At 39.4% G+C, this 57671-nt stretch carries 51 protein-coding genes and 2 pseudogenes (1 of these 53 running past the window's edge); 50 read left to right on the top strand and 3 right to left on the bottom strand.

Features of this window, described 5'->3' with window-relative positions; translation table 11 throughout:
* The first annotated feature begins 726 nt into the window (after positions 1 to 726).
* The 5 genes from BR30_RS0106030 (at position 727) to BR30_RS0106010 (ending at position 5984) form a co-directional block, all read left to right on the top strand.
* Entirely contained in the window at positions 727 to 1590 is an 864-nt protein-coding gene (locus BR30_RS0106030; RefSeq protein ID WP_026564233.1) for a Cof-type HAD-IIB family hydrolase, read from the top strand.
* Between the two features lie 147 nt (positions 1591 to 1737).
* On the top strand, positions 1738 to 2646 hold the full coding sequence (gene murQ / locus BR30_RS0106025; RefSeq protein WP_026564232.1) for an N-acetylmuramic acid 6-phosphate etherase: 909 nt from the start codon (positions 1738 to 1740) through the stop codon (positions 2644 to 2646).
* A gap of 22 nt (positions 2647 to 2668) precedes the next feature.
* Positions 2669 to 3523 (top strand): MurR/RpiR family transcriptional regulator, encoded by an 855-nt coding sequence (locus BR30_RS0106020; RefSeq protein WP_026564231.1) that lies wholly within the window; start codon positions 2669 to 2671, stop codon positions 3521 to 3523.
* Between the two features lie 95 nt (positions 3524 to 3618).
* Positions 3619 to 4980: a PTS transporter subunit EIIC gene (locus BR30_RS0106015; protein ID WP_026564230.1), complete on the top strand. Its 1362-nt coding sequence runs from the start codon at positions 3619 to 3621 to the stop codon at positions 4978 to 4980.
* Entirely contained in the window at positions 4977 to 5984 is a 1008-nt protein-coding gene (locus tag BR30_RS0106010; RefSeq protein ID WP_026564229.1) for a MupG family TIM beta-alpha barrel fold protein, read from the top strand. Before BR30_RS0106015 ends, BR30_RS0106010 begins: the two co-directional genes overlap by 4 nt.
* Before the next feature lie 73 nt (positions 5985 to 6057).
* Here the strand turns inward: BR30_RS0106010 and BR30_RS32750 are convergent, their stop codons facing one another.
* Positions 6058 to 6348: a c-type cytochrome gene (locus BR30_RS32750; RefSeq protein WP_051633480.1), complete on the bottom strand. Its 291-nt coding sequence runs from the start codon at positions 6346 to 6348 to the stop codon at positions 6058 to 6060.
* A 466-nt stretch (positions 6349 to 6814) separates the two neighbouring features.
* Between BR30_RS32750 and BR30_RS0105995 the strand changes: the two genes are divergently transcribed.
* Complete coding sequence (locus tag BR30_RS0105995) at positions 6815 to 8791, top strand: S9 family peptidase (protein WP_026564228.1); 1977 nt, start codon at positions 6815 to 6817, stop codon at positions 8789 to 8791.
* A 205-nt stretch (positions 8792 to 8996) separates the two neighbouring features.
* Here BR30_RS0105995 and BR30_RS0105990 read toward each other — a convergent pair.
* A pseudogene (locus tag BR30_RS0105990) lies at positions 8997 to 9563 on the bottom strand (ABC transporter ATP-binding protein); the annotation flags it as partial.
* A gap of 241 nt (positions 9564 to 9804) precedes the next feature.
* Between BR30_RS0105990 and BR30_RS0105985 the strand changes: the two are divergent.
* The 44 genes and pseudogenes from BR30_RS0105985 to corA all read left to right on the top strand — a co-directional run bounded on the left by BR30_RS0105985 (position 9805) and on the right by corA (position 57065).
* Complete coding sequence (locus BR30_RS0105985) at positions 9805 to 10881, top strand: Gfo/Idh/MocA family protein (protein WP_442852959.1); 1077 nt, start codon at positions 9805 to 9807, stop codon at positions 10879 to 10881.
* Between the two features lie 129 nt (positions 10882 to 11010).
* Positions 11011 to 12027, top strand: a complete 1017-nt coding sequence (locus BR30_RS0105980; RefSeq protein ID WP_026564225.1) for a Gfo/Idh/MocA family protein — start codon at positions 11011 to 11013, stop codon at positions 12025 to 12027.
* A gap of 81 nt (positions 12028 to 12108) precedes the next feature.
* The gene (locus BR30_RS0105975) at positions 12109 to 12876 is read left to right on the top strand and encodes a sugar phosphate isomerase/epimerase family protein (RefSeq protein WP_035445097.1); all 768 of its coding nucleotides are present in this window, start codon (positions 12109 to 12111) and stop codon (positions 12874 to 12876) included.
* Between the two features lie 191 nt (positions 12877 to 13067).
* Positions 13068 to 14297, top strand: a complete 1230-nt coding sequence (locus BR30_RS0105970) for a GntR family transcriptional regulator (protein ID WP_081825362.1) — start codon at positions 13068 to 13070, stop codon at positions 14295 to 14297.
* Between the two features lie 251 nt (positions 14298 to 14548).
* Positions 14549 to 15850 (top strand): ABC transporter substrate-binding protein, encoded by a 1302-nt coding sequence (locus BR30_RS0105965; protein ID WP_026564222.1) that lies wholly within the window; start codon positions 14549 to 14551, stop codon positions 15848 to 15850.
* An 87-nt stretch (positions 15851 to 15937) separates the two neighbouring features.
* On the top strand, positions 15938 to 16903 hold the full coding sequence (locus BR30_RS0105960) for a carbohydrate ABC transporter permease (RefSeq protein ID WP_331280768.1): 966 nt from the start codon (positions 15938 to 15940) through the stop codon (positions 16901 to 16903).
* 16 nt (positions 16904 to 16919) lie between these two features.
* On the top strand, positions 16920 to 17753 hold the full coding sequence (locus tag BR30_RS0105955; RefSeq protein WP_026564220.1) for a carbohydrate ABC transporter permease: 834 nt from the start codon (positions 16920 to 16922) through the stop codon (positions 17751 to 17753).
* 39 nt (positions 17754 to 17792) lie between these two features.
* Positions 17793 to 18671: a sugar phosphate isomerase/epimerase family protein gene (locus tag BR30_RS0105950; protein WP_026564219.1), complete on the top strand. Its 879-nt coding sequence runs from the start codon at positions 17793 to 17795 to the stop codon at positions 18669 to 18671.
* Between the two features lie 24 nt (positions 18672 to 18695).
* A complete protein-coding gene (locus BR30_RS0105945; RefSeq protein WP_026564218.1) occupies positions 18696 to 19805 on the top strand; it encodes a Gfo/Idh/MocA family protein in 1110 nt (369 codons plus the stop codon).
* Positions 19806 to 19976: 171 nt separating this feature from the next.
* Complete coding sequence (locus tag BR30_RS0105940) at positions 19977 to 20849, top strand: aminoglycoside 6-adenylyltransferase (protein ID WP_026564217.1); 873 nt, start codon at positions 19977 to 19979, stop codon at positions 20847 to 20849.
* 122 nt (positions 20850 to 20971) lie between these two features.
* A complete protein-coding gene (locus tag BR30_RS0105935) occupies positions 20972 to 21544 on the top strand; it encodes a GNAT family N-acetyltransferase (RefSeq protein WP_026564216.1) in 573 nt (190 codons plus the stop codon).
* Positions 21545 to 21599: 55 nt separating this feature from the next.
* Complete coding sequence (locus tag BR30_RS0105930) at positions 21600 to 22181, top strand: HAD family hydrolase (protein WP_035445091.1); 582 nt, start codon at positions 21600 to 21602, stop codon at positions 22179 to 22181.
* Between the two features lie 748 nt (positions 22182 to 22929).
* Positions 22930 to 23613: an MgtC/SapB family protein gene (locus BR30_RS0105925; protein WP_026564214.1), complete on the top strand. Its 684-nt coding sequence runs from the start codon at positions 22930 to 22932 to the stop codon at positions 23611 to 23613.
* 115 nt (positions 23614 to 23728) lie between these two features.
* Positions 23729 to 24181: a hypothetical protein gene (locus tag BR30_RS0105920; RefSeq protein WP_026564213.1), complete on the top strand. Its 453-nt coding sequence runs from the start codon at positions 23729 to 23731 to the stop codon at positions 24179 to 24181.
* The gene (locus BR30_RS0105915; RefSeq protein WP_026564212.1) at positions 24174 to 25169 is read left to right on the top strand and encodes a CehA/McbA family metallohydrolase; all 996 of its coding nucleotides are present in this window, start codon (positions 24174 to 24176) and stop codon (positions 25167 to 25169) included. Before BR30_RS0105920 ends, BR30_RS0105915 begins: the two co-directional genes overlap by 8 nt.
* Before the next feature lie 68 nt (positions 25170 to 25237).
* Positions 25238 to 26059, top strand: a complete 822-nt coding sequence (locus BR30_RS0105910) for an ABC transporter permease (protein WP_026564211.1) — start codon at positions 25238 to 25240, stop codon at positions 26057 to 26059.
* Between the two features lie 23 nt (positions 26060 to 26082).
* Positions 26083 to 27147, top strand: a complete 1065-nt coding sequence (locus BR30_RS32745; protein ID WP_081825360.1) for an ABC transporter ATP-binding protein — start codon at positions 26083 to 26085, stop codon at positions 27145 to 27147.
* Positions 27141 to 28298 carry an extracellular solute-binding protein gene (locus BR30_RS0105900; RefSeq protein ID WP_026564210.1) on the top strand — a complete coding sequence of 386 codons (1158 nt, stop codon included), beginning with the start codon at positions 27141 to 27143 and terminating at the stop codon, positions 28296 to 28298. The genes BR30_RS32745 and BR30_RS0105900 overlap by 7 nt, the downstream gene beginning before the upstream one ends.
* Complete coding sequence (locus tag BR30_RS0105895) at positions 28295 to 29191, top strand: ABC transporter permease (protein ID WP_081825359.1); 897 nt, start codon at positions 28295 to 28297, stop codon at positions 29189 to 29191. The genes BR30_RS0105900 and BR30_RS0105895 overlap by 4 nt, the downstream gene beginning before the upstream one ends.
* Positions 29192 to 29365: 174 nt before the next feature.
* Complete coding sequence (locus tag BR30_RS0105890; protein ID WP_026564208.1) at positions 29366 to 30103, top strand: glycerophosphodiester phosphodiesterase; 738 nt, start codon at positions 29366 to 29368, stop codon at positions 30101 to 30103.
* A gap of 361 nt (positions 30104 to 30464) precedes the next feature.
* Positions 30465 to 31493, top strand: coding sequence for a LacI family DNA-binding transcriptional regulator (locus tag BR30_RS0105885; RefSeq protein WP_026564207.1), 1029 nt, complete (start codon positions 30465 to 30467; stop codon positions 31491 to 31493).
* Positions 31494 to 31590: 97 nt separating this feature from the next.
* A complete protein-coding gene (locus BR30_RS0105880; RefSeq protein WP_026564206.1) occupies positions 31591 to 32997 on the top strand; it encodes an extracellular solute-binding protein in 1407 nt (468 codons plus the stop codon).
* Positions 32998 to 33135: 138 nt separating this feature from the next.
* A complete protein-coding gene (locus BR30_RS0105875) occupies positions 33136 to 34011 on the top strand; it encodes an ABC transporter permease subunit (RefSeq protein WP_026564205.1) in 876 nt (291 codons plus the stop codon).
* Between the two features lie 3 nt (positions 34012 to 34014).
* Positions 34015 to 34881, top strand: a complete 867-nt coding sequence (locus BR30_RS0105870; RefSeq protein WP_026564204.1) for a carbohydrate ABC transporter permease — start codon at positions 34015 to 34017, stop codon at positions 34879 to 34881.
* Between the two features lie 21 nt (positions 34882 to 34902).
* Positions 34903 to 36183, top strand: coding sequence for a CehA/McbA family metallohydrolase (locus tag BR30_RS0105865; RefSeq protein ID WP_051633479.1), 1281 nt, complete (start codon positions 34903 to 34905; stop codon positions 36181 to 36183).
* Between the two features lie 59 nt (positions 36184 to 36242).
* On the top strand, positions 36243 to 37001 hold the full coding sequence (locus BR30_RS32740) for a glycerophosphodiester phosphodiesterase (protein WP_051633478.1): 759 nt from the start codon (positions 36243 to 36245) through the stop codon (positions 36999 to 37001).
* Positions 36982 to 37953, top strand: a complete 972-nt coding sequence (locus BR30_RS0105855) for an aldo/keto reductase (RefSeq protein ID WP_026564202.1) — start codon at positions 36982 to 36984, stop codon at positions 37951 to 37953. Before BR30_RS32740 ends, BR30_RS0105855 begins: the two co-directional genes overlap by 20 nt.
* Position 37954: 1 nt before the next feature.
* A complete protein-coding gene (locus tag BR30_RS0105850; RefSeq protein ID WP_026564201.1) occupies positions 37955 to 38719 on the top strand; it encodes a sugar phosphate isomerase/epimerase family protein in 765 nt (254 codons plus the stop codon).
* A gap of 29 nt (positions 38720 to 38748) precedes the next feature.
* Positions 38749 to 40860: a DUF5054 domain-containing protein gene (locus BR30_RS0105845; protein WP_026564200.1), complete on the top strand. Its 2112-nt coding sequence runs from the start codon at positions 38749 to 38751 to the stop codon at positions 40858 to 40860.
* 71 nt (positions 40861 to 40931) lie between these two features.
* Positions 40932 to 42593, top strand: a pseudogene (locus BR30_RS32735) (glycerol-3-phosphate dehydrogenase/oxidase).
* Positions 42594 to 42759: 166 nt separating this feature from the next.
* Entirely contained in the window at positions 42760 to 43779 is a 1020-nt protein-coding gene (iolG, locus tag BR30_RS0105835; protein ID WP_026564199.1) for an inositol 2-dehydrogenase, read from the top strand.
* Positions 43780 to 43822: 43 nt separating this feature from the next.
* Positions 43823 to 44719, top strand: coding sequence for a myo-inosose-2 dehydratase (gene iolE, locus BR30_RS0105830; RefSeq protein WP_026564198.1), 897 nt, complete (start codon positions 43823 to 43825; stop codon positions 44717 to 44719).
* 288 nt (positions 44720 to 45007) lie between these two features.
* A complete protein-coding gene (locus tag BR30_RS0105825) occupies positions 45008 to 45745 on the top strand; it encodes a GNAT family N-acetyltransferase (protein WP_026564197.1) in 738 nt (245 codons plus the stop codon).
* 272 nt (positions 45746 to 46017) lie between these two features.
* Positions 46018 to 46737: a FadR/GntR family transcriptional regulator gene (locus BR30_RS32730; RefSeq protein WP_051633477.1), complete on the top strand. Its 720-nt coding sequence runs from the start codon at positions 46018 to 46020 to the stop codon at positions 46735 to 46737.
* A gap of 109 nt (positions 46738 to 46846) precedes the next feature.
* Entirely contained in the window at positions 46847 to 48409 is a 1563-nt protein-coding gene (locus BR30_RS0105815; RefSeq protein WP_026564196.1) for an ABC transporter substrate-binding protein, read from the top strand.
* Positions 48410 to 48444: 35 nt separating this feature from the next.
* Positions 48445 to 49398, top strand: a complete 954-nt coding sequence (locus tag BR30_RS0105810; RefSeq protein ID WP_026564195.1) for an ABC transporter permease — start codon at positions 48445 to 48447, stop codon at positions 49396 to 49398.
* Positions 49398 to 50228 carry an ABC transporter permease gene (locus BR30_RS0105805; protein ID WP_026564194.1) on the top strand — a complete coding sequence of 277 codons (831 nt, stop codon included), beginning with the start codon at positions 49398 to 49400 and terminating at the stop codon, positions 50226 to 50228. Before BR30_RS0105810 ends, BR30_RS0105805 begins: the two co-directional genes overlap by 1 nt.
* 18 nt (positions 50229 to 50246) lie before the next feature.
* Positions 50247 to 51221 (top strand): ABC transporter ATP-binding protein, encoded by a 975-nt coding sequence (locus BR30_RS0105800; protein WP_026564193.1) that lies wholly within the window; start codon positions 50247 to 50249, stop codon positions 51219 to 51221.
* Positions 51218 to 52225, top strand: coding sequence for an ABC transporter ATP-binding protein (locus BR30_RS0105795; RefSeq protein WP_026564192.1), 1008 nt, complete (start codon positions 51218 to 51220; stop codon positions 52223 to 52225). Before BR30_RS0105800 ends, BR30_RS0105795 begins: the two co-directional genes overlap by 4 nt.
* 34 nt (positions 52226 to 52259) lie before the next feature.
* Positions 52260 to 53870, top strand: a complete 1611-nt coding sequence (locus BR30_RS0105790; protein ID WP_026564191.1) for a gamma-glutamyltransferase family protein — start codon at positions 52260 to 52262, stop codon at positions 53868 to 53870.
* 22 nt (positions 53871 to 53892) lie between these two features.
* Positions 53893 to 54465, top strand: a complete 573-nt coding sequence (locus BR30_RS0105785; RefSeq protein ID WP_026564190.1) for a chromate transporter — start codon at positions 53893 to 53895, stop codon at positions 54463 to 54465.
* The gene (locus BR30_RS0105780; RefSeq protein ID WP_026564189.1) at positions 54465 to 54992 is read left to right on the top strand and encodes a chromate transporter; all 528 of its coding nucleotides are present in this window, start codon (positions 54465 to 54467) and stop codon (positions 54990 to 54992) included. The genes BR30_RS0105785 and BR30_RS0105780 overlap by 1 nt, the downstream gene beginning before the upstream one ends.
* 460 nt (positions 54993 to 55452) lie before the next feature.
* Complete coding sequence (locus BR30_RS0105775) at positions 55453 to 55896, top strand: P-loop nucleotide/nucleoside kinase family protein (RefSeq protein ID WP_035445089.1); 444 nt, start codon at positions 55453 to 55455, stop codon at positions 55894 to 55896.
* 221 nt (positions 55897 to 56117) lie between these two features.
* Positions 56118 to 57065, top strand: a complete 948-nt coding sequence (gene corA / locus BR30_RS0105770; protein ID WP_026564187.1) for a magnesium/cobalt transporter CorA — start codon at positions 56118 to 56120, stop codon at positions 57063 to 57065.
* Positions 57066 to 57202: 137 nt separating this feature from the next.
* Here the strand turns inward: corA and BR30_RS35130 are convergent, their stop codons facing one another.
* Positions 57203 to 57671: the end of a glycoside hydrolase family protein gene (locus BR30_RS35130; protein WP_051633476.1), read on the bottom strand. Its footprint extends 1313 nt past the window's final position; 469 of the gene's 1782 nt are visible here — the last part of the coding sequence; its start codon lies off the right edge, out of view — the gene reads right to left on this strand; it ends in the stop codon at positions 57203 to 57205.

The following is a 57671-nucleotide window of genomic DNA, read 5'->3' as shown; positions in this document are numbered from 1 at the left end:
TTCAGATAACTTTCTTCTTCAAAAAAAAGAGATCCGGCCCAGTGCCGGATCCAAACAGAATATATTAAAGGGGGTTTTGGAAAAAGAGAAAGGTAAATGCTTGTCCTCTTCATGTACTTATCATATCTCGTAATCATGAACAAACTATGAATAATCCATTTATATTTTATTAATTATTTAGTATGATAGATGTCGAATAAAAGGCGCACTAGTATGACTATGTGCAATTGTAAGAGTAATGGATGAGAAAAATTGCAGGGTTATTGTTATCTGCATTTACACTAGTAGGGATCACAGGTTGTGGTGCTTCTTTGGCTGATAAAGCGATCGAACAGGGAATTCAGCACTAGCCAGTCATAAAGGAAGTCATTAAGGATGATGCCTACAAGGTCATCGTTACTTCTGAGGATAAGAAGGAAACCGTGATTTCATCGAATTAATTTTAGGGGAAAGCTTCTAGTTTAATGGACTAGAGGCTTTTTTTATTGATTTTTAGGCTTAAATTCCGCTTTTAAAATTCCAAATATTGTCTAATTGTACAAAAACACTGGATTTTTGTACAAAACAGCTTGGAAAATGCACAAAAGAATGTTGGATTTGAACAAAACATCTTTGGAATTGAACAAAACCCGCCCGAAAAATAGATACAAAGTAACTTCGAAATAAAATTTCAATAATATTATTAGAAATGTAAAATAAAATAAAATTACAGAGGAGGATTTGATAGTGAAGTATCGACTATTAGCTATGGACCTAGATGGTACATTATTAAACGACCAAAAAGAAATTGATATAGAAACAATCGAGGCGATTCAAGAGTACCGCAAACGAGGTGGCAAGGTTGTCATTTGCAGCGGCCGCTCCCCGCTATCCACGCAATGGATTGCCCGTACGGTTGGGCTTAGCGGTGAGCCAATCATTGCTTACAATGGGGCGATTCTGCTGGATAAGAATGGCGAAATCCGCGAGCAATCAGTTTTTCCATATGAGTCACTGATGAACTTTTGGGAATTATGTGAGGTGGAGGGCATCTATGCCCATTTTTATGAGGGAGATACGCTCCTCGTCCCAGAGGTGACTAAATGGAATGAGAATTGGATTGAAAATAACATCCCCACCCTTGAAAAAACAGGGGGAGAACCTCAACATTGCCAGAGTGTTCGAGAAAAATGCCAGGTAAAGGTGGTAGACGACTTTTATCAGTACCTGAAGGAACAAGAGCCGAGCATTACAAAAATTGCTGTATTTGATGATGGGAATAAACTCCCGGAGTTTACCAAACGGCTTAAGGAACAGGCGGTGGAAATGGAAATTAGCAGCAGTTTTAATTTTATCAATTTAGAAATTACCCCCTGTGGTGTGACAAAAGCATCTGCCCTGATTAAGCTTACCGAGCAGTTGGGAATTCCACTCTCACAAACCGCAGCGATTGGCGATAATTTTAATGATGCCCTGATGCTCTCGGTTGTCGGCCTCGGAATTGCGATGGGGAATGCGCCCGAAAAGGTGAGACAATTAGCAGATCAGGTGACTGAAAATAATAATGAAGCAGGGGTTGCAAAGGCGATTCGCCGTTATTTGCTTAAATAAGGCCCAGCTAATCTCAGATTGAAATAGTGTTTTGAAATAACATTTCAATATTTTTATAAAAATGTTGAAATATAATTTCAAAGAGAATATAATGAATCTACGGTAACCGTTTTCACCTCAGAAAAGACTTACAGGAGGATAACGATCATGACAGAAAATCTTGAATTATTAACGACAGAATCACGAAATGAACAATCCATGCAGATAGATACATCAAGTCCTCTCGAGATTTTACGAATGATGAATGAGCAAGATCAGTTGGTCGCTTTAGCAGTGAACGAAGTGTTAGCAGATGTGGAGGCGGCTGTTCAATTTGTAGTTGAATCCTTTAAGAACAGCGGACGCCTGATTTATGTAGGTGCAGGCACGAGCGGGAGATTAGGGGTTCTAGATGCAGTTGAATGTCCACCCACTTTTAGCACAGACCCTGAAATGGTCCAAGGACTTATCGCAGGAGGAGAACGCGCCTTTTTGAAAGCAGTTGAAGGAGCTGAGGATCAGCCAGATTTCGGTGTGAACGATTTGAAGGAAATCGGGCTGACAAAAGATGACACGGTCATTGGTATTGCAGCTAGCGGCCGCACACCTTATGTCATCGGGGCACTTCGATACGCACGAAGTATTGGAGCGAAAACCGTTGCACTTTCCTGCAATAGAAACGCGGCAATTAGTCAGGAAGCCGACTGTGCAATCGAAGTCATTGTTGGTCCAGAGGTACTAACTGGTTCGACACGATTGAAATCAGGTACGGCACATAAGATGATTTTGAACATGATTTCAACTTCTTCAATGATTCTTTTAGGAAAAGCCTATGAGAATTTAATGGTTGATGTTCATGTAAGTAACCAGAAATTAAAGGAACGGGCGATTGGCATCATTCGTAAGATTACCGGGGTTTCCTATGAACAGGCTTCGGAAACACTAGAGGCATCCAATCTCCAAGTCAAAACGGCCATCGTCATGATTAAGACGAATACGTCGAAACAAAAAGCAGAACAATTATTAATAGAAGCAAATGGGTATGTGAAAAAGGCAATCCAAAATGTAGAAGAGTAATTTTAAAAAGGTGGTCTTTGGTGTGGCAGCAGGCGGATTAAAAATGATTCAAAATATGTTGGAACAGCTTCCAGCTTCCGAGCGGAAAATTGCTGAATTGATTCTTGAAAATCCTCAAGTGATTTTAAACAGTACCGTCCATGACATCGGTTTGCAGGCCCATACAAGTGGAGCGGCTGTGATTAGACTGTGTAAGTCATTGGGTTTAAATGGTTTTCAGGATTTAAAAGTAAGAATTGCAGGCGATCTCGTGAAACCTGTGGAACAAGGGTATCGTGACATTGAGCCTGGTGAATCCTTTTTCTCCATCGCCCAGAAGACAACAAGCAATAGTATCCAAAGCATCCGCGACTCAGAAGAGATCATCAATTATGATGAATTGGAACGTGCTGTTCACACCTTGTCGGCTGCTCAAAATGTTCATTTTTTTGGAATTGGGGCCTCAAGCATTATCGCTAAGGACGCACAGCAAAAGCTCCTTAGGGTTCATAAAAATGCAACCGCTTTTACGGATACACACCTTGTTGCCACGTTGATTGCCAATGCCAATAAGGATGATCTCGTGTTCGGAATCTCGCACTCAGGAGAAACACCAGAGGTCATTAAAGTCATGGCACTTGCAAAAGAACGCGGCGTGAAAACGATTAGTTTAACGAAATATGGGCAATCAACGGTTTCTGCCCTGGCGGATATTAAGCTGTTTACCGCTTATTCTGGAGAGGCTCCATTTCGAAGTGCAGCTACTTCCTCACGCCTTGCGCAGCTATATATCATGGATATTTTGTTTTTATCGATGGCAACGGTCCAATATGAGGATACGATTCAATCCATTGATAAAACCAGAGAAGCGATCCGGTTTATTAAAGATGGGAGATAGTCCTTTTCGGGAGGTGATGTGAACACTTTTCCATTTGAACAAATAGGGAAATAAGTTCACTTTATAAAAAAACAACGGAGAGAAGGGGAACGAGCATGGCTGGAGAGAACAAAATTTTAGCAGAAAAGATTCTTGAACAACTAGGCGGCCCGGCGAATATTAGCAATTACACGCATTGTATGACAAGACTTCGTGTGACACCAAAGGATGACGCACTTGTCAATCAAGCGGCCATTAAAAAAATAGACGGAGTCATGGGAGTGGTAGAAGAAGAAACTCTTCAAATTATCCTTGGCCCTGGAAAAGTAAATAGAGTGACAGAAGAGTTTGGTAAATTAATAGAATCTGCTGGCGGGATCGATTTGAAAGAGAAGGCAGCGAGTAAAAAGGCTGAAATCAACAAAAAGAATGCGACACCGTTTAAGCTGTTTTTACGAAAAATCTCTAGTATTTTCATTCCGTTAATTCCGGCACTTGTTGCATCCGGATTGATTACAGGAATCACCAAAGCGATCGTCCAAGCGGGCTGGCTGGCAGCGGACTCCCAACTGGCGACCATTCTGTCGGTTATTGGAAGCGGTTTATTTGGTTACCTTGGCATTTTAGTTGGTACTAATGCAGCGAAAGAATTCGGTGGTTCACCCGCACTCGGGGCGATTGCTGGTATTTTAATTATTAACCCAGCTGTGGCAGGAATCAAATTATTTGATACCGCCTTACTTCCTGGTCGTGGTGGCTTAATTGGTGTTCTCTTTGCCGCCATCTTTATTGCCCTTGTTGAAAAACGAGTACGTCGTTATGTTCCACAGTCTCTTGACCTATTTATCACACCAACGGTTGCTTTATTGGTTACTGGTATTGTTACTTATCTTGTCTTTATGCCGCTTGGTGGTTTTGTTTCAGATGCGATTACAAAAGGATTAACTTCGCTGCTTGATGTGGGTGGTGTTGTGGCTGGATTTGTCCTTGGGGCCACCTTCCTGCCGCTCGTTGTCACTGGTTTACATCAAGGATTAACACCGATTCACTTGGAGTTAATTAATACACTTGGAAATGACCCGCTTCTGCCAATCTTGGCAATGGGTGGTGCCGCACAGGTTGGAGCAGCATTTGCGATTTATGCTAAGACGAAGAAAACTCGCTTAAAAAGAGCAATTGGCGGGGGACTTCCTGCAGGAATCCTCGGAATCGGCGAACCGCTTATTTTCGGTGTAACCTTACCATTAGGCCGTCCATTCTTAACTGCCTGCTTAGGTGCAGGTGTCGGCGGTGCGTTCCAGGCGGTCTTCCATGTCGCAACCATCGCGGTTGGGGTTTCTGGTTTACCACTTGCTTTCCTTGTTGTTTCTGGGCAAGTCCTGCTTTATTTACTTGGTGTGTTAATCTCTTATGGAGCTGGGTTCTTGTTCACCTATTTATTCGGTTTTAATGATGACATGGCCGGTGAGTTTGATTGATCGGCATTAGTTTTTATTTAAATGACCCTTTAGCAGAAGAGCGGATTAGGTTTGCAGGAAAAATGGGTGTGGAGCGAGCATTTACCTCGCTTCACATCCCTGAAGAGTCTGGGGATTTAGCGGGCCGTGCTCGCGAGTTGCTTCATGCCGCGAAAGAAGCGGGAATAGACGTTTATGCAGATGTATCTTCCCGAACACCTGCCCATTTAGGATTGGATAGTTTATTTTCGTTAAAAGCCTTAGGGGTTATCGGTTTGCGGTTGGATGACTTTTTTACAAATGAAACGATCTTGAATTTGGCTAAGGAATTCAAACTTGCGCTAAATGCGAGCATTTTGTTTGAGGAAGATGTGCGGGTGCTGCTAGAAGGCGGGTTAGAAGCTAGTCAGCTGCTGGCTTGGCATAATTTCTATCCAAGACGTGAAACGGGATTAGCGGATTCGTTTTTTCAAGAGCAAAATGAGCTTTTTAGAAAATATGGTATTCCGGTAAGTGCGTATATTCCAGGTGATGGTGAGAAACGCGGCCCTTTGTATGAAGGGCTGCCAACCTTGGAAAATCATCGCGAAGTTGATCCGTATCGGGCTGCAATGGAGTTGTTCCGCGCGGGGGTAGAGGATGTCTACATCGGCGACCCGGAGGTAAGCGAGGACCTTCTTCAAAGATTGAACGATTTTGATTGTCATCATCGTGTTTCGATACGAGTTGAAGGTTTCCAGGAAGGTGAGTTCCGGCTTCGCCCTGATTTTTCCCGTGATGTGCTAAGGCTTATGGATACGAGAAGCTCTGAATCAGTCGTCGCTCGGAATACAGTGGAGCGGCCGTTGGGGACGATTACTAGGGATAATGACCGCTATGGACGCTATCGCGGAGAGGTACAAATCACGCTTCATGACCTTCCAGCGGATGAGCGGGTCAATGTGGTCGGCAGGATTGTGGAAGAGGATTTGCCGCTCCTGCCCTTATTACAACCGGGTCAACTTGTCAAACTAATTCAGGTTTGATTCCCGTGCTTGTCGGCTTAATAAAAACCAAGGGACCTCCCTTGGTTTTTTTCATATCCGCCTCTATTAGTAACTATTTTTCCATCAGCCACTTCGTAACAATCTCTGATTTTTCTTCATCTAATAGATTTCCAGGCATTTTTTTCGTGCCTTCGTTGACTATTTTCAGAACTTCCGCTTCAGAATACTTACTTTTCATATTGGTTACTCCCGGTCCTACAGCTCCCTGTAATTTATCGCCGTGACAAGCCGCACAGCTTTCTTTATAGATTTCTTCCCCATCCATTGCCGTACTGGATTTAGTTGATGAACAGCCTGTTAATAATATAAGCGCCAACGCTACAGCAGCCCACAGTCGATTCACGATGTCTCCTCCAAACACAATATAATTGTTCCTTATATCTATCTTAATAGAGTTTGAGTGCGAAATTTCACCTCAAATATGAACAAAAATTTAAACTTCGGCGGTATAAAGGACACATGGGGTGTTCATGAGGACAGAAACGCAAAATAAAATGTGAAACTTGTCCACATGGAGTGTTCATGAGGACAGAAAAGCTAAACAAAATGCAAAACTTGTCCACATGGAGTGTTCATGAGGACAGAAACGCAAAATAAAATGTGAAACTTGTCCACATGGAGTGTTCATGAGGACAGAAAAGCTAAACAAAATGCAAAACTTGTCCACATGGAGTGTTCATGAGGACAGAAATCCAAAGGAAAATGGGAAACTTGTCCACATGAAATTAACAGATACTCATTTAAAAGGAAAAAATTTTCCGGTGTCGAAATAATTAGAAGGTAATTTATTGATACTGGGGGGATGGAGGATGGCAGGTAGCAAGGGAATTGTAGCAGACGATTTATATCGATTAAAGTCAGTGGTGAACCCACAGTTATCACCTGATGGACAGTCATTTGTTTATGTACAGACCACGATAGATCAAGAGAATGATGAATATCAATCACAGATCTTTTTTCAAACGCTTGAAAAAAGTGCCGAGTCTGTCCAATGGACATTTGGAAAAGGCAAGAATCATACACCCCGCTGGTCACCTGATGGGACTAAACTTGCATTTGTCTCCAATCGGAGCGGAAAGAATCAAATATATGTGTTGAGTGTAAACGGTGGCGAGGCACAGCAAGTAACCTTTCTACCGAGTGGAGCGAGCAATCCTGTCTGGTCTCCGGATGGATTGAAGCTGGCTTTTAATACTTCCTTAAAATCTACTAAAACAGTTACAGATCCAGAGGAGAAGAAACAAGAGAGACCCGTGGCGCTGGAAGTGACGAAAATGAGATATAAATCCGATGATGAAGGATTTTGGCAGGGGTATTTTAAACAAGTGGCCGTCGTGAATGTTCAAAACGGAGAAGTAACTCAGCTTACCGCGGGTGATTATGATGTGAGTTTATATTGCTGGTCCCCGGATGGGAAGTTTCTTGCGGTAGGTGCAGATGTAACAGAAGATGCTGATTTATCGTTTAAGAATGATGTTTATCTTTTAAATATCGATAGTAAAGAATTATCCCCTGTAACTAATGGAACAGGCTATTTTGGAAACGTTACTTGGTCGCCAGACGAAAAATACCTGGCGATGATTGGGCACGAGCGAGAATATCAAAATGCCACTCTCTCAAAAATCTGGCTTTATCAAACTAATACAGGCACATTTACTTGTTTTACACCTGACTGGGATGTTCCTGTCGGTGATTTTATGGTGGTTGACTTTCAACAAGGTGCATCTTCGCCAGGGTTAATTTGGGAGGGGAACAGCCAAGGTTTTTATTTTATTGCCTCAGAACAGGGAAGTACGAATATTTACTTTGGTGATCTGAAAAATGGAGTGAAATCAGTGCTTGTCGGCAAGCAGCACGTCTATGGATTGACCGTTGATTCAAAATCAGGACAAGTGATTGCAGCGATTAGTACCCCGACAGAGATTGGTGATTTATACTTGTTATCTCTAAACGGAGAGGGAACTCTTGAGAGACTGACCGAGGTGAACGTTATCCAGGACGTGGTTCTCTCTAAACCGGAACCAATTGAATATGAAGGGGCAAATGGCAGGAAGGTTCATGGCTGGCTCATGAAGCCGGTTGGTTTTGAGGCGGGAAAAAAATACCCATTACTACTTGAGATTCATGGCGGTCCGCATGCAATGTATGGGAATACATACATGAATGAGTTTCAAATTTTGGCGGCAGAAGGGTATGCGGTGTTGTACGTAAATCCACGCGGCAGTCACGGATATGGCCAGGATTTTGTTAATGCGGTACGTGGTGATTACGGCGGGGGAGATTATCAGGATATAATGCTTGCTGTGGATTATGTGTTAGCAGAGTATGACTTTATTGATGAAACCCGTCTGGGGGTAACGGGCGGGAGTTACGGTGGTTTCATGACCAACTGGATTGTCGGACATACCAACCGCTTTAAGGCAGCGGTAACGCAGCGTTCCATTTCGAATTGGATTAGTTTTTATGGGGTCAGTGATATTGGCTATTATTTTACGGAATGGCAAATTGACGGTGACTTCCGCGATGTGGATAAACTGTGGAAACATTCTCCGCTTGCGTATGTAGAAAACGTGGAGACACCATTATTAATCCTTCATAGTGAAAAAGATTACCGTTGCCCGATCGAGCAGGCGGAACAATTGTTTATTTCATTAAAGAGATTGGGAAAGAAAACCAAGCTTGTCCGTTTCCCTGAAGAAAATCACGAGCTATCGAGAAGCGGGAGACCAAGTTTGCGCAAAAGCCGGTTAGATTACATTGTGGAGTGGTTCCGAGCGGAAATCTAATATAAGGGTCGACCCCGTTTTGCCGGATCTTACTGAATATATTGTCGGTCTTGGTTTAGGTGACAATGCGGGAATTACTGGCTCACTCATGCTTGCTCATCAAGCATGAGTGAGGAAAATTAAAGATACTTTGAGAGATAATTTTCAAATGTTTTTTTCTAAGGTTTAAGAGCATACAGGTAGCTGCATGCTCTTAAACCTTATCCTAATTATGTCCTGATCCCACTTTATATGACTCGTGCTGTGTGTTATATAGCTTCCAATAGTATCTTTCCCGACTAATTAAATCTTCATGAGATCCCTCTTCTAAGATTCTACCTTTATCGATAAATAAGATTCGGGTTGCACCTTGAATGGTGGAAATTGGGTGAGCGATAATAAAAGATGATCTTCCTACAAGTAATGTCTCCAATCCCTTTTGCAAGGCTATCTCAGTTTCCGTATCAATCGATGAAGTAGCCTCGTCTAAGATTAATATTTTCGGATCTGCTAATAGTGCTCTTGCAAAAGAGATAAGCTGCCTCTGTCCGGTGGAAAGCCTTGTGCCTCTTTCATTCACCTCGGTGTTATATCCATCTTTCAAACGCCTAATAAACTGGTGAGCCTTCACTGCTTTAGCAGCCTCAATCACTTCTTCATCAGTAGCATCCAGTCTGGTATATCGAATATTATCCATAATCGTGCCTGAAAAAATAAACGGGTCTTGAAGCATGACTCCCATTTGTTTTCTAAGGGATGTTATCGTTACCGAATTGAAATCAATACCGTCGATTTTTTTGATTTACAAAGTAGTATTTTTTGAGTATTCAGTTATTTTATTGACACGTGTTATTGAGTAATATAATATATTGCATATATCATTTATATATATGATATGTTTATTTTACTTATTTTGATTAGGGGTACATAAGTTGTTATAACAACGTGATTTATACTTTGGAAGATGCTTTAGCAACTGTTAAATAAAACAACATCTTAAAATAAAAGAAATGGAGGCAAAAACATTGTTAGAAATGATTAAAGTAGGAATTATCGGCAGTGGTGGAATTGCTGCTGCCCATGCACGAGCTTATTTACAAATGCCGGAGGTGGAAATCGTTGCGGTTGCTGATGTCATTCCCGGTAAGGCGGAGCAATTCATTCAAAACTTAAATTTACAAAATGCAAAAGCATTTGACAATCACCTACATCTTTTAGAACTGGATATAGACGGGGTTAGCATATGTACACCAAATGTCGCACATCACCGTACAAGTATTGACTCACTGTTTGCAGATAAGCACGTCCTTGTGGAGAAGCCAATGGCAGTAACACTTGAACAAGCGGTTGAAATGGTTCAAGCGGCCAAGAAAACAGATAAAATCCTGTCCGTTGGTTTTCAACCGAGATATGATCCAAACATGCAAGCCGTTAAGGAAATTGTTCAATCAGGTCAGTTAGGTGATGTGTATTATGTTCAAACCGGCGGTGGAAGAAGAAGAGGGATGCCGGGCGGTACGTTTATCAACAAAAGCTTGTCAGGGGCAGGTGCAATGGCAGATATTGGCTGCTACTCGCTTGATTTGGCGCTTAACACGCTTGGTTACCCGAAACCACTGACTGTTTCGGCATACACGTCGAAATATTTTGGAACAAATCCAAAATATCATGGAGAAGCAGACAAGTTTGATGTGGAAGACTTTGGCGTAGCTTTAGTTCGTTTGGAAGGTGGAAAAGTCCTTAACTTCAATATATCATGGGCGATGCATATGGACTCACTCGGTCCAACGATCTTTCTTGGAACAGACGCTGGCTTGAAAATAACACCTTCTGGAAGCGGGCCATGGAGTGGGGTCTGGGATGGAGGTATCGGTTCCATTACAATGTTCCACGATGTTCTCGGGCATCACACTGACAGCACCATTCCGGTAAAAGCACATCAAATTAATATTTTCTATGAAAAGGTACGTGATTTTATCGTTGCAATAAAACAAGGAAAACCTGCTCCGATTCCAGGAGAACAAATTTTAATCAATCAAGCGATTATTGACGGTGTTTTCCGCTCATCTGAATTAGGTCGTGAAGTCGATATCGAAATTCCGAAAATATAATAAAATACTATTTTGTATTTGGTGTCTAAATTTGTCTAAACGTACAATTTTTCTGAAATGGAATTGAGACCCCTAATATCCTTACCACATGCGAAAGAATTCTAATTTGAATAAGGAGGTTATTCTCTAATGAACGTCGCCTTGTTAAGTAAATGGCATGTACATGCGGATGATTATGCTCGTCAAGCGAAGAACAATGAAAACATAACAATTAAAGTAGTTTGGGATGAAATTGCTGAGCGTGGAAATAAGTGGGCCAAAGAACTTGGAGTCCCTTTTGAAAAAGATTTAGTAAAGGTGTTAGAAGATCCCGAAATAGATGCTGTAATTGTAGATACTCCTACTAATCTTCATAAGGAAATTATTACACTTGCTGCTAAACATAAAAAACATATTTTCACAGAAAAAGTATTAGCGTTTACAGTTTGGGATTGTGAAGAAATTTTTACTGCTATAAAGGAGAACGAAGTGAAGTTAATGGTCTCCTTACCTCGATTAACGGAGAATTATTATTTGTATGCTCAAGATGTACTTGATAAAGGATTGCTTGGAAAACTTTCTTCTATTCGTTGTCGATGTGCACATAATGGAGCTGTGCCTTTTGAAGGAAATCCAAATGGATGGCTGCCGAAACACTTTTTTAATAAAGGAGAGTGTGGCGGCGGTGCATTAATTGACCTCGGAGCACACCCGATTTATTTAACAAATCGTTTAGCGGGATCTGCAAAGGCTGTGACAGCAAGATTACAAAAAACGTTAGGATATGACGTAGATGATAATGCAGTTGTCATTGTTGAATATGAATCAGGTGTTATTGGGACACTTGAAACTAGTTTTCTATCGAATGGCTCTCCTTTTCAACTTGAGTTATATGGAACAGAAGGGACTTTGCTAATTGAGGATCAAAATATTCGCTTGAAAAGCAAACAATTAGGTGAAGGTTGGAATTCTCCTGAGCAATTACCTGAAGCACTAGCAATGCCGCTTAATCAATGGGTATCTGACATTCTTGAAAATGCTAAACCAACCCTTTGTGAAAACGATTTTCTTAACTTAACAATCATAAATCAAGCTGCTAGTTTATCAAATGAACAAGGTCGAAGAATTGAAATAGCTGAATTAACTACAAAGAGTGTAGAGGTTTAATTCGAAATCAGCCCTATAAAGTTTGAGTGGTGATGTTAAACAGGGCCGCTCTTATTCAAAGAGATTAAGGAGGTATATCTATTGAGTATTATTGGCTTGCAATTGTTTTCAGTATGGAAAGATGCCGAAAAGGACTTTTTGGGAACGGTCCAAAAAGTTGCTGACCTTGGATATGGAGCCATTCAATTTGCAGGTTTTTTTCAAACACCTGCTCAAGAAGTGAAACAGTTAATGGACGCAAATGGATTGAAAACTGCTGGTGCGCATGTTGGAATCAATCAACTCTTAGGTGATGAATTATTAAAAACGTTTGACTATCATCACACACTTGATAACAACTTACTTATATGTCCGGCTCTTCCAATAGAAATGAGATCGTCAGAAGATGATTATAAGATGGCAGCTGAAACATTGAACCATATTGGTGAAACGTGCAAAAGATCTGGTTTTCAATTTGGATATCACAACCATGATTTTGAGTTTGAAAGATTTGGAGAAAAGACAGGATTTGATATACTTTTTGAAAATACTAATCCAGAACACGTAAAAGTTGAACTCGATTGCTATTGGGCAGCCTTTGCTAACAAGGATCCTTTTGTCATCATTGAAAAATATAAAGACCGTGTTGTGTCATTGCATATGAAAGATTTAAAAATTGTAAATGGTAATAAGATGGGGACAGAAATTGGCAATGGTCAATTAGATTTTGAAACATTGATTAGAATAGGAAATGAATTTAATATTGATTGGTTTACAGTTGAGCAAGAAGAGTTTGATCGTGATCCATATGAAAGTCTGGCTATTAATGTAAATAAACTAAATGAAATAATAAATAAGAGGGGAATGTAAAATGATATCTACTCCAAGACAAGAATATCCATGACCAAGCTGCTACTCGAAAAAATGGAGGCTAACCATTTAATGAGTTTGTACCAATAAAATTACGGTTTGTAAGCTCGTGTTTCTAAATAAAGAAATCACGAGCTTTTTTAATCGATAGTTCTTTATGACTAGTACAAAAGGATAACTTCTTGTGTTAAATGAATAAAGAAGTTATAGTATATATAATATATATAACAACTAATAAAAAGGTGAAAAATCCAATGAATACTCCATTATACGAAAAAATTTATGACTTTATCATTAATCAGATTCATCAAGGTCTTCTCAAACAAGGCGATCGAGTTCCTTCTGAAAAAGACTTGGCTGAAGAATTCAATGTAAGTAGAATTACGTCAAAAAAGGCGTTAGACTTACTTGCGCAAAACAAAATTATTAAGCGGATAAGGGGAAAGGGTTCTTTCATAGCGGAGCATCAAGCAGAGAAAATTGAAATGTCCATTAACGACTCCAAGCCAATTTTCACAGATAGTAAATTGATCGGATTGATTATACCTGACTTTGATGATGCCTTTGGATTGAATCTCGTCAAAACAATTGAGGAAAAGTGTTTACAAAATAATTGCCACTTGATTATCAGACGAACAGGAAGTCAGATCAAGGAAGAAGAGAACGCAATAAAAAATCTAGTAAACTATGGAGTAGATGGTCTCATAATTTTTCCTGTACATGGGGAACACTACAATGTTGAATTATTAAAATTAGTTTTAACAAATTTCCCTTTAGTTTTAATAGATCGGTACTTAAAAGGTATTCCAGCAAGCTCAGTTTGTACAGATAATCGATCAGCAAGTGAAATGTTAACTAATTATTTGTTTTCTATAGGCCATAAGGATATCGCGTTTTTATCACCTCCTCCTATTGGTACATCAACGATTGAAGAACGAGTTCAAGGGTTTAACCTAGCATATTCAAAAAAGGGAATCAAATTAAATCCGAAATTCCAATTAAGTCTTAAATATAACCTGCCCACAAATTTCTATAGTGAAAAATCATGCGATATTATGAATACCGATTACCAATCTATTAAGCGTTTTATTCATGAAAATCCTGATATTACGGCCTTTATTGTTTGTGAATATACTTTGGCCCTCTTATTAAATAAGGTAATAAATGATTTAGGTAAAAAAGTTCCTGAAGATTATTCGCTTGCATGTTTTGATTATCCAGAGAATCCTTTTGATCAACCCACCTTTACACATATCCGTCAACATGAGCAAGATATGGGAAGCAAGGCTGTTCAATTATTATTGATGCACTTAAAAGGCGAGAAAATCCCAGAGCTAACTATTATAGATTTCACGTTTGTCGAGGGAAAATCGACAAAAGTCAAAATCAATTCGAATACGGTAAAACATCCCACTGTATAGGGATGTTTTTTTATTCGGAAAATTCAAAAAACATATTGACATATATAATATATGTTAGTAATCTATTGATATATCATTTAAAGATACCAATTATAGATGTTATTTTTAATGATATATTAGCTCTAATGTTTATTTTTTTATTCAAAAATGAAAACGCTTTTATTTTTGGGTGCATCGATGAATTTACATAAAAGTTAAGGGAAAGGAGTCTTTTATTAAACAGCATCTTATAAAAAAATAGGGGGATTAAGATGAAGCAAAACAATAAAAGGATTGGATTACTAGTATTTGTTTTCGTTTTAACATTATCTATGTTTCTCACTGGATGCTCATCAAAATCGAGTACTTCAGAAAATGCAAATGGAGATCAAACAACCGTTACATTTTGGCATCCTATGACAGATGTTACTGGGGAAGCGGTTGATGCGGTCATTAAGGCCTTTGAGAAAAAGAATCCCGACATCAAAATAAAGGCTGTTTATACTGCAAATCAAGGTGAAGGAAAAAATGAAAAACTACTAACTGCGGTTTCGGGAGGAAATCCACCAGATGTTGCTTACTTTGACCGATTTGAAATTGGCTCTTGGGCAGCACAAGGTTCATTGGAGGATTTGACAGATTTAGCTGAAGGAAGTGGAGTTAAAAAAGAAACATATTATCCGTTTGCATGGGATGAAGCAAGTTACGAAGGAAAATTATACGGAATGCCAACAACAACTGATTCACGTCTTGTTTACTTCAATATAGACCAGTTCAAAGAAGCAGGCTTGGATCCAGAAAATCCACCAAAAACAATTGCAGAATTAGAAGCTGCATCTAAAAAATTAACAATCAAAGATGGGAAAAAATTCAAGAGGATTGGCTTTATTCCATGGTTCGGTCAGGGCTGGTTTTACGGCTGGGGCTGGGCATTTGGAGGAGATTTCTATAATCCTGAAACAAAAACAGCGACAGCAAATGATCCAAAGAACATAGAGGCTCTACAATGGATGGCAGATTTCGCAAAGAAGTATAATGTCGAGGACATCGCTGGTTTCACTGATTCTCAAGGTGAAGGTGCAATGGATCCTTTCTTAACTGGACAGTTAAGTATGAAAGTAAGTGGACCATGGGAAGTTTCTGCCATTAAAAAATTCAAACCTGATTTGAATTATGGTGTTTTCCCAATGCCAACTCCTACTGGAGAGAATCATACAACATGGTCAGGTGGTTGGTCTACTGTTATGCCTAAGGGTGCGAAAAATAAAGAAGCTGCATGGAAATTTATGGAGTTCTTTAGTGGTGCAGAAGGGCAAAAAATCTTTAGTGGAATTGCTCGAGACTTCTCAGTAATCGATTCTGTAAATGAAGAACTAGGATATAAAAATGATCCGATCTTAAAGGAATTTGTCGATATTTTACCTGTTTCTCATCATAGACCAGTTATGACACAAGGGTCATTGTATTGGAACGAACTAGCAAGTGCTGTTGAAAATGCGACACGAGGAAATGGAACACCGGAGGAATTGCTAGATAAGGTCACTGACAAAGTGAATAAAGAGCTAAAAAAATGACAAATAAGGGAGGAGGTTTTGTTTTCCTCCTCCCTCTATTTTTATCAAGGCGCTTGCTCTTAAATAATAAGGAAGGGGAGGATTAAAGTGAAAGGTAATACGCAACTGGTTGAACGAATCAAGTCTCAAAAAACACCGACTGACAATCAATTAAATATTGTCCCCAAAAAGAAAGTATCTAATTGGGGGAAATACAAATACGGACTATTATTTGCATCTCCATGGATTATCGGATTAATCGTTTTTTATGCAATCCCATTGTTCTCCTCCATTTATTTTAGCTTTACAACATACAGTATTCTTCAGCCAGGAGAATTTATCGGATTAAAAAATTATGCGGAATTAATGAACGATACTTTATTTTGGAAATCTGTGTATAACACGGTTTACTTTGCAGTCTACTATGTACCTTTAAGTATCATCTTTGGTGTTGCACTTGCAATGATGTTAAACATGAAAGTGAAAGGTATGGCAGTTTATAGGACGATTTTTTTCTTACCAACACTTGTTCCACATGTGGCACTTGCCGTTTTGTGGATGTGGCTGCTAAATCCTGGGTTCGGTCTTGTAAACGGCTTTCTAAATACAATTGGAATTGATGGACCAGCGTGGCTCGGAAGTGAAACATGGTCCAAACCATCTCTCATTATGATGTCATTATGGGGAATCGGTCAGGCTGTCGTTATTTATCTGGCAGGTCTTGGTGATATCTCTGAAGACTATTATGACGCTGCAGAAGTGGATGGAGCAAATTGGTTTCAAAAAACCATTCATATTACTCTTCCTCTATTAACACCAGTTATCTTTTTTAATCTTGTAATGGGGATTATCGGTGCTTTCCAGCAATTCACTTTACCATATACGTTAACACAAGGACAGGGGACACCTGCAAATTCTTTAACTTTTTACGTTATGTATTTATACGACAATGGTTTTAAATTCTTTAAAATGGGTTATGCCTCTGCAATAGCTTGGATTTTATTTGTGATTATTATGGCATTAACTGCAATCGTATTTCTTACATCTAAACGTTGGGTCCATTATCAAGAATAATAAGGAGGTAGAAACAATGAATGGGACAATCAAAAAGAAATTTTCCCGTTATTCAGCACATGTCGTCCTAATTGTCGCATCATTTTTCTTTATGATTCCATTTATCTGGATGGTATCAACTTCATTAAAGCCATTGACACAAGTGTTTACATTTCCACCTGAATGGATTCCAAAGCCAGTTAAGTGGAGCAATTACATCGATGCTATGTCCTACATACCTTTTTTCACTTATTTAAAAAATACACTGATCATTACAATTTCAAGTACTGTTGGGGCAGTGGTTTCATGCCCGCTTGTTGCTTATAGCTTCGCAAAACTCAAGTGGCCTGGTAGAAATATTCTTTTTATCATTACGATTGGAGTTATGATGATTCCAGGTCAAGTGACAATGATCCCGTTATTTTTATTGTTTGAAAAATTAGGCATGGTTGGAACACCACTACCATTAGTCATTCCTGCATTTTTCGGTGTTCCTTTTTACATCTTCCTATTAAGACAATTTTTCATGGGATTACCTGATAGTTTAAGAGAAGCTGCAAAGATTGATGGGGCTGGAGAATTTAGAATTTATTGGCAGATTATGCTGCCGTTAGCAAAACCTGCAGTTTTAGCAGTAGGCCTGTTTCAGTTTATGGCAAGCTGGACAGACTTTTTAGGCCCATTACTTTATTTAACAGATTCAATACAGTATACACTTTCAATAGGGTTGCAGCAGTTCCAAAGTCAAAAGGGCTCAGAATGGGGACTCATGATGGCTGTTTCAACAATGATGACAATTCCTGTTATTATCCTATTCTTCTTTTTACAAAAAACATTTATTCGAGGTATTACATTTACTGGAATAAAATAGAATGCTAGGAATGAACTAAAATAGTGGGAGGTTTTTGATTTGAATAAAAAAATAGGTATGAGAATATCACCAAAAATTGGTGCAGGTGGAATAGAGTCTGTTGCAAACTGGGCTTCTAGTATTGGATTAGACGTAATAGACGTACCATATTTTAACCAAGAAGTTAAGATAGCTTTGGATAAGGAAGGACTTGAAGTCGGCTCCATTGATGGCGTGGGTGCGGTTGGTCAAACAAAACTATTAAGTGTGAATGAAAATAGTCGATCAGAGGCCGTAGAAGCTCTTAAAAATCAGATGACCGAAGTCTCTCAGCTTGGTGGTAAAGTGATGTTCATGTGTCTTGTTCCAGATGATATAACAATGTCAAGACAGAATGCATTTGAGATTTGGAAAGAGACGTTTCCTAGTATTGTAAAGCATGCTGAACAACAGAACATCTATATTGCATTAGAAGGATGGCCGGGACCTGCACCATATTATCCAACGTTAGGCTGTACACCGGAAATGCTTAGAGCCATGTTCAATGTTATTCCTTCTAAACATTTTGGGATTAATTATGATCCATCCCATTTAGTTAGACTGGGTATCGACCATTTAAGAGTTTTAAGTGAATTTGGCGAAAGAATCAATTACTGTCATGGGAAAGATACTGAAATTTTACATGATGAGTTATATGAATGCGGTGTCATCCAGGCTACGTTTGGTTCTAAGTATGATTTTTCAGAAGGTTCATGGCGTTACACAATTCCTGGACAAGGTGATGTAGACTGGGGAAAAGTTGCAGTGCGTTTAGAAAAAATTGGATATACTGGTCCAATAAGCATTGAACTAGAAGATCATCGTTATTGGGGTTCTTTAGAGGCAGAACGTCAAGGGATCATAAAAGCAAAAGAACATCTTGAAATTTATTTCAAATAATAAAATGGTATAGGAGGAAAAAATATGTCTAGAAATGTGAAAGTAGCAATTATTGGCTGTGGTGGTATTGCGACTGGGAAACATTTGCCAAGCTTAGCAAAGCTAAAAAACGTTGAATTGGTTGCATTTTGTGATGTGCTTGTTGAAAGAGCTGAAAAAGCAGCAGCTGAGTACGGGGCCCCAAATGCAAAAGTTTATGACGATTATCAAGAGTTACTTCTGGATGAGTCGATCGAGGTGGTGCACGTACTAACTCCGAATGATTTCCACGCTGAAATTTCTGTAGCAGCCCTTGATTCAGGTAAACATGTAATGTGTGAAAAACCAATGGCGAAGTCGTCAGCGGAAGCACGTCTAATGTTGGAGGCTGCTAAACGTTCTGGTAAAAAACTGACGATTGGGTATAACAATCGTTTCCGTCCGGATAGCCAATATTTACATAAGGTATGTGAACGAGGAGATCTTGGAGAAGTTTATTATGCTAAAGCACATGCCATTCGTCGTCGCGCTGTACCTACTTGGGGAGTTTTTCTTGATGAAGAAAAGCAAGGTGGGGGTCCATTAATTGATATTGGTACACATGCACTTGATTTAACATTGTGGATGATGAACAACTATAAGCCAAAATCGGTTATGGGGACAACTTACCATAAATTAAGTCAGAAGAAAGATGCGGCTAATGCATGGGGACCGTGGGATCCTGAAAAGTTTACCGTTGAAGATTCTGCATTTGGTTTTATCACAATGGAGAATGGTGCAACAATCGTTTTAGAATCGAGTTGGGCATTGAACTCTTTAGATGTTGATGAAGCAAAATGTTCACTGAGTGGAACAGAAGGCGGAGCCGATATGAAGGAGGGCCTAAGAATTAATGGGGAAAGCTTCGGTAAACTCTATACGACCAATGTTAATCTTGGTGCTGGTGGGGTAGCATTTTACGATGGAAAATCAGAAACAGATGCTGATCTAGAAGCCCGCCTATGGATTGATAATATCATCAATGATACAGAACCTGTCGTAAAACCAGAACAAGCATTTGTCGTTACGCAAATCTTAGAAGCGATCTATGAATCTGCAAAATCTGGGAAAGCTGTTTATTTTGAAGAAAAATCTAGTCTTGTTTCAAATATGTAAACTACATTTTTACCGACATGTAGTCAGTTTAGGTTAATATCAAATGTTAAATGATTGATATTGAATTAAATAGAGCATCTACCTAGAAATATTTTAATTAGGTAGGTGCTTTTTCGGTATTTAATGATTTCTGGATTAATTCATTCATGTAAATGATTAGGGAGGAAAGAAATGCGGACAGAACAGGAAATGATAAAATTAATTTTAAGAATAGCAGAAAAAGATGAACGAATTCGTGCTGTGGGAATGAATGGTTCCCGAACAAATCCGAATGTTCCAAAAGATATGTTTCAGGATTTTGATATTGTTTATCTCGTAACCGAAATGGATTCCTTTTTACGAAACCACAATTGGATAGAGGTTTTTGGTAAACGAATCATTATGCAAACACCTGAAGCTATGTCAATGTTTTCACCAACATTGGGAGGGCGGTTCTCCTATTTGATGCAGTTTACAGATGGAAATCGTATTGACCTAACGTTAATTCCCTTAATTGAAAAAGACAAGTATTGTATAGAGGATAAGCTGACTATTATTTTAATGGATAAGGATGATTGCCTTCCTGCAATCCCTCCTCCGACCGATAAGGACTATTGGGTAAAACGTCCATCTGCTGAATTCTATGCTGATTGTTGTAATGAGTTTTGGTGGGTCTCCACATATGTAGCAAAGGGTTTGTGGAGAAAGGAAATTCTTTATGCACAAGAACATCTTAATAATTACCTCAGACCGATGCTAATTAAAATGCTAGAATGGCAGGTAGGTATACAAACGGACTTTTCAATTAGTATAGGTAAATGCGGGAAGTATTTGGAGAGATTTCTCTCAGAAAAGAGTTGGCAGGGACTTCTTTCTACTTTTTCCGATGGAAGTTATGAAGGTGTATGGAGAGCGTTATTTACAATGGCTAATTTGTTTCGTAGTACAGCCAAAGATGTTGCAGATCGTTTAAATTATGAATACCCATATGAACATGATAACCGTGTTATGGAGTATCTAAAGCATATTGAAAACTTATCACCAAATGCCAATGAAATCTATTGATCTACTTCAACGGAGTGCTTGAGTTCAATTAAATTAGGCAGATATGACAGCCTTTTTCTTATTAGTCTAAAGGGGCGGTTTTATGTAATAACGAAAAGAAAAATCCGAGAGGTGATGCGAGATTGTTAGATAAATCAATCCCTTATTTCAATGTGATTATGAAAAGAGGCTCAGGTGCTCCAGTCTCTAGTTTTTCTTTGCCAAAAGGGTACTCATTTGTGTGGTTTTCAGAAGGTAAAGAAATGAAATGGGCTGAAATTGAAACCTCAGTTGGTGAGTTTACTAATATAGATGAAGCAATGAAATACTTTCATGAGAATTATTTACCTTTTTTAGATGAACTGAAAAGACGCTTGCTTTTTGTTCAGAATGAAAAGGGAGAGGAAATAGGGACTATTACAAGTTGGTGGAATATGACTGGAACCAAACGAGTACCATCAATACATTGGTTTGCTGTGAAAGAAGAATACCAAGGTTGTGGACTTGGAAAAGCATTGGTTTCTGAGTCTCTAAAAAAACTAATATTTCTTGAAGGTGATAAAGATGTGTTCCTTCATACACAGACATGGAGTTATAAAGCCATTGGGCTTTACCTGAAGTTAGGTTTTGAAATATTAAATAGTGGAAGCTTTTCTCACTATAAAAATGAATATTCTTTAGCAATGCCCCATCTAAGAAAGTTATTAAAGTTTTAGCTTTATTTAACAAACTGGCAATTGTTGAGTAAATAAATGTGTACTTTAGAGGAGAGTGAAGAAATTGAAATCAAAAGAGCTAATTATATTTCTTGACTGTGGTGACACGATTATTGATGAAGGTACGGAGATTCGAGACGAACATGATATTGTTGTCGAAGCAAATATTATACCTGGAGCAGACATAATGGTTAAAACCCTTGCAGAAAGGGGATACACATTAGCTTTAGTAGCAGATGGATTAGCACAGTCATTCAAAAATATTTTAACGCAGAATGGGTTATATGATTATTTCAAAGTAATGATTTACTCAGAAAATTTAAAGGTTCATAAACCAAGTCCACGTATGTTTAAAGCAGCAGTAGGTGCATTGGACCTTGATGAAAAAGACCATCGTCGTATCGTTATGGTAGGAAATAATCTAAGTCGTGATATAAAAGGGGCGAACAATGTAGGAATAACAAGTATCTTTCTAAATTGGACTCCAAGATATTCGAAATCATCAACTGATAAAAGTGAAAAACCCGATTATATAATAAGTGAGCCAATTGAATTAATCGATTTAGTGGAAGAACTTAATTTAAAAGTGTCTGAAAATATGGATATTAAATCTAATACTGCCGTGAAAAAAAACTAAAGATCCATCGGTATACACTTTTTTCTAGACAAGGAGGAAGCAAGTTTACTAGTGGAACAAACAATGAACGAATAACCATTAAACAAACGGTCAACTAGTAACATATCTAGTTGGCTGTTTGTTTAATGGTTAGTTATTCTAAATGTCACACGCGCATTTGATTCGGTTAAACGGGTGATATCATACAAAAGTCATATTTTTTATATTTAAATGTATCGTTAAATATTACTAATTTCTAGATATATTTAAGAGAATATATTCTGAATATTGTTTTCTTTCAGAAATGTATATATAATGAAAGCGTAAACAATCATTAAACCGTTTTAACGATTTTGTCGTCGTTTATCAAGCATGTACCTAATTATTGTATAGTTTTCGGTGGGAAAGAATAGTAAAAAGTGATATTTTACATAAAATTGTTAAACCGCTTTAATTGAAAAATGTCCAAAACAGTAAATATCAAAAAATATGTGTAGTGAGATTCTGTTATTTCTTCTAGGTATGATTATTTTTTTACGATTTTATTAAACCGGTTTAATAATCTCTAGTATGAAGGAGAATACAATGGTAACTATTGCTGATGTGGCAAAAAATGATACCTGCAGAACTTGTTATACGAGATTCCTGAAAAACTCTCATTAAACCGATTGCAGAGTCTATTGGATCATATTTTTCAAGGGGGTGAGACACCAATAGTGAATGGCGCTAGGGCCTGCATTCTATATGAAAAGGAAAGGAGTGGCAGAATATGAGTTTGGAAGCAATTAGTATCAGACTGGGAATGGCAGCAGTTCTAGGAATCATAATTGGCTTGGAAAGGGAGCTGAAACAAAAGCCATTAGGATTAAAGACTTGTGTGGTCATTTCAGTTATAAGCTGCCTAATCACGGTTGTATCAATAGAATCGGCAGATTTATACGCAAAGATGAATTCAAACATAAGAACTGATCCCATGAGGTTAACAGCACAAGTGATTAGTGGTATTGGCTTCCTGGGTGCCGGTGTCATATTAAGGAAACGAAATAATGTGATTTCCGGATTAACAACAGCTGCGATAATCTGGGGGGCATCAGGTGTTGGTATCGCGGTTGGGGCAGGATTTTATTATGAAGCATGTATTAGCATAGGAATCATTTTGTTTTCGCTGAAAGTGCTACCATTGATAGTAAATCTATTCATCCCAAAGACTCTTTCTTCAAAGGAATTGAAAGTGAAATTCCTCATCCTTGATCAGGTGGATATTTCGAAAATAATCGAAAAAGTAAAATGTCAAAATTATAATGTCAATGATATTTATATTAAGGATTTGCAGGAAGGCCAGTATCAGATGGAGTTGGTGCTCAAGGTACCAAAAGAGAAGAATGCTTCAGAAATATTTACTTCAATCAGAAAAATAAGCGATATAAATATTTTAGAGATTGGAAGCAATTAGCAGGTAATGATAGTTCGGAAAGAAGACAAGCTAACCCTAATTTTGTAAGCGTTTGATTCAAGTTGGAATAATCATTTTTTTGTAAGCGTTTGATTACATTTTCGGGAGGTCAGCAATGGATTATCTTTACGAAGTGGAAGGGAAAGTAACTCCATCTTGTGCAAGTAGTCATATCACGTATTCCTTTTTTGCAGCAAAAAAATATAAAACCATGAAGTACCATTTTGAATATTCACCCAAGAATTTAGATAATGAAGAGCAATCTAAACAATTAATCTTGGAATCTCTCAGAAAATATGGTTATGAAGATAGCGGGCACCGCTGTGAGGAGTTCATGCCGTTAAAGAACCATTTAACTCTTTCATTTGACGATCCTGTTCAATTTAGAGGAGCGACCCATCGGCATGATTCAAATTTAGAGCTGGTGCTGTCAGATAGTAACTCCTCTCCAGGCTTAATTTCTTCAGATAACCCGCCGGGAATGTGGAAGGTAACAATCAGTATGCATGCGGTGGTAACGGATGAATGTAAATATAAACTTAAGATTTGGGGGCTTGAAAATGACTAAGTGGCTGCCCTTTGAATTGCATACCCATACACCCCACAGTGATGGCAAACACACATTATTAGAAATGGCTCAAAATGCAAGAAAATTAGGTCTGGTTGGTATAGCGTTGACAGACCATAATACAATGTCCGGACTGGAAGAAAAGGAATTTGTGACTGGGCAGACGGGAATTCATATTATGCAGGGGCTGGAATGGACAACCTTTTATGGCCACATGGTTACGTTGGGCATCCGTGAATACGTTGATTGGAGAAATTTATCGCCGATTGATATTCACAAAGGGATTAAGGAAGTCCATAAACAAAACGGTGTCGCAGGAATTGCACACCCATATAGGATTGGAAGTCCCATTTGTACAGGCTGTTTCTGGGAATATGATATAGCGGATTGGCAGGAGATTGATTATATAGAAGTATGGTCAGGGACATTCCCCTCCATTGTTAAGAGTAATGCCAGAGCCTATCAATTGTGGCTAGACAAATTAAACGAAGGCTTTACCATTTCGGCCACAAGCGGAAGAGATTGGCATAACTCCAATATGAATGATGGTCCAATCTCTGCAACTTATTTAGAAGTGGAAGAGAATGAACCCCTTAATGATCAAACATTAGTAGAGGCAATAAGGGAGGGGAAAATGATCGTTTCCATGGGACCTATTCCAATGATGACGGTAAAGAACCGGGAAGGTAACATTTATTCCGTTGGGGCAAAGATCGAAAAGGCTTCTCTTTTTAATAAAGAATCTATTGAAGTAGGAGTAGATTACTCAGCAAGAAACGGCCATTGGAATCTTGAGGAACAGGAATTAAAGCTAGTCGTAAAAAGTAATGTTGGTATTTTACATGATGTCAAAGCCTCTAAAGAGAATGCAATCCAGGAAATAAAAGTAGATCTTAGAGAGATTAATTGGATTATTACTGAGTTACATGGAACCTTCAATGGTGTCAAAACCATGATTGGTTTTACAAATCCAATCTACTTAATTTAAGGGGGTGATAGCAGGAAAGGTTGGAGTCCCCAATACAGTTTTTGTCTAGAAGAAAGGAGGCAGTAAAAATGTGGTATTTTAAAACGTTAAAAAAGCGGAAAATTATTGATTTTATTATACTGGCTATCTTTTGTATTTTCTTTTTAGGTCCTTTGTTAAATCTATTGCTGCTCGCTTTCGCGGGAGAGTGGCAATATCCGGCAAAACTGCCTACATCCTGGTCACTTGAGTGGTGGAGTTTTGTATTTGAGGACGATGAGATTCTTAATTCTATTATTTTATCCTTTGTTATTGCAATTGTTGTAACTTTATCTTCTATTGTTATTTGTATTCCGGCTGCTTATGCATTTGCAAGGATAAGGTTTCCTTTTAGAAGATTCTTCTTATTTTCGTTTTTATTGACAAACGCTTTTCCTAAAATGGGGCTATATGTTTCAATTGGAGTCTTATTTTACCAGTTTGGCTTAATGAATACCTTTGTTGGTATCGTTTTGATTCATATTCTCAATACGCTGATGTATATGACATGGATCCCATCGGCATCATTTAAAAATGTACATAAAGCACAAGAGGAATCTGCAAGGGATGCGGGTGCATCACCGTTTAAAGTCTTTTGGCATATCACTTTACCAATGGCAGCACCTGGAATCCTAGTTGCTTCGATCTTCACATTTTTATCATCACTAGATGAGGCACAGGGTACTCTACTTGTCGGAGTTCCTGATTTCAAGACAATGCCTGTCATCATGTACTCACTTATTGCTGATTATCCTAGTACGGCAGGAGCTGTTTTCTCAATCATCTTGACACTGCCTACTGTGATTTTATTAGTGGCAGCAAGAAAATTCGTTGCCGGCGATGCACTTGCAGGTGGATTTAAAATGAATTAAAAAATATTCTTCAGGGGGATTACATGACTATTCAACTATCGATTCAAAATTTAACCAAACAATATCCAACTGGTGAAGGAGCAAAGAATATTAGTATTGATGTTCATCAGGGTGAGATGTTAACTTTACTCGGTCCGTCAGGTTGTGGGAAATCTACTATCTTACGTACCGTAGGTGGTTTTGAAGAACCGAGCAGCGGAGATATTCGAATCACCGACCAAAGTGTTCTCCATTTACCACCTGAAAAAAGGCCGACAGCAATGGTTTTTCAAAGTTACAATTTATGGCCGCATATGAAAGTGTATGATAATTTAGCTTTCAGTTTAAAACTCCTTAAAAAGCCTAAGAAAGAAATTGAACAGAAAGTAAAATGGGCTCTTGATCTAGTAAGACTGCCTGATGCAGCAAAAAAATTTCCGACAGAGCTATCGGGAGGACAGCAGCAACGTATTGCCGTTGCTCGGGCATTATTACTCGAACCAAAGGTTTTACTATTGGATGAACCTTTTTCAGCCCTGGACGCTAAATTACGTAACGAATTACGTGAGGAGTTACGTGAGATTCAGGCCCGTGAAAGGTTGACCATGTTGTTTGTTACCCACGACCAGGAAGAAGCACTGGCCATTTCCGACCGAATTGTTGTCATGAATGCTGGAAAGATTGAGCAAATTGCGACACCTAGCGAAATCTATGAAAATCCAGCATCACTATTTGTTGCACAGTTTATCGGAAGAATGAACTTCCTCCCAGGAAAATGTGTTGGACAGTTATTGCAGATTGGATCCCTTCAGTATCCGAATATCGGAAAACATACAGGGGAAGTAACTATTTGTGTGAGACCGGAAGATGTCGTTATAGTTAATAAAAATGAAAATGGCCTGGATGCAAAAGTTAACAAAGTGACCATGTTGGGCCATTATGCGGAGGTTACGCTTTATACAAGCATTGGGAATATCAAGATGTTCGTTGACCGTGAACAGATGGGGAGCCTGGTTTTACAGGATATGGTTAAAATTAAATTACTGAATATTAAAACTTTTAAACAGGAATCATCAAATAATGAAACTAGGGAGGAATTAGTATGTTAGGAAAAAATTTTCGTAAATCAAAATTAATGCTGGTAACAGCAGCTACAGCATTATCATTAGTAGCATGTAACAGCCAAACATCTTCAGATTCTAAATCAAGTTCTAAAGATGAAACAGTGCAAATTTCTTTATACTCCGGGGGATCTTTAAATGTAAAAGACTATTGGGAGACCGTTATTCCTGAATTCGAAAAGGAGAATCCAACTATTGATGTTAAGTTAGTATTCCTGCCGGCAGGTACAGGCGGGCAATCTACAATCGACCGCCTTGTTGCCGCGAAGAAGGCTGGAAAAGATGCCGAGATTGATGTTTATGAAGGAAGCATGGCAGATATTCAGGTGGGAGAGAATGAGGGAGGAATTTTTGCAAAGGTAGATGAGAAAAATATCCCAAATTTATCGACCATCGATGAAAAAAATCTACAAGGAACAAATGGATTAGCAGTACCTTACCGCGCCTCATCAGTAGTCTTAGCTTATAACAGTGAAAAGGTGAAAGATGTCCCTAACACGCCAGATGAGCTATATGAATGGATCCATAAAAATCCAGGGCGTTTTGCGTATAACGACCCAAGCACCGGTGGATCAGGTCAATCATTTGTGCTGACTACTATTTATAATCAGTTACCACCTGAAGCGATGAACAACCAGGATCCAAGTATCATGAAAGAATGGGAAAAAGGATTAAAGATTTTAAAAGAATTAGCACCAGATGTATACCAAAAAGGAGTGTATCCTAAGAAAAACCAAGGATCGCTAGACTTACTAGCAAATGGAGAAATTGATATGACTCCAGCATGGTCTGATATGGCACTTGAGCAAGTAAATAAAAAATTATTACCAGACAAAATTAAGCTAAAACAACTTAACCCAGCATTCACAGGTGGCCCTGCTTATCTAATGCTCCCTGAAAATAAAGATAAAAAACGAAAAGAAGCTGCAGAAGAACTATTAAACTATGTGTTAACACCAAAAGCGCAGGAGATTGTTGCCGACAAAATGTATGGGTATCCTGGTATTGATTGGGATTTATTACCTGAAGAATTGCAAAGGAATTTTGAAAGTGTAAAGGGCGGTTATCGTATCTTTAACGGAGGAAGTCTATCTGAAGAAATTAATAAACGTTGGCAAGAGGAGATTGCTGCACAATGATCAAAAGAGAGAATGAAAGTGTAGTTAGAACAACGGTGGTGCCCTCGTTGTTTCCTAAACTAACTAAGAAGGCAAAAATGAGTATATTTGGCATACTCTTGGTACTTCCATCATTCCTGACTCTACTTGTTTTAGTTATTGTGCCAGTAGGTATTTCGTTTGTGGAAAGTTTCAAGGATAGCAGCGGGCAGCTTAGTTTAGAGAACTATATCTATCTTTTTACAGAACCACTGATGATCAAAAATATTATGCACACACTCACTGTCACGATTATTTCAAGTATTTTTGTACTGTTCATTAGCTACGCATTAGCCATTTATATGCAGTTTAGCAAAGGAAGAATTGTTAATCTTATTCGCAAAGTCTATTACGTACCTATGTTTATTCCGGGTATCATTGCCATTTACGGTTTTATTAATATGTATCGTGATAATGGCTGGATTGCCAGGTTAATAGGAAAAGGCGTTTTACCCCCGATTATATATGATATAAAAGGTGTTATCTTAATGAATATATGGTTTAATATTCCTTTTACTACTATGCTATTAAGCTCAGCTTTAGCAGCTATACCGTTCGCTGTAATTGAAAGCGCTAAAGATGCGGGTGCAGGAAAACTACAGCTGTTTACAAAGTTTATTTTACCTCTTTCAATGAAAACAATGCTTGTTGCCCTTACATTTTTATTCATGGGAATTGCAGGTAGCTTTACTGCACCATTTTTGATTGATAAAAATGCTCCTCAGATGCTGGGAGTATCAATGGCGCAGCATTTTTCAGCTTACAATGAGCTAGGGCAAGCAAGTAGTATGGCCGTGTTTTTATTCTTAATTTGTGCTGGTATGGGATACTTTTACATCCGCAGCATGATGAAAGACGATTCAAAGAGCTACTAATTGATTAATTGAGAAACGAGAAAATGATAAGTTACTATTTTAAAGGGGAGCTAAAACTTTTTTAGGTCCCCTTTTTGATAGATGCAGTTTTCTCATAGATATTTGCATTTAGAGTAACGTCCTTTAAAAAAATTGTAGTAACCAATAAAACTTCGAAAGGAAGTAGTTATATAAATGAAATGGCCTTTGATTACAGCTCATAGTGGCTGCATGAAAACCCCTGAAAATTCCATTCAGTCTGTGCTTGAAGGTTTAAGGGCAGGAGCAGACGTTATTGAAGTAGATGTCAGGGTTACAAAAGATCAGGTTGTTGTCCTGTTGCATGATGAAGATGTTAGTACCCCTTTCGGGAGCAGGTGCCTGCGGGATTTGACCTATGAGGAATTAAAATGTCACGTAAAAAGCGATGTGATTGTCCCACTTGAAGATGTTTTACCGCTAATTAAGGAATATAACCGAATGATTAATCTCGATATAAAAGAGGACATCGCGATTCATCCGATGGTTCAGGCCATCGAAGAATATAAGATGAGAGATTACGTTATATTTAGTGGATGTGAAAAAGAAAGAGCAACCTTTATAAAGAATCATTACCGTCCCTATCAAGTTCTGCTAAATGCAGATACAAATACAGGTTTGCATTCTTTGGAGAGGAATTATCAAGCATTTATTAAAGAAACGTGCCGGGATGCGATATCTGCTGGATGTTGCGGGATTAATATTAACTATCACCTATGTAAAGAAGAATTGCTGGAAATTGCCAGATTGCGCTACTTGCCTGTTTTAGTCTGGACGATTGATGATTTACAAGAGATGGAGAAATTCTTAGACATGGGGGTGCACTCCATTACTTCCAATGAAGTCAAGGAATTGCTGCAACTAAGAGAGCGCAAAATGAATGGGAATATTTAAAGTTATAAAAACAGTCAACTATAGACGAAAGTAGTTGACTGTTTTTTATTTTGTTTTTATAGTGAAACACTATCAATTAAATCGGTTTAATTAAAACAGAACTAAATACCTAGTAATCATTCAAGTTTTATATGACTAAATTACTGAAATATAGAAATTTTCTCAAAATTATTTTCATAATATTGATTTGTTTTGGAATTCTATTTATAATGAAAGCGTGTTCAATAATTAAACCGGTTTTATGAATTCTACTTTTTGTTACAATCGGACTTATAGGATTATTTTTTATGTTAATTTAGTTTAAATTTTTTTAATTTTCAATTAAACCGGTTTAATTAAACGGGGAATTTAGGTGATAATAATGGTGACAATTGCTGATGTTGCAAAACGAGCCGGGGTTTCCAAGGGAACGGTTTCGAGTGTGTTTAGTAAAAAAAGACCCATAAGTATCGAAGTAACAGAAAGGGTATTAAATGTAGCGAAGGAACTTAACTACGTCCCGAATCATGCTGCTAGAAGTCTAGCGATGAAGAAAACGATGATTATTGGACTAAAGATGCCAACGCTGGATACCGAACTAAGCGGCTTTGATATTAAAGTAATAAATGGAGTCGTCAAAAAGTGTACAGAAAACGGCTATAGAGTCCTGCTTGACAGATTGGTTGAGAATGAAGAGACAGCCCTTTTTTCTAGGGATCCTGTGGATGGAGTTATTTTATTAAATCCAAAAGATGATGATCAGAGAATTGTTCAATACAAGCAATTAAATCTTCCATATGTATTAATCGGCAGACCGGACGAAGAAGATGCTGACACCAAATTTGTTGATAACAATAATATTGAGATTGTGAAAGAGGTTGGGGAGTTCCTAATCGAAAATGGTCATCACGAAATTCTCTTTCTCAATGCTTCCTATGGAATGACAGTAGCAGAAGATCGAAAGGAAGGCTTAAAACGAGCCTTTGAAAATTTCAGTTTACCTTTTAAAGAAGAGAATGTGATTTATAACGATCAGGAAAAATATAAGAATGCTTCTGAATATGGATTTTATAGTTTACTAGAAACGATTAATGGAAAAGAATACACAGCCATTATTGCTGATACTGACCGTGTGGCGTTAGGTGTCCTACGTGCTGCAAGGGAATTGAAGATTGATATTCCGAATGAGCTTTCTTTAGTAGCCTTAAGTAATAATGAAACGCTAGCTTTAGAGACAACCCCAAAACTAACATGTATTGAATTATTTCCAGAGAAACTGGGGGAAGAAGCCGCTGAAGTTTTAATTAATGTGTTAAAGGAACAATTAGCTCCAAGACAAAAAATGATACCTGCAAAACTAGTTATCCGGGATTCTTGCAAAAATCTCATGAAAGGATTTAGTAAAGTGTAATCCCAATTAAATTGAGAGGGGTGATTATTAGAACCTAATAAATTGGCTTTTTTTAAACAAAAGATAATTGAGTGTTCTTACAAAGGGAGATGGAAAAATGTATTTTAAAAAAGGTTTCAAGGTTCTAGTACCAATTTTAATGATTTTAAGCTTATTACTAAGTGCTTGTAGTTCAAAAGAAACTTCAACTGATGCGAAGAATAAAAAAGAGCAAAAGACTCTGCATATTCTTACCAATGTAGTTGGCGGGAAAACTCCTGAAGAAAATGAATTGTTCATAAAAGAGATAGAAAAATCAACAGGCATTAAAGTGGAAATGGTTAGGCCGCCAGCTGATTATGACCAAAAATTAATGACTTCGATGTCATCTGGTGAAAAATATGACTTAATCCTTCTTACGAAGCCGTTGATGGATATCTTGGCCAATCAAGGCGTATTAACCGAATTAAATGACAAAATAAAAAAATCAAAGGTATTATCAGATCCATCCGTTATTTCTAAAAAAGATTGGGATTTAATTACGTACGATGACGGTAAAATTTACGGTGTATTCAATAAGTTCGAAGGCGGAACACTGCCAATTGTCAGACAAGACTGGCTGGAAAAGTTAAATCTTCAAGAACCAAAAACACTTGATGATTTCTACAATGTATTCAAAGCGTTTAAAGAGCAAGATCCTGATGGAAATGGCAAAAACGATACATATGGTCTTTCCACAGCAGGACTTAATGACATCCAGGGATTCTTAAGTGCAGCAGGAGTGAAGAATAAGTATGTTATCGATAAAAACGGCAAACGTACGATGCCGATTGCAACTGAAAAGGCTGTTCCAGTTCTTGAGTGGTTTGCAAAGTTATATAAAGAAGGTTTAATCGATCCAAACTTTGCCACAAATGATACAGGTAAAATGCGTGAACTATTCTTAACAGACCGTGTTGGTATGGTTACGTATTGGGATGCCTGGGTTGGCTTATTTAATAATATCAAACAGGTGGAAGATCCTAATACTAAATTCGTGGCAAAAGGAATTCCTGGTGCGGCAGGGCCTGATGGAAAGATAATGCTTCACCGTGGTGACCAAAGTGTTTGGGCCATTCCTGTAAATGCTGAACATCCAAATACTGCAATGGAATTTCTTGAGTTCTGGCATTCAAAAGAAGGAAATGTGTTAGCAACTCTTGGAATTAAAGATAATGACTATACTGTAACAAATGGTAAATATGAGTTAACGGCTACTGGTAAAGAGCACAGTATGGACCATGGAGCTCCTTTCCCGAACAACTCAAAGTGGAAAAATCCATTCGGAATGCTTCCAGGGGTAGAAGATGCGCAGAAGATTGTTCTTAATAACTCTTCATTAGAAGTTTCTACTTCCGACTGGCCAACAGCTGAAAAGATAGTCCAAAACTATGCATTTAAAGCAATGATGGGTCAAATGGATGCCAAAGAAGCGGTTAAAAAAATGCATAAAGAATTATTGGATGCAGGATTAATTGATAAATAAAATTGAAATGTAAAAAAAAGAGGGTGAGAATGCCCTCCCTCTTTTTTTTACTAGTCTCATAGGATCCTGGGTTACAAATAATGGAATGTGGTTTCTCACATTAGGTTCTACAAAACCGAATTACAAGGTGATGATACGATGAATACATTTAAACGGTACGCATGGCTTTATGTAATGATGATCCCCATCTTTTTATATTTTCTTCTTTTTGCCTATTATCCTTTATTAAGGGGAGTTCTAATAAGTTTCCAAGAATTTAGAATCATAGGTGACCGGCCCTTTATTGGTTTTCAAAACTATATGACAGTGTTGAATGATCCAGTCTTTTGGCGTGTTTTAGTGAATACGGTCCTTATTGGCGGAGGAATCTTGATCATCGGGTTCGCTTTTCCGATCATCGTAGCAATTTCCCTTAATGAAGTTATCCGGGTCTCCTTTAAAAAATTCACCCAAATGGTTATTTATGTTCCCCATTTGTTTTCATGGGTAGTTGTTGGTGGAATCTGGATCTACCTCCTTTCGCCAGATGGAGGACTTGTGAATGAATTTATTAAAGCGTTTGGAGGAAAACCGATTCATTTCTTTACTCAGGATGAGTATGCAAGACCGTTAATGGTGCTTTCTTCTATATGGAAGGATATGGGATATACCTGTGTTCTCTATTTGGCAGCGATTGTAGGCATCAGTCCTTCCTTATATGAAGCAGCCAAAATTGACGGAGCATCTCGATGGGATGAAATTAAAAATATTTTGATTCCACAATTATACCCAACAATGAAAGTAGTTTTTCTTTTAAACCTATTAGGTGCATTAAGAATATTTGATCAAATTATCGTAATGGGCAATCCATCGATTACCCGCAAAGTAGATGTACTCATGACGTATACGTATGAAAAAGGGATCCTAGAGTTTAAAATGGGGGTCGCCACTGCAGCATCAATGATAATTATCGTAGCAACATTAATTCTTACCCTAATTGCAAGAAAAGTGCTTCGATATGACGAGGAGGCATAGAAAATGAAGAGTTGGATTCACTGGAGTTGGAAGCGAAAATTCTTTTATGGTCTTAATATCCTATTTTTATTACTGTTAGTCCTTACAATGATTGTCCCGTTACTTAATACACTGACCGTTTCACTTTCTTCGAATATCGAGTCGATGAAACCAGGAATAAAAATCTGGCCGACTGAAATCAACTTTGAAGGGTATGAAACGATTTGGAAAAAGCTTGAACTTTGGAGACCATTTTATAACAACGTTATTGTTACTATTGTGGGAACAGTTCTTCACGTCTTTTTGTCTGCAATGGCCGGTTATGTATTGGTGCAAAAAGAGTTACCTGGTAGAAAATTGATGACGACTATTATTATGGTCACAATGATGATTCCAGGTGAGGCTATTATGATCCCGCTATATGTTGTAAATAAGGACCTTGGATTATTAAATACCCTTTCATCATTAGTAATTAATGGTTTAGTTTCAGGATTTAGTGTCCTTCTAATGCGAAATTACTTTTTGGGTGTTTCGTATGAATTGGCAGAATCAGCAAGAATGGATGGCGCGGGAGATTTAAGAATATTCTTAAAAATTTTTCTGCCGTTGGCTAAGCCCGGACTTGCGACAGTTACCTTATTTGAATTTGTCAGCAGATGGAACCATTTTACCTCTGCTTTGCTCTATATTAACGATGATAAAAAATACACGTTACAGCTTGCCTTACGTTCATTAATTATCACATCGGATTCAACATCAAGCAGTGATTTTATAACAGCCAATGTAAGGATGGCCGGGATTGTCATTGCCCTTATACCATTATTAGTCATTTATCCATTTGTTCAAAAATATTTTGTAAAAGGCCTAATGCTAGGTTCAGGTAAAGAATAGCAGCTATAGGAGGTTAATCAAATGGGATTCATCCAAGCGTGTTCAAAAGCAGAAACTATTTCAAGATTTATCTCACATGATGAAGAAAGCTCATATATCGAGGTTCCATTCAGTGTTCCTGCTGGTACGGAACAAATTAAGGTAAAAATGGAAGTCATACAAACAGGAGTGGCTTCGAGCATTATCGACTTAGGTGTAAAAGATCAAAATAGAGTCCGTGGCTGGAGTGGCGGTGCCCGTACTGAATTTTTTATCCATCAGGCAAAGGCTACTCCTGGTTATTTACATGGTGAAATTGCAGCAGGGGAGTGGGCTGTTATCCTTAATGCTTACAAAGTTGCAGCGAAGGGCTGTACAGTGAAGCTGACGATTGAGCACACGCTTGAGGAACTCCGCTGGTTAAAAGGTGACCTTCACACTCACAGTGTCCATAGTGATGGGACCTTCACATTAAGGGAAAAAGCCGACATTTGTGAAGAAGCGAGTCTGGATTTCTTAGGATTAACCGACCATAACGCTGCTAGTCAAAATGAAGCATTTCCACGTGATGTCAACACTCTGTTTATTCCAGGAATGGAGCTTACCACAAATAGAGGACATCTTAACCTTTTTGGAGTCAAGGATCCGATTCGTGATTTTCGAGTTAATACAAATGAAGAGTTACACCTTCGTTTAAAAGAGGCTCGTGAAAATGGTGCCTATATCTCCTTAAACCATCCATATTGCCATAATACAGGCTGGAGATGGGACTGGGATTTTGACTATGACTGGGTGGAGGTTTGGAATGGACCTTGGCGGGAGGATAACCAGGATGCCCTCAATTGGTGGCAGGAACAGCTGGTCTCAGGTAGAAGGCTTGTGGCCGTTGGTGGCAGTGATGCGCACCGTCCCGATCCGTATGTCATCCATGGAATGCCGACAACTTGGGTCTACAGTAAGTCATTAACAAGTTCTGAGATTTTAAAATCAATTGATAAAGGCCATGTGGTTCTCAGCTATTCACCAAAAGGGCCATTTATTGGCTTAACCTGCGGGACCAGTATGATGGGGGATGTATGTGAAGACATGAATCAACCAGTCCATTTAAACGTGAGGGATGTTCAATATAGCGACGTTGTTAAAGTGATTTCCAATCAGGGAATCGAAAAAGAAATCATGATCGAGGAAGGCCAGGACTCGCTGGACCTATCATGGGGTGCAGAAGACCGCTCCTTCTACAGGGTGGAAGTATGGCGTTATTTCCCTGAAGTGAAATCGCGGCTTTTAGCAGCGTTAAGTAATCCTGTTTATTTTTCAAATTAATGTGACTTAGTAAATGGAAGAAGGCGGAGAAGATAGCGAGTATTTTTGAAAGAAACCAAGTGAGTTTTATTGGGGCACATCGTGGTGCATCCGCTTATTGTCCGGATAATACAATGTCCAGTTTCAGGAAAGCGGTTGAATTAAATGCTGAGATGCTGGAGCTGGATGTTCAATTAACAAAAGATGGCGAGGTTATCGTCTATCATGATTTTTATTTAGATAAGAAGACGAATGGCCAAGGTTTTGTCCATAAACATACGTTAGCCGAAATCCAGCAATTAGACGCTGGTTCATGGTTTTCCGAGAAGTTTTCAGGTGAAAAAATCCCTGCCTTTGAAGAAGTTCTTGCATGGTCGAAAGATAAAATTTGGCTCAATATTGAATTGAAACAAATGGAACATTTACATGAACCGCTTGCGCAAAAGGTTGTTCAGTTAGTGGAAAGCTACCAAATGGAAGAACAGGTTCAAATCATGTCCTTTAATCATGCCTCATTAGTTGAAGTGAGGAAACATAGTAAGGAAATCATTACCAATGTAATTAGTGCATCACGCCTCGTTAATCCAGTGGAGTATTTACGTTCGATGGAAGCTCAGGTACTTAATGCCCCTATTTTTCAGCTTTCTCCTAGTTTAGTAGACGAATTACATCTGCATGGTTTCTATGTGCATGGAAGTATGAGTGATGACCTCCATGTTTGGCAGACCATTCTGGAGTGGGGTATCGATGCAATGGATACGAATATTCCAGATGTGATGATTGAAGAAAGAAATAGATTCTTGAAAAGAGAGGTTCACGATGAACTATTTAACGCTTAAAGGGTTGTCTGACAATAAATCCATTGAAAAAAAGTGTTCACGCTTAATTATGGGAACCGCCGGCTTCTATCAATTTGCTGATAAGGAACAGGCGTTTACGATTATGGGTCAGTATGTTCAAGCAGGGGGGAATATGTTTGACTCCGCCCATCAATATATTAATAGTGAAGAGATATTAGGTGAATGGGCCGAATCAAGAGGCATCCGTAAAGATATTTACATCCTGACAAAAGGAGCCCATCCTGATGATGGCGAACCGGGACCTCGTGTAAACCGTGAGGCGATCAACAAGGATGTTAACGAAAGCTTATCAAGGTTAAGAACCGATTATATCGATTTTTATGCCCTCCACCGCGACGACCTAAGTGTTGAAGTGGGATCGATCATGGAAGTATTAAATGAGCATATTGCGGCAGGCAGAATCCATGCAATTGGTGCTTCGAACTGGACTCATACACGAATCCAAGAAGCGAATGATTATGCGGCAAAACACGGTCTCATCGGTTTTACTTTTAGCAGCCCGAATTTAAGTCTGGCACAATGCAATAAACCCCGATGGACAGGCTGTGTTTCCGTAAATAAGGAAATCTCTAACTGGCATAAGGGAACACAATTGCCATTATTATCATGGAGTTCACAGGCGGGCGGTTTCTTTAGTGGCCGATTCTCACCTGAAAATAGAGAAAATGAAGAAATGGTTGAAGTCTACTACAGTGAGGATAACTGGGAGCGTTATTATCGTGCGCAAAAGCTTGCAGAGGAAAAGGGAGCAAGTACCATTGAAATTGCACTCGCTTATGTGCTGAATCAGCCATATCCGACGGCTGCGATAATTGGTCCTGAAAAAGTAGAGGAGTTATTGTCTTCAATCAAGGGGGCAGAAATTCTGTTAACTTCAGAAGAACTGGACCTGCTCAACTTATGTGAATCGAAAATAGGAGGAGCGAAATAAGATGAGACATAAATTTGCTGCCCAATTATATACTTTACGAAATGAAATAAGCAAAGATTTTCCCTTTGTCTTGCGTGAATTAAAGAAAATGGGCTATGCGGCTGTGCAAATAGATGGACTGTATGATTATCCAGCAGAAGAAATTGCTGAAGTATTAAAAGAAACGGGATTAAAAACAGCTGGAATGCATATCAGCCTTGACCGCATGAACAATGAGTTAGAAACAGTATTAAAGGAAGCGGACTTGTTTGGGACTACCGACTTTTTCTGCCATTACCTTGAGGAAGAAATGCAAAATGTCGAAGGTTATCTGAAAGCAAAGCATGACCTGCTTGAAGTCGCGAATAAGGTAACACCTAGAGGTTATCGTGTTGGGTATCATCACCATGATTTTGAATTCCGGACACAGATAGATGGGGAATTTGCCCTTGATTATATTTTAAAAGAAGAAAATGGTTTATCTCTTTATCCAGAAGTTGATACCTATTGGGTAAAAATGGCAGGAATCGATCCGCTTTCTTATATGAAAAAATTCCCTAATCGAATCCCAATCCTTCATCTAAAAGATATGACCAATGATGAAAGAAAATATTTTGCTGAAGTGGGAACAGGATCGATTGATTTTGAACCGATTTTATTATGGGGTGAACAAAATGGAGTTGAATTCTATGCGGTAGAACAAGACTTCTGTCCCGGCAGTCCCTTGGACAGTTTAGAGCTTAGCCTGACCAATCTCATAAAACTGTCGGAAAAAGTAAACGTATAGAGACCTACAAAAGGTGGTGAGCTAACATCATGAACGATATTGAAATAGTGCATGTCATTTTTAAAACACATCTGGATATTGGGTTTACCGATTTAGCAGAAAACGTGACAGAACAATATATAAAGTCATACATACCAAAGGCAATTGATTTAGCAGAAAGTCTGGAGAAAGATGCTACTTCAGTTGGTTTTGTGTGGACAACAGGCTCGTGGCTGATTCAGGAGTATTTAAAACAAGCAAATACAGAAGAAAAGAAAAAAATGGAAACTGCGATTGAAAGGGGATTTATCGCCTGGCATGGTCTTCCTTTTACGACGCATACGGAATTAATGGATGCTGAGTTATTTCAATACGGGCTATCGATCGCAAAACGATTAGATTCCAAATTTGAAAAACAAACCATTTCAGCAAAAATGACCGACGTTCCAGGGCATACAAAAGCGATGATTCCTTATTTGGCGAGTGACGGTATCCAATATTTACATATTGGCGTAAATCCAGCCTCAAAAGTTCCTTCCGTTCCATCGATCTTTCTATGGAAGGGGAAAGACGGCTCGGAAATCGTTGTGAACTATGCTGATAACTATGGGGACGTTCTTAAACTGGATGGATTAAAAGAAGTGATGGTGTTTGCCCACACAGGTGATAATTGTGGACCGCCGTCGATTGAAGATATTAAAGCTGAGTTTGCGAGTTTACAAGAAAGGTTTCCGAACGCAGTTATCAAAGCATCGACCATGGATGCGTTTGCGGCCAATATACAGGATATTAAACACAACTTGCCTATTGTTTATGAAGAAATCGCTGATTCGTGGATCCATGGAGCGGCTACCGATCCCAAAAAAGTAGCGCAATATCGGGAGTTACTTAGACTGAGAAATCAGTGGGTATCGGAAGGCAGGTTAGACATAAATAGTGATGAGTATACTCAGTTTTCTGACTGTCTGCTGTTAATCCCTGAGCATACATGGGGATTAGATGAAAAAAAACACCTCAATGATTATAAAAACTATGCCAAGCAGGATTTTCACCAGGCAAAGATAAGAAATACGATTGATGAAGATTCAGTGCCAGACAAATACAGCTATATCGGTTCATTTGCCATGGATGAGTATGATCGTTTATCGATGGAAGTTTTTTCAGGAGCACCGAAAAATCGAAATTATCAATTATTCGAAGATTCGTGGAAGGAACAGCGGGGCTATATTCAAAAAGCTGTTCATTCATTATCCGTCGAACGGCAGCAGGAAGTGTTTGAAGCATTCCATGCATTGAACGCTCAAAAGCTGGAACCGGGCAGTGTGAGTATAGAGCTGAACAGGTCTTATTCTCTTGGAGGGCTTACTGTAGCGTTTGCAGAGGACGGCTCCATTTCTAGTTTAGTAGACAGATGCGGGAAAGAGTGGGCAAACAAGCAAAAACGGATTGGTGTATTTGCTTACGAGTCATTTGGCGTTGAAAATTACAATCAATGGTTTGAGGAATATGTGGAGAATATTGGTCAAACGTATCGGTGGTCTGAAGCGGACCAGGGAAAACCGGGATTCGAGCTCATTACTCCGACCCCAAAACATGAAATCTATCAACCCAGGGTCGTTTCACTAACAAAAACAGAAACCACAGCAAGTGATGATGTCATTGTCCATTTATGTTTGCCTCAATATCCAGTGGAGTCATTGGGTGCTCCAAAAGAGGTTATGATTCAATATAAATTTTGTAAGCAGGATGACCAAATTGATATTGAGCTTCATTGGTTCGATAAGGATGCAAATCGCTTACCAGAGGCAATGTGGTTTTCATTTGGGCTAGAAGTGGATAATCCAAACATTTGGAAATTGGATAAGTTGGGTGAACGCATCTCTCCATTAGAAGTGGTGAAAAACGGAAACCGCAACCTCCATTGTGTTGATAAAGGACTGTATTATGCCGGGGCAGATGGTGAAGTGCTGATTGAGACGAAAGATTCACCACTCGTATCACCAGGTGAAAAGAGACTGTTACAGTTTAACAATACCTTTGCTTCATTAGAAGGGGGATTCCACTTTAATCTCTACAACAATATTTGGGGAACCAACTTCCCGATGTGGTATGAAGAAGATGGAAAAAGCAGATTTACATTGAAATTGAAATCCTATTTTTAAATCAGGATAAAGGTCCAAGTAATGGGCCTTTATCCATTTTGGGTAACTCTTCTATTCAAGGGGGAGACATGATGAATTTTTCAAATCTTAATCGAAAAGAGTACATTGATCAACTGACAAAAGATCGATATGATGTTTTGGTCCTTGGAGGTGGAATCACAGGAGCAGGAATTGCCGTTGATGCTGCCGCAAGAGGAATGAAGGTCGCTATTGTCGATATGCAAGATTTTTCTGCGGGAACTTCCAGCCGTTCTACTAAACTCGTCCATGGCGGCTTACGTTATTTGAAGCAATTCGAATTCAAAATGGTTGCTGATGTTGGCAAAGAAAGAGCGGTTGTCTATGAAAATGGACCACATGTAACAACACCGGAGTGGATGCTCCTGCCCCTTTACGAGGGCGGTACTTTTGGAAAAATCAGTACTTCCATCGGCTTAATGGTCTACGACTTTTTAGCAGGTGTAAAAAAGCAGGAAAGAAGAACAATCCTTAATGCTCATGAAACCTTACAACGTGAACCTTTATTAAAAACGAAAGGGTTAAGGGGCAGCGGGGTTTATGTTGAATACCGAACAGATGATGCAAGGTTAACCATTGAAGTCCTAAAGAAGGCGATTGAAAAGGGAGCCGTTGGCCTGAATTATGCCAAGGCTGAAGAACTGTTATATGAGAATGGAAAAGTTTAGGGTGCGAGGATTCACGATCGATTAGGTGGAACAAGCTTTACAGTCCGTGCTAGTGAGGTTGTAAATGCGACTGGGCCATGGGTCGATTTGATCCGTGAAAAAGATCAATCTAAAAGGGGGAAACAATTAAAATTATCAAAAGGTGTTCATCTTGTGATTGACCAATCAAGGTTCCCATTAAAGCAGGCCGTTTATTTTGATACCCAGGATGGAAGAATGGTGTTTGCGATTCCCAGAGCCGGTAAAGCCTATGTAGGCACAACCGACACCTTTTATGATGAAGATGCCGTCCATCCGAAAATGACCAACAGTGACCGCGCCTATATTTTAAATGCGATCAATTATATGTTTCCCAAAGCCCGAGTGACGGAAAAGGACGTCGAATCCAGCTGGGCCGGGGTCAGACCGCTTATTTTTGAAGAAGGGAAAAATCCTTCTGAGATTTCCCGAAAAGATGAAATTTGGGTTTCCGATTCAGGGTTAATTACGATAGCAGGCGGTAAGTTAACGGGATATCGGAAAATGGCTGAAACCTTGGTCGACTTGCTGGTTAATAAACTAGGTCAAGCTTTTAGAAAGTGTGAAACGAGAAATTTGCCGATTTCAGGCGGTGACGTCGAGGGAGCCCAAGGATTTCTGGCATTTTTGAAAAAACAGGTAGCAATTGGAGTGGAATTGGGGTTAAGGGAAGAAGAAGCTTATCATCTAGCTTCCATGTATGGTTCCAATGTTCCGTACCTTTTCCAAATTGTAAAAGAGAGAAGCGGGGATGCCGGAAAGTATACTATTCCGGTCGTGCTATTCAGCAAATTAGTTTATGCGATTGAGAATGAGATAGCAGCTACACCGATTGACTTCTTTTTTAGAAGAACGGGAGATTTATTGTTTCATGTTGATTTAGTCCAAGAATACAAAAATCAAGTAACGGCTTTTATGGCAGATGTTTTTAAGTGGTCCCAGGATGAAAGGGACCAATACAGTAATGACGTGGAGAGAGAATTGAAGAATGCCACTGCCTCAACTGTCAGTAAATCCAAATTTGATTAGGTGATCGATGGACCATAGTCATCCCTGTTTAGAGGGTTAAGCAGTCGCTCGTTGATGAAGGAAATAACATTGATAACACGATCCATGCCGAAATAGCTGACCCACATTTTATTAGAGGAAGTGCTCAACCATCTATGTTTGATCATAAAAAAGGGAGGATTAAGTGATGTTGACTGTAGGAATAATCGGAGCTGGGCGTATTGGGAAAATACATGTTGATAATTTGAGAGGCATTCCACGCCTTAGAGTAAAAAGTGTTTCAGATGTTGCAATCGGACATCTTGAATCATGGGCAAAAGAGAAGCAAATAGAAGTTTTGACAACAAGTTACCTTGACATCCTAAATGATCCGGAAATTAATGCTGTATTCATTTGTTCGCCTACCAATACACATGCAAACATTATTAAAGAAGCTGCAGTAGCAGGAAAACATATTTTTTGTGAAAAACCAGTCAGCTTTACTGTGGAAGAAACGGAAGAAGCACTTGCAGCTGTCGAAAAAGCTGGTGTAAAGCTTCAAGTTGGATTCAATCGCCGATTTGATCCCAACTTCCGTAAAATCCGTGAGCTCGTCCAAGGTGGTAAAGTTGGCCAGCCCCATATTTTACGCATCACATCCCGTGATCCGGAGCCACCAAGTGTTGATTACATAAAGTCGTCAGGCGGATTATTCATGGACATGACGATACATGATTTTGATATGGCCCGTTATATTATGGGCAGTGAGGTTGTGGAGGTTTCTGCGACCGGGGCGGTACTTGTAAATCCAGCTATTGGTGAAGCTGGTGATATTGATACTGCTATTATTACGTTAAAGTTTGCAAACGGCGCTCTTGGCGTTATTGAAAACAGTCGCCGTGCTGCCTATGGATATGACCAGCGCTTAGAAGTGTTTGGTGACAAGGGTGCCGCACAAGCGGATAACAATCGCGCTAACAATGTGGAGCTTTCCACTGCGGAAAATGTTTTAAAAGAGAAACCTCTATACTTTTTCCTAGAACGCTACACACAAGCCTATACCGATGAGGTAACCGAGTTTGTTACTGCTATCCTTGAAAATCAACCAGTCAGCTGCAGCATTTTTGATGGCCTCCAGGCAGAGAGGATTGCCCATGCGGCTAAAAAGTCGCTTGCAATTGGAGCGCCAGTTCAGTTGCAACAGGTTGGTCAATCGGCAACTGTCTAGTATTAGGAAACTAAACGGAAGATTATTAAGAGGGGGAACGAGGATGTTTGAGGGTAATCAAGTTAAGTTGGCGATTGCGCCAATCGGATGGACAAACGATGATATGCCAGAGCTTGGCGGTGATGTGACATTCGAACAATGTATTAGTGAAATGGCGCTTGCAGGATTTTCCGGCAGCGAGGTCGGCAATAAATACCCTCGAAATCCAGAGGTTTTACAAAAAGCATTGTCAATTCGGGGTTTGGAAATCGCAAGTGCTTGGTTTAGCAGCTTTTTAACCTCTAAACCATATGAGGAAACAACAAGGGAATTTATCGAACATCGAGACTTTTTACATGAAATGGGTGCGAAAGTCATTGTCGTTTCTGAACAAGGCAATAGCATTCAAGGTCAAATGGATAAAGCGCTATTTGAGCATAAGCCTGTTTTTACAGAAGGAGAATGGCAGCTTTTAGTCAAAGGGTTACATCTTCTTGGCGACCTCGCAGCTGAAAAAGGGATGAAAATTGTCTATCACCATCACATGGGTACAGGTATTCAAACGACAGATGAAATTGACCGCTTGATGGCGGAAACGGATCCTAATAAAGTATCACTTCTATACGATACGGGTCATCTTGTTTTTTCCGGCGAGGATCATTTACACGTACTAAATAAACATATGAGTCGGATTCATCATGTTCATTTAAAAGACGTACGAATAGATGTGGTTAATAAGATTCGTGAAGGGAAATTGAGCTTTCTACAAGCCGTTAAAGATGGAGTATTTACGGTACCTGGAGACGGAGTCATTGACTTTAAACCAGTTTTTGAAGTATTAGACGCTGCTGGTTATAAAGGCTGGTTTGTTGTAGAGGCTGAACAGGACCCTGCAGTTGCTAACCCATTTGAATATGCATTAAAAGCACGAAAATATATTCGTGAAACAAGTGGACTGTGAGCCAGACGCGAAAATCTGGCTTGAAAAATGAGATTGTAACCACCTTTCAAAAAAATATATCTTCTATCTATAGATATGGGACCTGCCCCCTCTGAAAACCGTGAGATATTTTCTTGCGGTTTTTTTGCACTTATTGTTCATGGATCTATGTGTCCGAACTATCGATGTCCTAAGCATATGGTTAGATGCAAAGTGGAAGGCCAAGTTTGCAAAATTACTGCTTAAAAGATATAAATAGGTAAGTTTAGGTAGGAAGATAAAGCATTTAACTATTCGGAGGATATAAAAATGTTAATAGACAAAATAATAAAATTTGAAAATAATTTTGCAGAGGTTCAATCCCAAGTAATAGAAAAACCTTTTGGCAAAATCTTTTATGATAAAAGTAATCCTTTATCATATGATAGTAATCATGCATTGATTAATGAGGATTCTGACTATGAATTCGCAATAAAAGATATTGTGGATTTTTATCAATCAATAGCTATAACTCCACGAGTCTATACATTCTCAAGAAATAAAAGTAAAATTGGTCAATATTTAGAAAGTAAAGGATTTAAGAAATCATTAGATGAAATTTGTTTCTTTGTCCAAAAAAATAAAATAATAATAGATATTCCTCAGTCCCTACATGTTAAAAAGTTAAATTATATAGATGAAACAATAAATGAATTACTCAGCTCTGATAAAGAACAAGGTGAGTGGGGTTATAAATCTCTGCTAAAGTCGATAGATAACGAAAATTTTTATTTATTTGGGGGATACGATGATGGAGAGTTAGTTTGTATAGCTTCCTTGTATCACAAGAATGATATTTCTAGAGTAAATGATGTATTTACTAAAAAAGATAAAAGAGGCAAGGGGTATGGCAGCCAATTAATTAACTTTATTACTGATTTTAATGAAAGGACACTAAAAACAGTAAGTTATTTATATGCTCACAATCCTAATGCAATAAAAGTATATAAAAAAGCTGGATATGAGGAAATAAGTGCAATTGTGAGAGGCTGTTACTGGTTAGAATAATACCCATGCTAGTCATGCCCATAAGTTTGAATAAAGTGATATTGTAATAATATGTTCTATAGCGGTTTCAAGGTTACCATCAGCATATCACCAGACCCCATTATCTTATCGTATACAATAAAATAATAATCTGAAAATTAAGTATTATTTTAATATTGACAATAATGAAAACATCGGGTAAAATCAAACCAACCCATCAGACAGGTGAGACATGTAAGACGCATAAGACAAGTTAGATACATAGGATAAGTAGAACGAATGGGGTGTTGAGCATGTCGAAAAAAGTCAGTAGTATTGTAACTGAATATATATTGGAAGAAATTAAGAAGGGTACGTTTAAAGTAGGTGATAAACTGCATTCGGAGCGGGAGCTGATGGAAACCTTAAAGGTAGGCAGATCATCTGTGAGGGAAGCCTTAAATAGTCTGGTGGATATGCAGGTCTTGGAGAAGCGAATGGGGATTGGCGTATTTGTCAAAAAAACGGATTTTAGCGACATGGTTCACACGCATGTTGTGTCTGCACTTCTTGATCCGAAAAATTCCCGAGAACTCATGGAGTTTCGTTTGATGCTTGAAGTGGAAATTTGCGGGAAAGCAGCGGAAGTTGCAAAAGAAGAGGACTTTGCTCAAATGGAGCAATCCCTGGAAATGATGAAGAGAGCGATCCAATTGAATTTACCTATTCTGGATGCGGATCAAAAATTTCACCAGGCCATTGTCCATGCAACAAGAAATCAGGTTTTGATGAAAGTCTATGAATCTATTACTGATTTTCTTACCTCCGCCAAAAGAGAGATGCTTTTGATCTCGGATAAGCTTTCCACTATTCAATTCCACGAGAAAATTTATCAGGCGATCAAAGATCATAATGTCGAGTTAGCGAGACAAATGATGAGGGAACATTTGTATGACGTAGCCCTTCGATATGAAAAGCTGCATGAAAAATGGGAGAAAGAAGAACAGCAGCGGGAGAAAACAGAACAACAATAACAACTCAAAGGTAACAATTTTTTTTGGTTAAAAATTTCAGAAAATAAATATTATTCAGATTTAAATAGTGTTCAACAATTAATATTAATTATAAATGGGGGTTGAAAGTATGTTAAGTAAAAAGGCTCGATTTACATTTGCAACAGCTATTATCGGATCGATGATCGCAATGACCGGATGCAGTGGTGGGAATCAATCTGCATCGACTGGAAATTCTGCTCAAAAGCCTGCTGCTTCCACACCTGCTGGCAAAAAAGTGATTAACATCAGTCTTAAAGCGGATCCGCCAAGCTTAGATCCTAGCCAATCCAATGCTCTAGTCGATCGCCAAGTTCAAAACAGCATCTATGATAAACTCTTTGACCTCGACAAGGATGGAAAAATTGTACCTGTTTTAGTCGAATCCTTTGAGGTTTCTCCGGATGGAAAGGTGTATACCTTTAAATTAAAGACTGGAATCAAGTTTCATGACGGTACTGAATTTAATGCAGAAGCTGTAAAGTTCAACATCGAGCGTGATAAAGCAGACAATTCTCGTCGTAAGAATGAAATGAGTTTTGTACAAAAAGTAGATGTTGTAGATCCGCAAACGGTGAAGGTTGAACTATCTGAACCATTCTCTCCGTTTATTTCGATTCTTACCGATCGTTCAGGCATGATGGTATCTCCTGAAGCGGTGAAGAAATATGGTGATGATTTCTTGAATCATCCTGTAGGAACCGGTGCCTATGTTTTCGTGGAACATATTAATGGCGACCATGTTACGTTGAAAAAGAATGAAAACTATTGGAATGGTAAAGTCAACATTGATGAATTGAATTACAAAGTGTTTACGAACGGGACAGCAGCGGTTCAAAACCTAAAATCCGGTCAACTTGATTTCATAGATGAAGTTCCGACTAAGGAAATTAAAGGATTGGATAATAATCCGAATGCAAAAGTGGTTGCTGAAGCCGGAATGGCTTACCAAGGGTTCTACCTGAACACCAAACAAGAGCCATTCACCAATAAGTACCTTCGCCAAGCAGTAAATAAGGCAGTTGACCGTGATGCTTTCATCAAGGTTGTCCTTGACGGCTATGGAGCACCTGCAAACTCTCCTTTCGCACCAGGTAACCTGGCATATGGCGATTCAGATAAAGTGGAAAAGCCAAATAAACAAGAAATTAAGGACTTGCTGGCCAAGGGTGGAAAGCCAGATGGATTCAGCTTTAAATTACAAATCGGCACCTCTCCTGTCAATGAACAGTTCGGGGCTGTTATTCAGAACATGTTAAAGCCTTACGGAATTCAGGTAGAACTAGAAAAGATCGAGTTTGGAACGATGTTGGAAAATGGGGCTAATCATAAATTCCAAGCTCTTCAACTTGGATGGTCAGGACGTCCCGACCCAGATCAAAGTTTCTTCGATTTCGTTGTAACCGGTCAGCCAAACAACTATGCAGCTATATCAAACCCAAACTTGGACAATCTGGCTAAGCAAGCTCGAGTTGAATTGGATCCAGCCAAGCGTAAGGTCATTTATGATCAAGCGATGGAAATTGTCCATGATGAATCTGAATACGTGCACATTTACCATGATTTCAACCGTTTTGGAGTCTCTAAGAAGGTTACTGGCTTTGAATATATACCAGACGGCATCATCCATACACAAAAATTAGACAAGAAATAACATCCTTTTGAAAACACAATGAGGAGGAGAAGGACATGAAATTTCTCGTTAGGCGTTTGCTGTTGACCATTCCGATTCTCTTCCTAGTGTCGGTTCTGACCTTTTCTCTGATCCATTTGATCCCGGGTGATCCAGCCCGGGTCATTCTTGGTCAAGAGGCGACACCAGAAGCCTATCAATCACTTCGGGCAGAATTAGGATTGGATAAGCCTATTGTTGTTCAGTACTTTACCTGGGTCGGGCATGTTTTGACAGGAAATCTGGGAATATCGATCACGGATCGGGTTCCAGTCACCGAACTGATTTCCCAACGATTGCCTGCAACGGTTGAATTAACGATTGGTACCTTTGTGGTCGCATTACTGATTGCTTTTCCTGCCGGTATCCTTGCTGCCGTTAGAAGAGGAACTGCCCTTGACTATACCAGTACATTTGTTGCCTTGGGCGGGATGAGTATCCCCAGCTTTTGGCTGGCGATGATGTTTATTATTTATTTTTCCGTTAAGTTAGGCTGGCTTCCGGCCTCCGGTTATGTTCCGATTTCAGATAATCCAGCACAGAATTTACTGGCGATGATCTTACCTTGTTTGGCCACAGGTCTTCGGGAATCGGCGGTTCTGATGAGAATGCTTCGCTCTTCTTTGCTCGAAGTAGTCAATATGGATTTTGTCCGTACCGCTAAAGCGAAAGGGCTAAATGAAGTGAAGACCATTTTAGGACATGTGCTCCGCAATGCCATGATTCCGGTTGTGACTACCTCCGGATTGATGATTGCCGGACTTCTTGGCGGATTGGTTATTACCGAATCGATTTTCTCCATTCCGGGCTTTGGCCGACTCATCGTAGAATCCGTTTTTAAACGTGATTATGTAACCGTACAGGGAGCTATCTTAGTATCGGCCGTATTGGTTGTCGGTGTAAATCTAGTCGTTGATTTGCTTTATGCCGTGATCGATCCTCGAATCAAAGCGGGCAAGGGGGTTTCATAATGAAGACATTCAAAAAGTTTTTGCGGACAGGATTAGGTGTTTTCGGTGGGGTTATTATTCTATCTTTGATTCTTATGGCTATTTTTGCCCATCAATTGGCCCCTTTTGATCCGAACGCCCAAGACTATAATGCTATTCTTTTGCCGCCAGGCGGGGAACATTTTTTTGGAACGGATGATTTAGGAAGGGATATCTTCTCCCGAGTCGTTTATGGAGCACAAATTTCGATTAAAGCAGCGTTATTATCTGTAGGCATTGCTATCCTCATTGGTGTTCCGATTGGACTTCTTGCCGGATACTTTGGCGGATTTTGGGATGAATGGGTGGTTATGCGTTCCGTTGATGCGATGCAGGCTTTCCCTTTCCTTATCTTGGCACTGGCCATTGCCGCCGTGTTGGGAAATGGATTTGGAAATGCGATGATCGCCATAGGTATTGGGTTTGCCCCCGCTTTTATCCGGATTACACGCGGACAAGTGCTGCAGCTTCGCAATATGGAATATATTCATGCGGCGAAAGCGACAGGCGTCAAAGATCTTCGCATTATTTTCAGTCATATCCTGCCGAATGCCCTTAATCCGATTATCATTCAATCCACTCTGGCTATGGCATCAGGAATTCTAGCAGAAGCCTCCTTATCCTATTTGGGATTAGGCGTGCAGCCGCCGACTCCCTCATGGGGAAGTATGCTGAACCAGGCCCAAACCATCATGACCGAGTCACCCTATGCGACTATTTTTCCTGGTATGGCCATCTTTTTGGTTGTTCTCGGATTTAATCTGCTAGGCGATGGATTACAGCAAACCTTGGACCCAAGAATTCGTAAATAATCGAAAGGAGAGGTGAACATGAGTGCCATCTTGGAGGTCAAGAATCTGAAAACAAAGTTTAAAACAGACATGGGCACCGTTGCGGTTGTCGATGGTGTAGATTTTTCCATAAAGCCGGGTGAAACGCTAGGTGTGGTTGGGGAATCCGGGTGCGGTAAAAGTGTGACTAGCCTTTCGGTTATGCGGCTTCTGCCGTCCAATGCCAGCAATGAAGGGAGCATAACCTTCCAAGGAAAGGAACTGATCTCCCTTCCGGAGAAGCAGATGCAGCAAGTTCGGGGAAATGATATCGCGATGATCTTCCAGGAACCGATGACTTCTCTCAATCCGTTACATACGGTAGGGAAGCAAATTGAAGAAGCTATTATTCTCCATATGAACATTTCCAAGCAAGAGGCCAAAGAACGAGCCATTAAGATGCTAAAGGCGGTTGGGATGCCCAGAGCGGAAGAGATTTATGGGGAACATCCCCATCAGCTGTCAGGTGGAATGCGCCAGCGGGTGATGATTGCCATGGCGATGGCGTGTGATCCCAAATTGATTATTGCCGATGAACCAACCACGGCCCTTGATGTAACGATTCAGGCGCAAATCTTAGACTTAATGCGAGATTTAAAAGAGAAAACAGGAACTTCTATCATGCTCATTACCCACGATTTAGGGGTTGTCGCCGAAATGTGCGATCGCGTGATCGTCATGTACGCAGGCCAAGTCGTTGAGGAGACTGACGTTGAGACTTTGTTTGAAAATCCGAAGCATCCCTATACGATAGGGCTGATGGATTCGATTCCATCCTATGAGGAAGAGAAGGAATATCTGAATACCATTCCCGGATCGGTTCCGCTTCCGTATGAGATGCCGAAAGGGTGCCGGTTTGCTCCCCGTTGCAGCTTTGCGAAGGAGATCTGTCATCAACAGGCACCAAAGCTGAAGGAAATTGAAAGCCAGCATAAATGCCGCTGTTGGCTTGTTACGGAGGAGGATGCGTCATGAAGCCCATTTTGGAAATCAAAGGGTTAAAAAAACACTTTCCAATCAAAACGGGATTTTTCAATAAAGTAACCGGTGATGTACGAGCCGTCGATGGGGTAGATTTTCAAGTAATGCCAGGTGAGACCTTAGGGATTGTCGGGGAATCGGGCTGTGGAAAATCGACAACCGGAAGGACGATTCTGCGGTTATTGGATCCTTCTGCTGGGGAAGTGTTGTTCAATGGCAAGGATCTGGCGAAACTGTCCAAGGAAGAAATGCGCCAGATGCGCAAGGATATTCAAATGGTCTTTCAGGATCCCTATGCGTCTCTCAATCCACGTAAAACGATTAGGCAGATTTTGCTTGAGCCGCTGAAAGTGCATGGGATTGGTTCATCCCGCGGAGAACGGATGAAAAGAGTAGAGGAAATTATCGAAGTGGTAGGGCTTCGGAAAGAGCATTTAGATCGTCATCCACATGATTTTTCGGGTGGCCAGCGCCAGCGGATTGGGATTGCACGCGCCCTCATCCTTAACCCGCAGGTGATTATTGCGGATGAACCGGTTTCTGCTCTTGATGTTTCCATCCAATCGCAAGTCTTAAATCTATTAAAAGATTTGAAGAAGGAGTTTAATCTTACGCTCATCTTCATTTCTCACGATCTATCCGTGGTCAGGCACTTATGTGATCGGATTGCCGTGATGTATTTGGGGCGTGTGGTGGAGATTGCCGATAAAAAGCAGCTTTTCACCAACCCAAGCCATCCCTATACGAGAGCTTTATTATCGGCAGTGCCGATTGCCAATCCGAAAGCGAAGCGGGAGCGGGTCATCCTTAAAGGGGATTTGCCAAGTCCGGCTAATCCGCCGTCAGGATGCACCTTCCATCCTCGTTGTCCGGTCGCGAATGAAAGCTGTAAAACGAACATTCCCATTCTCCGAGACATGGATAGCGGACATCAGGTTTCCTGTCATCTCTTTACGGAGGGGAAGTTAAAAGAAACCAAAGAAGAAATGATAGGTTAAATCAAAATGCTAGAGACTGGGGAGGTAACAAAACATGAATTTTGATGCCATGCATCATCCTTATACAGCACAACGAAATGTAGTATATGCCAAGAATGGAATGGTCGCTACGTCTCAGCCTTTAGCTGCACAAGCAGGGTTAGATATTTTGAAAAAAGGCGGCAATGCGATTGATGCAGCCATTGCAACAGCTGCTTGTTTGACAGTAGTAGAGCCTACCTCGAACGGAATTGGGGGGGACGCTTTTGCGCTTGTTTGGACAAAAGGACAATTACACGGACTAAATTCAAGTGGTCCAGCACCAATGAATATCTCCATCGAGAAGGTAAAAGAAGATGGACACGAAAAGATGCCAAAGTACGGCTGGGTGCCGGTTACGGTCCCAGGTGCTCCGGCAGCTTGGGTAGAATTATCAAAACGTTTTGGCCGCCTGCCGCTGCTAGAAGTGATGAAGCCAGCCATTGACTATGCGGTAAACGGCTTTCCTGTTTCTCCTACTCTCGGCCGCTTTTGGAAAAGGGCATTCGAACAATACAAACAAAATTGTACAGGGGCCGAATTCGAAGCTTGGTTTGAAACCTTTGCACCAAAGGGACGAGCACCTGAAGTCGGAGAAATGTGGTCGTCTCTTGACCACGCTGACACACTAGAACAAATCGCAAGAACAAGCGGAGAAAGTTTTTACAAAGGGGCTATTGCAGAAAAAATCGCCGCAGCTTCTGAAGTTCACGGAGGCTATTTAACCAAAGATGATTTGGCAGCCTTTCAACCTGAGTGGGTTGATCCGATTAAGGTAAACTATCGCGGCTATGATGTTTGGGAAATCCCGCCAAACGGGCAAGGTATCGTTGCTCTTATGGCCCTAAACATCCTAAAAGGATTTGATTTCACAGCAAAAGAAGTAACAGACACATACCACAAACAAATCGAAGCAATGAAGCTGGCTTTTACTTGCGGCAAGCAATACATTACAGACCCTAAGCATATGGGTGTAACGGCAGAAGAGCTATTAAGTACTTCGTATGGCCAGCAGCGTCAAGCGCTGATTGGAAATGAAGCAGGCACGCCAGCTCCAGGTGTACCGCCGCGCGGAGGAACCGTGTACCTGGCAACAGCTGACGGTGAGGGCAACATGGTATCGTTTATCCAAAGTAATTACATGGGCTTTGGTTCTGGGATTGTCGTACCAAGAACAGGAATTGCCATGCAAAACCGAGGACATGATTTCAGTCTTGACCCTACACACTACAACTGCCTTAAAGGTGGTAAGAAAACGTACCATACGATCATTCCAGGATTTTTAACGAAGGATGATCAAGCTGTTGGACCATTCGGTGTCATGGGTGGATACATGCAGCCGCAAGGGCATGTTCAAGTCATTATGAATACGATCGATTTTCACTTACATCCTCAAGCAGCTTTAGATGCCCCAAGATGGCAATGGAAGAATGATAAAACAGTAGAAGTAGAAAAATCATTCCCATTCCACATTGCAGAAGAATTAGTACGAAAAGGACATGACATTAAAGTTATGGTAGACTCAGGTTCATTTGGCCGCGGTCAAATTATATGGCGAAATCCTGAAACAGGTGTACTGATGGGTGGCACAGAATCAAGGACAGATGGGGCCATTGCCAGTTGGTAATCCACAGTAAAGGATTGATTCTATGAAACAACGAGACATTTTTATCGCATTTTTTCGCAGCAGCATGTTTGGATATGGAGGGGGACCTACGACGATTCCTCTCGTTCAAAAAGAGGTAGTAGAACGGTTTAAATGGATGAACAATGAGGAATTTGGCGATGTGTTAGCCATAGCAAATACATTGCCCGGTCCTATCGCAACAAAGATGGCTGGCTATATCGGATTTCGCATTGGTGGCGTACTTGGAATGATAAACGCCATCTTTGCCACCATTTTACCTACTATCATATTAATGATTATATTACTTAGTACATTAGTTGAGTTCAAAGATTTGAAATGGGTTCAAGGCATGACAAAGGCACTTGTACCGGTAGTAGCAGTGATGCTTGGAGTCTTAACTTGGGAATTCGTACAGAGTTCGATTAAAGGATTCAAGTGGTTTTTTACCACCTTGCACATTATTGTCGCCTTAGTCCTAATCGAATTCTTCGGTATTCATCCCGGCTTTGTCATCGGAGCTCTTTTAGTTTTTGCTGTCGTAAAACCTACTAATACATCTGTGAAAAGGAGCAAGCAGAAGGGATTATCCATATGATGATTTATTTGCATATCTTTTGGGCCTTTTTCCTTACGAATATTTTAGGGTATGGCGGAGGCCCAGCAACCATCCCTCTTATTCAAAAAGAAGTGGTAGAGCACTATCATTGGTTAACTACACAAGAATTTAATGAAGCTTTAGCCATGGGAAATGCCTTGCCTGGACCGATTGCCACCAAGATGGCTGGCTACATTGGGTTTCAAGTAAGCGGCTATTTTGGCTCATTGCTGGCCGTATTTGCAACGGTGACTCCGTCGCTAATTCTCATGCTTACTCTAATGGGTCTTCTTTATAAGTTTAGGAAGTCTCCGCAAGTCAAACGGATGACGCTTTATGTCAAACCGACCATTGCAGTGCTTCTAGGAGTGATGACCTTTCAATCATTCTATGAATCTTACTTCCAAATCGGAATAGGGCACATTCTATTCTTAGGAATAGGCAGTTATTTACTATTGGAAAAAGTGAAAGTACACCCCGGATTGATAGTATTTGCTTCACTCATATACGGGGCGATCAATTTGTAAGACCAGGGGGACAGTTCCTCTGGTTTTTTGTTTGTTGTTTGAAGAAAGACCAGGGGGCGGTTCTTGTGGTAGGAACTAACATTCTTCTTTGACCATGAGAACCTTCCCTTTGTTTTTAATTATTATGAGAATTGAAATGCTGCTGTTAAGTCATAATAATCTGTTTGAAATAATTACATCCTCTTTTTGTTCTATAATATGTTCGAGGGTTGCAATAGGTAATGAGAACATGTCCTCAACCCTAAAAACGCAAAGATCATGTGATCTTTAAGTCTCTTTCTAAGAATTATCTAACATGTTAAAACGGTATTAAACTTATCCCTTAAAATAGCTGCAAGCACATAAAAATCATAAAGATTCATAATACTTATATCTATACCCAAAGCTTTTATCCAATTGGACAAAGGATAGTAGATAATACGATGGATCGGGGGTGTGAACAATAGCGACCCTTCATTTAATGGTTGGTCTGCCGTGCAGTGGAAAAACCACCATATCACGGAAACTCGAAAAACAATATTCTGCACTAAGACTAACTCCTGATGAATGGCATATTCGCTTATTTGGACATGATATGGAGAATAAAGACCACGATGCTAGACACGACTTAGTAGAAAGTCTCCTTTGGGATGTGGCAACTAGAGTGTTAGTTCTTGGTGTTGATGTTATTTTAGACTTTGGATTTTGGGGTCGTAGCGAGCGAGATGATTTTCGCTCAAGAGCAGCAGAATTAGGGGTGGGCTTTAAGATCCATTTTTTAGATGTATCTGAAGAGGTTTTGTTAGAACGTTTGACAGGAAGGAATGCTAACCTTCCACCAGGTACCTTTCGGTTATCAGAGAAAGACCTTAAAGAGTACATGCTCCTTTTTGAGCCTCCAGCTCAGGAAGAGCTTGAAACATAAGTTCTTTCTGCTAAAGTAAAGAGTGCGTTTCAACAAAAAGTTGAGAAGTTTTTTTACAAACAGTGCAGTTTAGCAGAAAACAACAAATCGGCCACCGCTTTCGTTTGGAGAGGGGGGCGGGCGATTTTTGTCAAAAATTATTATTTGAATGCTGAAAATGAGAGTTAAAAAGAGATCGTGCAAATTAGAAAGGCTGAAATCAATAAAGGTGAGGTTTATGAATGATTTTTACCTATGCTATTACACAAGATAACCAGTTGATAAAAGATGTAAAGAAGGAAGAATTAAGGTCAGATCGATTCAAATTTTATTGGGTGGATTTTGAGGAACCAACTAATGAGGAAACAAAGTTGTTAAGTGAATTTTTCCACTTTCATCCCTTGGCGATTGATGATTGCCTGCATTTTATCCAGCGCCCCAATATGAATTATTATGATGGCGTCCTTTTCTTTATTTTACATTCATTAAGTAAAACAATAAGGTGCGAGGAGATAGATGTTTTTGTAGGAGAAAACTACGTCGTGTCTTTTCATAAGGAGAAGGATGAGGCGATAGACATGGTTAAGCAAAAATTATTTGCAAGTAAAGAAATGGAAAAAGTGGGACCGTTATATGTTCTTCATAGCATTATTGATGAATTAGTAGATTGCTATTTTCCAATTTTGCATCAAATTGAGGATAAACTTAATGAATATGAAGAGAAAGAAGCAAGCAGCAAAAAAATCATCGAAGAGGTTTATGAGATTCGCAGAGATCTGATTCGTTTGCGGAAAACGATCATTCCGATGAGAGATTTGTTATACCGGATGATAAACTCGAAGCGAATTCAGGACACAAAGCAAATTCACCATTATTTTTCCGATATATATGATCACATGCTGAAGTTAACGGATATGATTTCTAATAATCAAGACGTTACTTCTGATATGAGGGAGAATTACATGTCCATTCAATCCAATCGAATGAACTCCATTATGATGACCCTTACCGTTATAACAACCATTTTTATGCCACTTACATTTATTGTGGGAGTGTACGGAATGAATTTTGATCATATGCCAGAGTTACATTGGAAATACGGCTATTTTTTCACTCTAGGGGTTATGGCGATAATAGTAACTGTAATGATTTTATGGTTTTACAAAAAAGGCTGGTTATTTAAAAAGTAACCAACGACCAATGAAGATTGTTTATGAAGTTGTTAAAAAATATATTTCTACGATGCAAAGAAAATAATCTAGTAAAACTAAACAAACACCCTTGTCAAAGAAGTAGACAAGGGTGTTTGCTTTAAGTGGAAATTAGGTTATTTATTTTTTGGCTGGAACTTTAATTTATTCTTCCCTTTTACCAAATGCCGTTCCAATTTATAGGATTCACCATTTCCTTTGGCAAATGTGGCGTATTCAACAACTGGTTGAAGGGCTAGATTATCTACCAATAACGCTTCACTGCTGTTGGATTTTAGCGTAAGAGTAACCTTATGCTTGTTTGTATCGAGGCTGATTGGCTTAGTTAATTTTACGTGCGTTAAATAATCAGAGTCTGGAGAGTCGGATACTGGGATTGAACGGATCAGTCGATCATCCAAGCGAACTTCCAAATTCATTGCTTCTTGAGAATGTTTTCGCTCTAGAGCTGCGTACAGTAGGTATTCGCCTTTTTTCTTAGGTTCAACTTCTAATTTGATACTATCATTCTTAGATAGTTTAACTACTTTTCCGCTGTAAAGTGCATCACCTGTCCATGGACTAGCGGGAGTGATGATTTCCGGC

It is taken from the genome of Bacillus sp. UNC41MFS5 (genome assembly GCF_000686805.1).
Note: the sequence above shows the minus strand (reverse complement) of the source record. Positions and strands in the feature narration are given on the sequence as shown.

Excerpts from the sequence above, each read along its gene's own strand:
- BR30_RS0105880 (WP_026564206.1), top strand. The coding sequence starts at position 31,591 with ATGTATTTTAAAAAAGGTTTCAAGGTTCTAGTACCAATTTTAATGATT.
- BR30_RS0105855 (WP_026564202.1), top strand. The coding sequence starts at position 36,982 with ATGAACTATTTAACGCTTAAAGGGTTGTCTGACAATAAATCCATTGAA.
- BR30_RS0105805 (WP_026564194.1), top strand. The coding sequence starts at position 49,398 with ATGAAGACATTCAAAAAGTTTTTGCGGACAGGATTAGGTGTTTTCGGT.
- BR30_RS0105985 (WP_442852959.1), top strand. The coding sequence starts at position 9,805 with ATGATTAAAGTAGGAATTATCGGCAGTGGTGGAATTGCTGCTGCCCAT.
- murQ (WP_026564232.1), top strand. The coding sequence starts at position 1,738 with ATGACAGAAAATCTTGAATTATTAACGACAGAATCACGAAATGAACAA.
- iolG (WP_026564199.1), top strand. The coding sequence starts at position 42,760 with ATGTTGACTGTAGGAATAATCGGAGCTGGGCGTATTGGGAAAATACAT.
- BR30_RS0105775 (WP_035445089.1), top strand. The coding sequence starts at position 55,453 with ATGGTTGGTCTGCCGTGCAGTGGAAAAACCACCATATCACGGAAACTC.
- BR30_RS32730 (WP_051633477.1), top strand. The coding sequence starts at position 46,018 with ATGTCGAAAAAAGTCAGTAGTATTGTAACTGAATATATATTGGAAGAA.
- BR30_RS0105955 (WP_026564220.1), top strand. The coding sequence starts at position 16,920 with ATGAATGGGACAATCAAAAAGAAATTTTCCCGTTATTCAGCACATGTC.
- BR30_RS0105920 (WP_026564213.1), top strand. The coding sequence starts at position 23,729 with ATGGATTATCTTTACGAAGTGGAAGGGAAAGTAACTCCATCTTGTGCA.
- BR30_RS32745 (WP_081825360.1), top strand. The coding sequence starts at position 26,083 with ATGACTATTCAACTATCGATTCAAAATTTAACCAAACAATATCCAACT.
- iolE (WP_026564198.1), top strand. The coding sequence starts at position 43,823 with ATGTTTGAGGGTAATCAAGTTAAGTTGGCGATTGCGCCAATCGGATGG.
- BR30_RS0105965 (WP_026564222.1), top strand. The coding sequence starts at position 14,549 with ATGAAGCAAAACAATAAAAGGATTGGATTACTAGTATTTGTTTTCGTT.
- BR30_RS0105850 (WP_026564201.1), top strand. The coding sequence starts at position 37,955 with ATGAGACATAAATTTGCTGCCCAATTATATACTTTACGAAATGAAATA.
- BR30_RS0105795 (WP_026564192.1), top strand. The coding sequence starts at position 51,218 with ATGAAGCCCATTTTGGAAATCAAAGGGTTAAAAAAACACTTTCCAATC.
- BR30_RS0105800 (WP_026564193.1), top strand. The coding sequence starts at position 50,247 with ATGAGTGCCATCTTGGAGGTCAAGAATCTGAAAACAAAGTTTAAAACA.
- BR30_RS0105885 (WP_026564207.1), top strand. The coding sequence starts at position 30,465 with ATGGTGACAATTGCTGATGTTGCAAAACGAGCCGGGGTTTCCAAGGGA.
- BR30_RS0105865 (WP_051633479.1), top strand. The coding sequence starts at position 34,903 with ATGGGATTCATCCAAGCGTGTTCAAAAGCAGAAACTATTTCAAGATTT.
- BR30_RS0105790 (WP_026564191.1), top strand. The coding sequence starts at position 52,260 with ATGAATTTTGATGCCATGCATCATCCTTATACAGCACAACGAAATGTA.
- BR30_RS0105910 (WP_026564211.1), top strand. The coding sequence starts at position 25,238 with ATGTGGTATTTTAAAACGTTAAAAAAGCGGAAAATTATTGATTTTATT.
- BR30_RS0105900 (WP_026564210.1), top strand. The coding sequence starts at position 27,141 with ATGTTAGGAAAAAATTTTCGTAAATCAAAATTAATGCTGGTAACAGCA.
- BR30_RS0105780 (WP_026564189.1), top strand. The coding sequence starts at position 54,465 with ATGATTTATTTGCATATCTTTTGGGCCTTTTTCCTTACGAATATTTTA.
- BR30_RS0105815 (WP_026564196.1), top strand. The coding sequence starts at position 46,847 with ATGTTAAGTAAAAAGGCTCGATTTACATTTGCAACAGCTATTATCGGA.
- BR30_RS0105870 (WP_026564204.1), top strand. The coding sequence starts at position 34,015 with ATGAAGAGTTGGATTCACTGGAGTTGGAAGCGAAAATTCTTTTATGGT.
- BR30_RS0106015 (WP_026564230.1), top strand. The coding sequence starts at position 3,619 with ATGGCTGGAGAGAACAAAATTTTAGCAGAAAAGATTCTTGAACAACTA.
- BR30_RS0105915 (WP_026564212.1), top strand. The coding sequence starts at position 24,174 with ATGACTAAGTGGCTGCCCTTTGAATTGCATACCCATACACCCCACAGT.
- BR30_RS0105995 (WP_026564228.1), top strand. The coding sequence starts at position 6,815 with ATGGCAGGTAGCAAGGGAATTGTAGCAGACGATTTATATCGATTAAAG.
- BR30_RS0105810 (WP_026564195.1), top strand. The coding sequence starts at position 48,445 with ATGAAATTTCTCGTTAGGCGTTTGCTGTTGACCATTCCGATTCTCTTC.
- BR30_RS0105925 (WP_026564214.1), top strand. The coding sequence starts at position 22,930 with ATGAGTTTGGAAGCAATTAGTATCAGACTGGGAATGGCAGCAGTTCTA.
- BR30_RS0105785 (WP_026564190.1), top strand. The coding sequence starts at position 53,893 with ATGAAACAACGAGACATTTTTATCGCATTTTTTCGCAGCAGCATGTTT.
- BR30_RS0105940 (WP_026564217.1), top strand. The coding sequence starts at position 19,977 with ATGCGGACAGAACAGGAAATGATAAAATTAATTTTAAGAATAGCAGAA.
- BR30_RS0105980 (WP_026564225.1), top strand. The coding sequence starts at position 11,011 with ATGAACGTCGCCTTGTTAAGTAAATGGCATGTACATGCGGATGATTAT.
- BR30_RS0105825 (WP_026564197.1), top strand. The coding sequence starts at position 45,008 with ATGTTAATAGACAAAATAATAAAATTTGAAAATAATTTTGCAGAGGTT.
- BR30_RS0105890 (WP_026564208.1), top strand. The coding sequence starts at position 29,366 with ATGAAATGGCCTTTGATTACAGCTCATAGTGGCTGCATGAAAACCCCT.
- BR30_RS0105895 (WP_081825359.1), top strand. The coding sequence starts at position 28,295 with ATGATCAAAAGAGAGAATGAAAGTGTAGTTAGAACAACGGTGGTGCCC.
- BR30_RS0105970 (WP_081825362.1), top strand. The coding sequence starts at position 13,068 with ATGAATAAAGAAGTTATAGTATATATAATATATATAACAACTAATAAA.
- BR30_RS0105845 (WP_026564200.1), top strand. The coding sequence starts at position 38,749 with ATGAACGATATTGAAATAGTGCATGTCATTTTTAAAACACATCTGGAT.
- corA (WP_026564187.1), top strand. The coding sequence starts at position 56,118 with ATGATTTTTACCTATGCTATTACACAAGATAACCAGTTGATAAAAGAT.
- BR30_RS0105875 (WP_026564205.1), top strand. The coding sequence starts at position 33,136 with ATGAATACATTTAAACGGTACGCATGGCTTTATGTAATGATGATCCCC.
- BR30_RS0105945 (WP_026564218.1), top strand. The coding sequence starts at position 18,696 with ATGTCTAGAAATGTGAAAGTAGCAATTATTGGCTGTGGTGGTATTGCG.